Below are 53,890 nucleotides of genomic sequence, written 5' to 3'. Positions count from 1 at the left end.
GGTGCTGCTCGCCGTCGAGGCGACCCGGCGCTGGTCCGACGAGGGCATCTACGCCAACGCGCTGAACCCGGGCGCCATCGCGACCGGCCTACAGAAGCACACCGGCGGGCTGCGAACGCCCAAGGAACAGCACAAGACCCCGGAGCAGGGCGCCGCGACCACCGCCCTGCTGGCCGGCTCGCCGTTGGTCGACGGCGTCGGCGGGCGCTACTTCGAGGACGTCACCGAGGCCCCGGTGGTCGACGAGATGCCTGCGAACTACGCGGGCGTCGCCCGGTACGCGCTCGATCCGGCCAACGCGCAGCGGCTGTGGGACGTGGCCGTCGGGCTCCTCAGCTGAGAACACCCCGGCGGTCTGCTGCGCGACTGGCGCAGACCGGGGCGCACCGGTCATTCGCCGGTACGCCCCGCCCCGAGGGACCGGTGTGTCAGCTCGCGGGCACCACGTTCATCACGTACTGGCCTTCCACGTTTCCGGGCAGCGAGAAGTTGGCCACGATGAAGGTCTCCCACCACTTCGTGCCCTGGCCGGCGACCCGCCCTACGCCGAGCTTCGTGGTGTTCTTCCAGACCAGTGCGGTGAAGTGCCCGATGGGCTTCGCGGGGTCGATGGGTTCGCCCGTGGCGAAGTTGTAGTTGCTGTGCTCGGCGTACCAGTTGTCCACCGCGGCAGTTCCCGAGCCCGCCGTGGGGCCGGTTGAGGCGCCCGCCCACGACGCGTTCTCACCGGTGTCCGGTCGAAGCTCCTCGTGGGTGAGCTTGGTCTTCTCGGCCATGAAGGACGCCCTCGACTTCGCATACTCCACGAGTTCCGGGTCGAGGGTGAGCGGCGACGATCCGTGCCGCGCCCGCAGTTCGTTGACCTTGGTCAGCACCTCTTGCAGGAACTCGTCGTTGGTTCGATCGGAGAATCCAGCTCGCATGATGTGACACCCTTCTTCGGAAGACGAACGGCGGAAGATCTGCCCCCTGGCGGGTGGCTCGCCCTGGACGGCTCGCACCGGGGCTGGCCGGCCATCGGCAGCCTTCCATTCGCCAACGCGAAAAGGCCGTCACTGAAGGTGACGGAACAATGACAGAGAGACAAGTCGGGCTCTCGCCGATGAACCGGTGCGGAGACACTGCGGCGAATCTGGCCGCAGCGCCCCAGGTGACCGGGGCAGCCGGGCGTGGACGTGGGCGTCAGCGCCACGTTGTGCCAGACCCGGAACGACATCAGTGGCGGGACAGCGAATTTCCTGTCCTCTGCCACAACGGCAATTTCGCACCCCGCCACGTTGACCTCGAGACTTGCGCCCGCGCCTCGTCGTCGTCACCGTCGAGGCGGCGCTCGGGGACTAACGTTCGGGAAAGTCACGCTAACCTGCGCAAACGTCTCGGCGGCATGATCCCTCGGGTGGATCTGTCCGAGCAGATCCTGGAGGTGATGAGCTGGCACCCGGATTTCCCGGCGGCGTTCACCTCGGTGACCGGCGGCCGGGCCCGGCTGGCGGACCTCCACGTCTCGGTGGCGGCGCTGCTGACGGCGCACTCACTCAACGTCGGACTGTCCCCAGTGATCGACGACGAGATCCCGGCGCTGACCCGGGGCCGGCTGGCCCACGTCGATCAGCACTACCTGCGCCCGGACACCTACGCGGCGGCCAACGCGGTGCTCATCGACGCCCAGGCCGGCATCGGCCTGGCGCAGGCATGGGGTGGTGGGCTGGTCGCCGCGGTCGACGGGGTCCGGTTCGTGGTGCCGGCGCGCAGCATCGACGCCCGGCCGAACCACGCTCAGGTCAGGAGCGGCGAACCCCGTTTCTACTATGGGCCGATGGCATCGATCAAGCAGTTCCAGGTCACCTTCGATTGCGCGGAACCGGAGCGCCTCGCTCGCTTCTGGTGCGAGGTGTTGGGGTACGTCGTACCTCCGCCACCAGACGGGTTTGCAACGTGGGATGACTTCAAGCGCTCGCTGCCACTTGAGCAACAGGACGCATGGTTTGCCTGCATTGACCCCTCAGGGGTGGGACCGCGACTGTACTTCCAGCGCGTCCCTGAAGGAAAAAGCGCCAAGAACCGGCTGCATCTTGACGTGCGGGTCGGCACCGGACTCGTGGGTGAAGAGCGCCTCGCCGCACTTGAGGCCGAGTGTGCACGGCTGGTCCCGCTTGGCGCGGTACACGTGCAAACGCTGTATGACGGCAATGATGCGTGCATCCCGATGCAGGACATCGAGGGCAACGAGTTCTGTCTCGACTGAGTGGCCGCGAACGCGACACCCTCGCAAATCGACCGGTGCAGTCGCCATAAAGAGGGGCCGACGCCCCTGGCCCCGAGGCGGCGGCGTCACTCTCCGGTCGGTCCCCCGGCGAGCTCGGCGACCACGTCGAGGTGACCGAGGTGGCGGGCGTACTCCTGGACCAGGTGGAACAGCACCCGCTCCAGCGACGCCGGGGCCGCGCCGTTCCAGCGCTCCCCCGGCGCGCCGACGTCTGCCAGGTCGTGCGCCGTCACCACCGCCGTGGTGTGCGCGCCCTGCGCCCGCAGCGCCGCCACCAGGTCCTCCCGCGTCTCGTCGGGGGCGACGTACCAGCGATCCGCGCGGCGGTCGCCCCACGGCTGCGCGACGTCCCGGCCCTGGAAACCCCACTCGATCCAGCGCCGCTCGACGTGCCGCAGATGCGTGAGCAACTCCAGCGGGGTCCACCCGGACGGCAGCCGGCTGCGCCGCAGCTCCGACTCGGCCAACGCCGACACCCTGGCCACCATGGACTCGCGGAAGTAGTCCAGGTAGCGCAGGAAGACCTCGGTGCGGCTGCCGGCCGGGTCGGTCGGCTCGGGAAAGGGGATCACGACCCGGTCGGCAGGTCGCGGGCACGCTGGCGCACACCCGCCCCGCCGTACGGGTAGTCACCCACCAGCGGGGCGCTGGCCTCGTCGAGCAACCGCATCTGCTCGGCGTCGAGGACCAGGTCCGCGGCGGTCAGGTTGTCGTCGAGCTGCTCGCTGGTGCGCGCGCCGAGGATCACCGAGGTGACCGCCGGTCGGGCCGCCAGCCACGCCAACGCCACCGCCGACCGGGACACGCCACGTTCCTTGGCGACCCGGCCGACCGCGTCGAGCACCCGCCAGGTGCGCTCCTCGGCGTTGCGACCGGCGTACGCCTCCACGCCGCGCTGCGGGTTCTCACCGAGCCGGGTCGCGCCGGTGGGCGTGCTGTCGCGCTGGTACTTGCCGGTCAGCCAGCCACCACCCAACGGCGACCACGGCAGGATGCCGATGCCCTCGTTCTCGCAGACCGGCACCAGCTCGAACTCGATCTCCCGGGCCAGCAGGTTGTACTGCGGTTGCAGGGTCACGATCGGGGTGAGGTTGAGGTGCTGGGTGAGCAGGGCGGCCTTCTGCAACTGCCAACCGGTGAAGTTACTGACCCCCGCGTAGTGGATCTTGCCGGCGCGTACCGCGTCGTCGAAGAACCGCAGCGTCTCCGGCAGTGGGGTGAGCGGGTCCCAGGCGTGCGCCTGGTAGAGGTCGACGGCCTCGACGCCGAGCCGACGCAGGCTGGCGTCCAGGGCGCGGGTGAGGTGCACCCGGGACAGACCGGCGTCGTTCGCCCCCGGGCCCATCGGGAACCGCCCCTTGGTGGCGATCACCAGTCGGTCGCGTAGGTCGGGCCGGGCCCGCAGCCAGCGCCCGACGATGCTCTCGGAGACACCTGTGGAGTAGACGTCGGCGGTGTCCAGGAAGGTGCCCCCGGCCTCGACGAACCGGTCCAGTTGGGCGAAGCTGCCGGCCTCGTCGGTCTCCGCACCGAAAGTCATCGTGCCCAGACACAGGGTCGACACCACCGTGCCGGTGCCGCCCAGAGTGCGATAGCGCATATCGTCCTTTCGGTCCGAGTCCAGAAGCCGATCTTCGCACCCGGCTCGCCCACCTGCACGGGCAGGCCGCCGGAGCCTGCCACGGGCACCCGCGCGGCCGGCCCGCCCGTCATCATGTGCGCATGAGCGAGCCCGCGATCGACACCGACCGGCCGCAGCGTCCAGCCCAGACGGCACCGCCGACGCTGCCACCGGAGCCCGGTGCGCCCACGCGCGGGCCGTGGCTGGTGGCCCTGGCGACGAGTGTGGTCCTGCTGCTGCTCGCCGGCCGCTACGGCTATCACCGCGACGAGTTGTACTTCCTGCTCGCCGGCCGACACCTCGACTGGGGTTACGTCGACCAGGGCCCGCTGGTCCCGGTGCTCGCCCGCCTCCTGGACACGATCGCGCCGGGCAACCTGGTGATCCTGCGCACCCCGTCGGCGTTGCTGGCCGGCGGGGCGGTCCTGCTGGTCGCCGCCATCGCCCGCGAGTGGGGCGCCGGTCGGGGCGCCCAGACCTGCGCGGCGGTGCTGGCCGCGCTGTCCGGCATCGTGCTCGCCAGCGGGCACCTGCTCAGCACCACCACCATCGACCTGCTGGTCTGGCTGGCCGCGGCGTGGTGCGCGGTGCGGTTGTTGCGCTCCGGCGACAGCCGCTGGGCGCTGGGCATCGGGCTGGCGCTCGGCGTGGGCATGCTCAGCAAGGTGCTGCCCGCGCTGCTGGCCGTGGGCCTGATCGCCGGGGTGCTCATCGCCGGGCCCCGTCGGCTGCTGCGCGACAGGTGGGTGCTCGCCGCCGCCGGGGTCGCCGTGCTGCTGGCCGCACCCAACCTGATCTGGCAGGCGGCGCACGGCTTCCCGCAGCTCGGCGTGGCAGCCTCCATCTCCGACGGTGACAGCTCCTACAGTGGCCGCCTCGACGCGTTCACCCTCCAGTTCGTCATCATCAGCCCGTACGCCGTACCGATCTGGATCGCCGGCCTCGTCGCGCTGCTGCGCCGCCCGGCGTGGCGGGCCTACCGGGCGGTGGGCTGGGCCTGGTTGGTCGTGTTCGGCATCGTGTTGATCGCCGGTGGCAAGGGTTACTACGACGCGCCGCTGCTGCTGGTGCTCACCGCCGCCGGTGCGGTGGTGACGGTCGCGTGGGCGTCGCGCGGGTCGGTCCGGCTGCGTCGGGGGCTGCTCGCGCTCGGCGTGGTGCCGTTGCTGCTGCCCAACATCGTGCTGTTGCTGCCGGTGCTGCCGGCCGAGCGGTTGCCCGGGTTCGTGGTCGACGTCAACTACGACGCCGGTGAGACGATCGGCTGGCCGGCGTTCGCCGACTCGGTGGCCGCCGTCCATCGTGGGCTGACGCCCGAGGAGCGCTCCCGGGCGGTCATCCTGACCGACAACTACGGCGAGGCCGGCGCGCTGGCCCGCTACGGTCCGACCCGTGAGCTGCCCCGGGCCTACTCGGGGCACAACAGCATGGCCGACTTCGGTCAGCCGCCAGCCAGCGCGGACGTGGTCATCGCGGTCGGCTGGGAGCGTGCCGACCCGCTGACCGCCTGGTTCGACGAGTGCGCGCTCGCCGGGCGGGTGGACCAGCGGGTCGAGGTGGAGAACGACGAGAACGACGGCCCGATCCACGTGTGCCGAGGGCTGCGGCGTCCGTGGGCGCAGATCTGGGACAGCGAGGTACGCCACACGGGCTGAGCGTGGTCAGCCCGTGCCGCCTGTCAACCAGGCCTGGATGCCGGCCAGTGCCTCGGGGCCGGAGGTCGCGTCGACGTCGCCGGCGAGGTCGGCGATCGTGACGGCGGCGAGTGCCTGGCGCCACGCGTCCTCGGCCGCCCACATGGCGCGGGCGACCGGGCACGGCGTGGTGCAGGCGTCGGCCGGCGTCGCGAACGGGCCGCGCTGGCGGATCTCGGTGCAGACGAAGGTCGGGCCGGGGCCGTCGATGGCCTGGACCACGTCGAGCAGGGTGATGCTCTGCGGTGCGCGGGTCAGCACGTAGCCGCCCGACTTGCCCTGCACGGAGTGGATCAGGCCGGCGCGGGCCAGGGCCTGGAGCTGCTTGGCGAGGTAGCTGCCGGAGACGTCGTGCAGTTCCGCCAGTTTGGCCGCCGAAACGGGTGTGCGGCTGGCCGTCAGCACCACGCAGCAGTGCAGGGCCCACTCGACCCCGCCGGACATCTTCATGTCGTCACCCTAGTCACACCGCTACTCGGACTCACTGTGTCCGAGTATAGTTCTCGGACAAGAGAGGTCCGAGTATCGGCTGAACCTCAGCGGTCGGACCTCACAGTCACGGGAAGGTGCATGGTTATGAAGATCGCCGTACTGGGCGGGACCGGCCTCATCGGGTCACAGGTCGTCAAGATCTTGCAGGCGGCAGGGCACGACGCGGTGCCACTCTCGCTCTCCACCGGGGTGGACCTGCTCACCGGGCAGGGCCTGACCGACGCCCTCACCGGCGCCGAGGTCGTCGTCAACCTGACGAACTCGCCGACCTTCGACGACGCCTCCCCCGCCTTTTTCCAGACGACCATGGACAACCTCCTGGACGCAGCCGCCCGCGCGGGCGTCGGGCACGCGGTGGTGCTCTCCATCGTCGGCGTCGACCAGGTGCCCGACCTGGCCTACTACCGCGCCAAGGTCCTCCAGGAGGACATCCTCAAGGCCGGTCCCGTCCCGTACTCGATCGTCCGCGCCACCCAGTTCTTCGAGTTCGTCGAGGCGATCCTGTCCTGGACGGCCGACGACACCACCGTCCGGCTGCCCCGTACCCCCGTGCAGCCGATGGCCGCCGCCGACGTGGCGCAGGCCGTCGCCGAGGTCAGCATGGGCGCACCCCTGCGCGGCGTCCGCAACGTCGCCGGGCCCGACGTCTTCACCCTCGACGAGCTGGGGCGGATCACGCTGGCCGCACGCGGTGACAAGCGCACCGTCACCACCGACGACAGCGCCGGCATGTTCGCCGCCGCACCCGGTGCCGCCCTCATCGCCGCCGACGACGCCGTCATCGCACCCACCGCCTACCGGGAGTGGCTCGCACGCTGACCCCGGCTCCGGACCGAACGGCGGGTGACAGCGCCCCGAGACGATCGTCGACTCGGGGCGCCCACCTCACCACCGGTACCGCCGCCACCGCCACCGCCCTGCCCTCCTTTACCGTCGGCTATTCGATTGCGTTCTTGACGGATGTTGGTTTCTGTTCCGGAATGGAGCTGTCTACAGTGCCGATGTCATGAGCCGGCGGTGGCCGCTCACCGGACGGGCCGAGGAACTGCGGTACATCGCTGCCGCCAGCCGGCGCTCCTCCGGGCCGCGTGGCGTGGTGCTCGCCGGGGCAGCCGGGGTTGGCAAGACACGGCTCGCGCGGGAGGCGCTCGACATCCTCGCCACCCGCGGTGTGAGCCCACGCTGGGTCACCGGCAACGCCTCGGCCCAGAGCCTGCCGCTCGGTGCGTTCGCCAGCGTGCTCGGCGACATCGAGCCAGGCCCGACCCGCCTGGTCAGCGCGACAATCACCGCGCTGCTCACCGGCGCACAGGCGGGCGTGGTGGTCGTGGTCGACGACGCACACCTGCTTGACGAGTTGTCCGCGCTTGTCGTGCACGAGCTGGTGATGAGTGCGGCTGCGCCGGTCGTGTTGACCCTGCGCAGCGGCGAGCCGGCGCCGGACGCCGTCACGAGACTCTGGAAGGACGGGCACCTGGAGCGGCTGGAGGTGCAGCCGCTCTCCGAGGCCGAGACCACCGGGCTGCTGGAGTCCGTGGTCGGCGGGCCGGTGGACAGCCACGCCGTCCGGCGGCTGTGGGCGCTGGCCCGGGGCAACACGTTGTTCCTGCGCCAACTCGTCGACGACGAACTGGCGGCCGGGCACCTGGCGGCGACGAACGGCGTGTGGCGCTGGTCGGGGCGGCCGGCGATGTCGGCGGGCCTGACCGACCTGATCCGGGCTCGGATGGGTGCCCTGCCGGAGGGACTCGTCGACGTCGTCGACGTGCTGGCGCTGAGCGAGCCGCTCGGGGTGCCGGTGCTGGCCGCGCTGACTGGCTCGGGCCAGGTCGAGGAGGCTGAGATCCGTGGGCTCGTCGAGCTGCGCCCGGACGGGCGGCGCTGGCAGGCCCGACTCGCACACCCGCTGTACGGGGAGGTCCGCCGCGCCGGGATCGGCCAACTGCGAGCCCGGCGGATGCGGGGCGAGATCGCCACGGCACTGGCTGGCACCGGCGGGCGCCGGGCCGATGACACGCTGCGCCGGGCCATGTTGACGGTGGAGTCGGACCTGCCGCCGGACCCCCGTCTGCTCACCCTGGCCGCCCGCGACGCGATCCGGCTGCTGGACATCGCCGCCGCCGAGCGGCTTGCCCGGGCCGCGACCGACTCGGGCGGTGGGACCGAGGCGCGGCAGACCCTGGCGCTGGCCCTGTCGTGGCTCAACCGCGGCGCCGACGCCGAGATCGAGTTCGCGGCGCTGGCCGAGCGGGCCGGCAGCGTCGAGGAACAGCTCACGATCGCAGTGCCTCGGGTGGCGAACCTGTTCTGGCCCGGGCGTAGCCCAGGGCGGGCCGAGGCGGTGCTGGCCGGGGTCGCGACCGCGACGAACCGGACCAGTCTGCACGTGGTCGCCGTCGCCCAGGCTGTGATCGACGTCTTCCTCGGCCGACCGGCCGAGCCCGGCGTGACGGCCTCGGTGGCGGCGCTTGCCGTACCCGACCTGCCCGACGTGGGCATCCTGCTCGCCTCGTACGGCGTCACCGTCGGCCTCGGGGTGCTCGGCCGGGCCAACGAGATCGGCCCGATCGCGGCTCGGGCATACGCTGCCGCCCCGCAGTCCGTCGGCACCGCGGTCGGCGCATTCGGGCTGTGCGACATCCACCTGTCCGCGCTGCACCTCGCCGGTTACCTGGGTGAGATGGACGGCCTCGCCCAGCTGCACTACCGGCGGGCGGCCGACATGCCGGGCCACTCCCGACTGCGCGGGGTCGCGCTGCTCGGACACGCCGCGCGCTACCAGGGCCGCCTACGGACGGCAATCCGCAACCTGCGTGAGGCGTGGGCCGGGTTCGCGAACGTCGACACCGAAGGGTACAGCTTCCGCACCCTGCTCAGCCTGACTCACGCCCTCGCCATGGCGGGGGACGCGCCGGCGGCCCGGCAGGCGCTCGGGTGGCTGGAGGAGCAGCGGCATCCCAGCTTCGCGTTCTGCGACCCCGAGGTTCTGCTGGCCCACGCGTGGGTGTCGGCCGCGGAGGGCTCGCTCACCGAAGCGGTCCGGCTGGCCCGGGACAGCGCGGTGCTTGCCGCGACCCGGGGGCATCCCGGCTACGAGGTGCTGGCGCTGCATGCGGCGGTGCGGTTCGGCGACCGGACGGTGGCCGCCCGGCTGGCCGAGCTCGCGACGGTGGTCAACGGCCCACGGGCGCCGGCCGCGGCCGAGCACGCCGCCGCGCTGGCCGCCGACGACGGCGACGCACTGCGCACGGCATCCGTCCGGCTGGAGGAGATGGGTGACCGGCCAGCCGCCGCCGACGCGACGAGCCACGCCGCCGCCGCGTACCGGCGCCGGCACCAGGACGTCACCGCCGATACCGCCGCCGCCCGAGCCCACCGGCTGGCCGAAGAGTCCGAGGGTGCCCGCACGCCGGGCCTGGCCCTCGCCCGCCCGCTGCCGCTCACCGACCGGGAGCGCGAGATCGTCACGCTCGCGGCCGAGGGCCTGTCCAACCGGGCGATCGCCGATCGGCTCGTCGTCTCGGTGCGCACGATCGAGGGACACCTGTACCGGGCAAGCGCCAAGCTCGGCACCAGCAACCGCGCCGAGTTCGGAGACCGGCTGCGGGGCGCCTGAGCGTTACTGCCCGGTGGGCGTCCGGCCGAAAATGCCCTCAAGTTTCGCCTCGGCTACCGCCAGCAGCGGGCCGACCGCCTCTGGCTCCACGCCGAGCCGCCGCGCGATAACGTCGTCGGGCTCGCCTGCGTCGTGCAGCCGCAGCCCGAGCTCATACGCCGCAGGCAGCTGCCGCAGGGCCTCCGCCCGTCGATCCGCAAAGTCCATACCGCCCATGTTCGTCCCGCAGGCCGTCATCCGCACGAGTAGCACTCCACCCGGACGCGCGGCGATTCGAGTACGCCGCTACTCGTGACCCCCGGCGGTGCCCGGCTCGATGCTGACAGCCATGGTGGACGACTGGCATCGCTACTTCGCCGATGTGGTAGTCAGCGGGGACAGCAACGAGATCGACGTCGCGGCCCGCGCCGCGATCGCCGCCCGGGCGAGCGGCGCGACCGAGGCGCAGGCGAAGACGGCCGGCCGGGCCGCGGCGAAGAGTTACCGCGAGGGCGGCACCCCGCCGCGGGCCACGCGCACGGAGGCGCGAGCACAGGCGTGGACCGGCGCACCGGCCCAGCCGAACACGAGGACGCGGACGGCGGCCCGCGACGACTGGCCCGCGCTGTTCGCGCCACGGCTGTTCCAGCCGCCGCAGCGATGGGGCTGGCAGGCCGCGGACCTGGTCGAGGCCGTACCGTCGGCGTCGCTGGCGACCCTCGGACCCAAGCCGGTGTGGGTCGACCCGCCGCACCCCGACGCGAGTGCGCTCTACGGGCGGCGGGCCGGGGCGATGCGCAAGGTCGTGGTGCGCTCGACCCTCGCGGTGCTGATGTTCCTCGCGTTCGGCGTCTACCAGGTGACGATCGAGAGCACCGTGTCGGGCTACGGCGGCGGCGACGCGATGAAGGTGTACGGCTACGCGCTGCCCGCGGCCGGTCTCCTGCTCGCGCTGTGGGTGCTGGGCGCACTCGCCCAGGTCCGGCGCACGAACGCGGACCTCGACCGGTTCAAGCAGCCCTACGTGGCTCTGCGTAAGGCCGAGAGACAACGGCACGACCAGGCGCTGCGGGAGTGGACGGACGCCAAGCGGCGCCACGACGACGCGGCCAAGGCGTCCCGACAGGCGCAGGCACGGCAGCAGAGCGGACCGCAGTGGTACCCGGTGCGCCCGGTGTCGGAACCGGCGAGGGTCGATGTGATCGGCGGCGACCCGGCCCGCTACGGCTGGGCCTGCCTGCTCGTCCTGCTCGGTACGTCGCTGCTGTCCGCCGGGCATCGGTTGGCGGTGCTCGACCTGACCGGGCAGGAGGTGGGCGGCGAGTTGGTCCGGCTGGCGGCCGCGCGCGGGTTGGACACCCGCTGGGCCGTCCTGGACGGTGCGACCGACTTCGACCTGTTCACCGGCCTCACCAACGACGAGATCGCCGACAGTCTGGCCTACGTCCTCACCGACCGCCCGGACGCGGCCGGCCGCTCCGGCGGCGGCGAGCAGTTGCACGAGCGGGTGCTGGCCGTCGAGGTGCTGCGCACGGTGCTCGCAAGCCTGGACCGGCCGGTGACGCTCGCCCGGCTGGCCGCCGGGCTGCGCGTGCTGCGCCGTGGCGCGGAAACCGAGCTGCTGACACCGACGGAGCTCGAGCGACTGGTGGCCAGCATCGGCGACATCGACCAGAACGACTGGACTGGACGGCAGCTACGGCTGTGGGCCGCGCACCTCGACCTGCTGCACGACGTCGCGCCGGGCGGCGCGCGTCCACTGTGGGCTCGGCTTGACGTGTCGGTGCTTGCCACGCCCGGCGGCAAGGACGACCGCAAGGAGCTCATCGACCGGCTGCTGCTCCAGCTGGTACGCCACGCGATCGCGGACAACACCCTGCGCGGCCGTCAGCTCGTGGTGATCGGCGCCGACCGGCTCGGCGGCTCAGCCCTGCGGGCGCTGTCCGAGCAGGCCCGGGTGGCGGGCGTACGGCTCGTGCTCTTCCTCGATCAGCCCCAGGACGACCTGGAGAAGATCGTGGGTACCGGTGGCGCGGTGTGCATCATGAAGATGTACAACCACAAGGACGCGAACATCGCCGCCGAGTTCATCGGCAAGGGCTACAGGTTTGTCGTCAACCAGCTCAGCCACTCCGAGGGCCGGACGTTCAGCGACGGCGGCGGCGACAGTTTCTCCGCGACCACCAACGCCGGCACCAACTCGTCCAAGTCATTCCTGAAGTCCTCAAGCGGGCTCTCCGATTCCCGCGGGCACACCTGGGCCGGCAACCGCTCCTGGTCGACTGCGGAGAACCTCGGCTCCTCGACCACCACCGCCCGGGTGTACGAGTTCATCACCGAGCCACAGGCGATCCTCGGCATGGACACCACCGAGTTCATCCTCGTCGACAGTTCCACCGGCGGCCGGCAGGTCGTCATGGCCAACTGCTACCCGCCGATCTGCTTGTCGGACCGCGTCTCGGGCACGATGGCGCCGCCCCGGGTCACGCCTTGACCGGCCCGACGCCCTGGTCGGGCATCGAGTTCCGTCAGGTCACGGAGGTCCCGGCCGCCGACCGCCGCGAGCAACCGCCACAGGACGGTCAGCGGCCCGTACCACCGGACGACGCGGACGGCGCGGTGCTGGCCGCACTCGGCGGCGCCCACTCGACACTGCTCGCGGCCGGCGGCCCGGCCCCGGCACTGCTGGCGGCGTGGGCCCGTGACGAGACCGGCCAGGTGCGCTTCCTGCTCGGCGGCCGGCCTCGCCTGCCGCTGGTCGTGGAGCCCGCCGAGCCGGGCGGACGGCCCCCGGAACTGCTGTTCCCGCCCGGCGCGCGGGCGTTTCCGCTGCCCGCCGGAGCCGAGTCCGTGTTGCTGAACTTCCCGCACTGGGAGCTGGCCGCCGGGCGGCCGGACGCGCTGTGGGCGCCGGCGTCGTCGAAGTCGGTGCCCGGGCAACGCCGCCGGGGGTCGTTCCAGCAGCACGTGGCGCACCTGCGCGAGCCGTTCGCCTGGGTGGTGGTCGCCGAGCCGTTGCGCCCACCGGAGGTGCAGCCCCACCTGGACCGGTTGGTGAGCGAGATCCTGCCGCTGTCACGGGGCGAGGTCGGCGAGGCGAAGCGGGTCGAGCTGGAACGCAAGCAGGCCCGGCACCGCGAGCTGTCCCGCTCCCAGAACGGCCACGTCTGGCGGATCCGGGTGCTGGTCGGGGCGGGGACCCGGGCCGCGGCGCAGCGTACGGCGGGTGTGCTGTGTGCGGCCGCGGACCTGGCCGACCAGCCGTACACGATGTTCCCGGCCGGCCCGGCCGAGCACCCGGGGGACGGGCGCGCCGCGTTCGTGGCGAGCACGGACCTGTTGGTCGCGTTGACCCGGCCGCCACGCCGCGAGGTGAGCGGGATCCGGGTGACCGAGCCGCACCGGTTCGACGTGACGCCTGAGCGGCCGCCGACGGGCCCGGCCGCGGGTGCACTGCTGCTCGGTCACGTGCTCGACACGGCTTACGCGCGGGTCGGTGGGCTTGAGGTCAGCACGGAGTCGCTGAACCGGCACACATTCGTCTGCGGCGCGACCGGCAGCGGCAAATCCTGGACCGTCCGACACCTGCTCACCGAGGTGACCCGGCTGGGACTGCCGTGGCTGGTGATCGAGCCGGCCAAGGCCGAGTACCGGCGAATGGCGAGCCGGCTGCGCTCCCTGGGCGGCGACCACGATGTCGTGGTGATCCGCCCGGGTGACCCGTCGGTGCCGCCGGCCGGGTTCAACCCACTCGTGCCGGCGGCCGTCCACACCGCCGTGGGTACGCTGCGCCGCTTCCCGTTGCAGACCCACCTGGACCTCATGCGCGCCCTGTTTCTCACAGCGTTCGAACCGCACGAGCCTTTTCCCCAGATCCTCGCCGCTGCGCTGACTCGCTCGTATGAGGATCTCGGCTGGGACCTCGTGGTCGGCACGCCCACCCGCGACGGCGCGCGGCCACGTTATCCCACACTCGCCGACCTGCAGCGGGTCGCGACAGAGGTGGTTGCGGGCCTTGGCTACGGCAGGGAGATGGCGGCCGATGTGCACGGCTTCATCACCACCCGGCTGTCGAGCCTGCGCCTGGGCACCACCGGCCGCTTCTTCCAGGGCGGTCATCCGCTGGACTTCGAGCGGCTGTTGCGCAGCCGGGTCGTGTTCGAGATTGAGGACGTCGGCGACGACGCGGACAAGGCATTCCTCATGGGCGCGCTGCTCATCCAGCTCACCGAGCACCTTCGGCTGCTGCGCGGCGACAACACGGGCAACGAGTTGCACCACCTCACAGTCATCGAGGAGGCGCACCGCCTACTGCGCCGGCCCGAGGGCGACAAGGCGGGCGTGGCGGCCAAGGGCGTGGAGATGTTCGCGGCACTGCTCGCCGAGGTCCGCGCGTACGGCGAGGCGCTTGTCGTGGTCGAGCAGATCCCGAGCAAACTCATTCCGGACGTCATCAAGAACACCGCGGTGAAGGTCGTGCACCGCCTGCCGGCCGAGGACGACCGCCGCAGCGTCGGCGCGACGATGAATCTCGACCGGGACCAGACGCGGTCGGTGGTGTCGCTCAACAGCGGTGAGAGCGCGGTGTTCACCGACGGCATGGACCGCCCCGTGCTGGTGGCGATCCCCGACGGCCGTGCCGCCGAATCGGCGCGCGGCGCGGTCGCGCCGGTGGACGGTCTGATCGGCCGCCGCGGTGTCACCTGCGGGCGGCACTGTGTGAATCGGGCGTGCACGCTCGGCGAGATGGCCGCCGCGCGCCGTCTGCTCGCGCAGTGGCCGGTGCTCACACTGCTCACCGAGTTGACCGTGTTCGCGCATCTGGCGAACCAGCTCAACCCGACGCTGACCCCGGGTGAGCGCCGCCTCCTCGCCGACCTCGACCCTCGACTGCTCGACTGCGCGCTCGCCCACGCCGTCGACGACGCGGTCGCCGTACGGTCCGGGCAACTCCAGCCGGACACCGCTGCCGATGACCTGGCCCACCACTGCGTCTCGGTGCTGCGCGACTCGGTGGCCCACGACGGCGCCAACCACTGCCCCGACGACGACTGGGGCTTCATCGGGATGCCCTACCGCTGGGCGCCGGTCAAGCAGGAGCTGGACTGGTCGAAGGCCGGGGAGGACCGCCACCCGGACTCGGCGGTCTGGGAGCACCGCTTCGGGCGCTCGATTCCCGGCGACCACTGCTACCACCAGTTGCAGGCCGTGGCGGCCTGGGTCGCGCAGGACGACCGGGAGCAGAGGACCCGTGACGCGGTGACGTTCGGGACGCTGCGCCCGTCGGCGATCGAGGCGGTCATCGGGGGCATCGTCGCCGACGGTGAGAGCTGGGACGACCGCGCCGCCGCCGCGCTGGGCTGGTTCACCGACGCCAATTGGACGCTCCTGCATCTCGTGCCCCGAGACCGCCAGCCAGAGGAGAAATGATCGATGCCAATCGATACTCCGCGACCGCCGGACGTTCCGCAGCCGCCGCCCGCGCAGCAGCGACCCGACCCGACCGCACAGGCCCGCTGGCGCGACAGCAACGAGGCCACCATGACCCGGCGCCCGGAGAAGGCGCCCGACACCCACCAGGGCCGCCCCGACGCCGGCCGCCCCGACGCGGGCCGAGTCGACGCGGGCCGAGTCGGCCCAACCAGGCTGGAGGCGGCCAGTCCGCGGCAACCCGGGCTGGTCGGCGCCGACCGGCAGGGGGTCCCACCGAACGCCGACCACAGGGCCTGGCGCGATGCCACGCACGTCGTGCACGAGACCAGGGATGTCAACCAGTTCCGTGTCGACGGACGCGTCGACATGCAGCGTTTACAGAACGGGTTCACGCAGGAGGTGAAGCAACTCGCGGCCGAGCGCAAGGCGGCCGGCCACCATGGCGTGGTGCTCCTGGACGTGCGGTTGAAGAACGTCGCGACCGGCAAGGGCAGCGAGGCGCAGAGCATCGAGAAGACCCTCAAGTCAGTCGGCGCGAAGGAGGGAATCCTCGTCCGCGTCTCCGTGGTAACCAACCGTCAACTGACGACGACCGACGGCAAGCTGATCGCGCCGGTGCATCCCAGAGGGCCCGAACCGCCGCGACCGCCCGACACGACTCAGACCGGACCTGTCCCGAAGCCGGAGGTTCGCAAGGGCGACCAGCCGCGGCAGCAGCCAACTCGAACGGCCCCGGTGCACGTCCCACCGCCCCCGGTGCACATCCCACCGCCACCTCACCAGCCACCGTATGACCCCCGCCGCCGTTAGGAAGGTCCATGTCGCCGACCGATCGCCCGCAACCGCAGGAGGTACCGCCCAGGATTGATCCGCCGCCCGCGCGCGTGTCGCAGGACTCCTGGCAGCTCAAGCACGAGGCGACGATGACTCCGCGCCCGGGCCGCCCCGCCCACACCGCCCCGACCGCGCCGATCCCGACGGCGCCGATCCCGACGGCGCCGATCCCGGCGGCGCCGATCCCGACCGACCTGACCAGGGCGGCCCGGGAGATCCGTGGCTGGGTGGCCGCCGAGCGTAAGCCCGCCACCGAGGCCGAGCGGCTCATCCCCGCGAACCCCGCTGACCGCGAGCACAACGCCCGCGTGTCCTACACGGTCAACTGGGCGCTGCAGAAGGCGGGCGCGGCGCCCGGCCGGGACTACCCGCCGGCCCGGTGGGAGGCCCTGGCCGAGAAAGCGCTGTGGACGGTCACCGCCCTGCGGCAGTCGGACGCGAAGATCGGATCCTCCGAGAGCCTCATTCTCAGAGACGCGCAGCGCTACCTGTACGGCACTCTCGGCGACGCCTGGCTGGAACGGCACGTGATCCGGAAGTACCACGTGCCGCCCAAGGTCGGGCCCGTGATACCGGGAAAGGCCATCGACCGCGGCTACGAGTACGTCGTCAAGCCGGCCGACATCGCGTACAACTCGTTGACCGAGGAACTCACCGGCAGCAACCCCGGAGCCGGCCGCGGCAAGCCCGGGTTTCCGCACAGCCGACCCGGCGGCGAGGCATGGTACGACCGCGGCCAGGCCCGCCGGGCCCAGTCGGACCTAGCCAGCGGCCCGGCGCCCGCGCCGTTCGTCCGCACGGTCCCCGAACCGGCCCCCGCACCCGCCGACACGGCGGCGGAGCTGGCCGCGCCGCCCGGACATGTCGACCTCGGTCACGGTGAGTCGGTGAACCTCGAGACCGGTCGCTACACGCCCGGCTTCGGGCCCAAGTACTGACACCGGGATTGCGAAATCGGTACACCGGTTAGTGCCGAAAACGATCTCGCGTCGAGGTTTCACGGAAACTGTCGTTTTCCGATAGGCCTAGTTTGACCCGGGGTCCAATCAGGGTGGCCCCAAAGCCAGGGGCACCTGGATACTCAACCTCATCGACCCTAGGGGGCCAACTGATCAGTGCCGCAGCAGGCCGGTCGTGTGGATCGGCTCCAGGTGACCGGTGGGCGGCGCGCTGCGGTGCAGCTCCAGACCGACGTCGACGACGACGGAACGCTCCATCGTCACGACCTGCGCCAACGGAACCCACTGCGCCAGGTCGGTCGACCCACCCGTCTCGGGCCGAAGCTCACCGCCGACGATCCCGGCCCGGTAGAAGACCGCCACCATGTGTAGGTCGACAACGCCCGAGTCGTCGTAGGACTGCACCTGCCTGGTCCGCGAGTTCACGCCGAGCAACTGCTCGACCCGCGCCTCGTACCCCGTCTCCTCGGCGACCTCGCGCACGACGGCGTCGAACGGATCCTCGGCGTGCTCGACCCCTCCGCCCGGCAGCGTCCAGTGCCGCCGAGCCCCGTCGGGCGACACCCAACGGGCGAGCAGCAGACGATCGTCGCGCAGACACACCGCGTACGCGGCGACCCGAAGCCGTTGGGTGGTCACAGTGACCAGGGTAGGTGTCTACCTGCCGACCGGCCTGCTCGTCGCCGCCCGGGCAGGACTACCCTCGCCGGTATGCCGGATTCTCGCCTGCTGCGCATCGGTACCCGCAACTCCCCGATGGCGCTGGCCCAGGTCGAACGGGTCCGCGCGCTGCTCGCCGACCGGCACCCCGACATCTCCGTCGAGGTGCTGTCGATGTCCACAAGCGGGGACCGCTGGCACGGCGACCTGGCAGCGCTGGGCGGCAAGGGCGCGTTCACCAAGGAGGTGGACGCCGCGCTGCTCGCCGGGCACGTCGACCTGGTCGTGCACTGCGTCAAGGACGTCCCCGGGGACCGGCCGGCACCAGCCGGGACGGTGATGGCCGCCTACCTGGCCCGCGACGACGTCCGGGACTGCCTCGTGCACCCGTCCGGCCTGCCGATCGAGCACCTGCCCGCCGGCACCCGGATCGGCACCTCCGCGGTACGGCGGGTCGCGCAGTTGGCCCTGCACTGGCCGCACCTGACGCCGGTGCCCATCCGCGGCAACGCGAACAGCCGACTGGCCAAACTCGACGCCGGCGACACCTACGACGCGCTGCTGCTCGCGGTCTCCGGGCTGCGACGGATCGGCCAGGCCGCTCGGATCACCCACCCGATCGACGTCGACACGATGGTCCCCGCCGTCGGCTCCGGCACCCTGGTCCTGCAGTGCCGCGACGACGACACCCGCACCCGGGACCTGGCCGCCAGCCTCGGCGACCCACGGGCACAGCGGGAGACCGTGGCCGAACGGACCATGCTGCACATCCTGCAGGGCAACTGCCACTCCCCCATCGCCGCGCTCGCCCGCACCGAACCGGACGGCCGCCTCGGCCTGCGGGCACGGGTGATCAGCCTGGACGGCAAGACGGTGCTCGACGTGCACGAGTGGGCGGCGGACCCGATCACCCTCGGCACCTCGGTCGCCGCGGCCCTGCTCCGGCAGGGCGCCCGTGACCTCCTCGAACTACCCGCCTGACCTAACCTGGCGAGATGCTGTCGCAGCTGACGGGTCTGTCCCGACATTTCACGGAGGAGACGCTGCGCGCGTACCTCATCGATCGTTCGGTGCGACGAGACGACGGCTGCCTGATCGTGCGCGGCTACGGCAGCCAGCGGGGCGTGCACCAGAAGGTCGCCGGGAGGGCGTGGGCGCACATCACGGCCTACGTCGTCTTCGTGGGTGGTTACGACCCCGAGCTGGACGTGCGCCACCTCTGTGGCACGCCGGACTGCATCGAACCCACCCACCTGCGCCAGGTGACCCACGCCGAGACCTGCCGCGACCGCGCCCAGCAGCCGCTCTGCCGCAACGGGCACGAGCGGGAGATCGATCCCACGAGCGGTCGATACCGCAAGGTGTGCCGAGTGTGTAACAGCGAGGCCCAGAAGAGGTGGCGCGCGCGCCAGTCCGCGGAGGTCGCCGCCGCACGGGCCGCCCACGGGCGGTAGGTGGGCGGACCGCGCACCGCGCCATGTCCGAGCTGGTCCATCCCGCCGCGCGATGCCGGCGGGGCGTCGGCGATGCTGTGGGCGTGGAGTACGTGTCCAGAGTGCCGCGACCGCCGCTGGACGGGCTGATCGACGACCTCTACTACCTGGAGGGTGTGCCGCCGTACGCCCGACTGACGCTGCCGCCGCCGTCGGCGTTGCTCATCGTCAACCTCGGGGCGCCGTTCCGCATTCGTGGCGGCACCGACGTCGAGACGGGCGACTACGCCGACGGTTGCGTGGTCACCATGCCCACCCGCGCGTGGGAGTTCGGCTACCCACTCTGGACCCGGTCCGTCGGCGTGCACTTCAAGCCGTGGGGGCTGGCACCGTTCCTGCCGATGCCCGCGGCCGAGCTGTCTGACCGACCGGTGACGGTGGAGCAGGTCTGGGGCCGACCCGCCATCGCCGAGTTGCGGGACCGGCTGGCCACGGCGGCCGGGCCGGACGAGATGCTGACGCTGATCGAGGACGAGTTGATGCGACGGCTGTGCGAGACCCCCGGTCTGGGGCTGGTCCGCCACACGAGCAGCGTCATCGCGGCGACCAGCGGGGCGGTGGCGATCGGCGACGTGCGGGCGGCAGCCGGTGTCAGCAGCACTCACCTGGCGCAGCGGTTCAAGGAGCTCATCGGCGTCACACCGAAACGGTTGGCCCGCACCTACCGCTTCGCCACCACCGTGCTCTCGATCGACCCCACCGGCCCGATCGACTGGGGCGACCTCGCCGGTGGCGCGGGCTACTTCGACCAGGCCCACTTCGGCCACGAGTTTCGGGCGTTCACCGGGCTCACGCCGACCCGCTACGTCGAAGTCCGGCGGCGGTTCCTGCGCGAACATCCCGGTCACGTGCTGGACAACTGGCCGCTGCCGGCCGATTGATTTCTTACAAGAACGCCAGCTCACGACACGCTAACTTGAAGGCTCCCAGAGCAGAGGAGAGCCCCGTGGGCAAGGTGGTCATGTACGGCTCGGTGTCGGTGGACGGCTTCATCGCCGACGAGAATGACCAGCCCGGGCCGCTGTTCGACTGGTTGTCCAGCGGTGACGTCCCGTTGGACGAGAGCGGCGCGTTGACGGTGTCGCAGACGTCCTACGACTACACCCGGCCGTACTGGGACCAGATCGGAGTCACGATCGCCGGCCGCCACGTCTTCGACATGACGGACGGCTGGGACGGGAAGCCGCCGAGCGGGATCGACCACGTGGTCGTCGTGACGCACCGGCCGCAGCCCGAGGGCTGGGATCCCGAGGCGCCGTTTCACTTCGTCGACGGCGTCGAGGCAGCCGTGGCCAAGGCGCGGGAGCTCGCGGGTGACCGCATCGTCGAGGTCGCCGCTGGCGATGTCGGTGGCCAGGTGCTGGCCGCGGGCCTGGTCGACGAGGTGCGCATGGACGTCGTACCCGTCGTGTTCGGGTCTGGCAAGCGCTACTTCGGGTCGGTCGACGCGCAGCACCTGTTGGAGGATCCGGACGTGGTGATCCAGGGCAATCGGGTGCTTCACCTGCGCTATCCGGTGCGGACGGCCGCCAGCGGATGATCCAGCGATTGTCGCTCGGGTTGACGGCCTGGGATGCTGGTTCGCACGGGCAGCATGATCGCGGTCAGGTGGTGGCCTTCAGGAGAGCGGATTCGATGAAGTTTCTTCTCACGTCGTCGGGCATCTGCAACCCGAGCATCTCCAACGCGCTCGTCGACCTGCTGGGCAAGCCGATCGCCGAGGCCACGGCCCTGTTCGTCCCCACCGGTGTCTACCCCTTCCCCGGTGGAGCCGAGCGGGCGTGGAGGGCGATCCACGGCCGGGCTTCGATCCCGCTGTCCCAGCTCGGTTGGAAATCCCTGGGGATTCTGGAGCTCACCGCGCTGCCAACCATTCGACAAGAGAACTGGGTCCCGGCGGTCCGGGAGGCCGATGCCCTCCTGGTCTGGGGCGGCGACGTGCTGTACCTGACCTACTGGCTGCGCCAGTCGGGCCTGGCCGACCTCCTGCCGTCGCTGAGTGACACGGTCTACGTGGGGGTCAGCGCCGGAAGCATCGCGGTCACCCCGTACAACTGCGACGCCGACTTCGACCTCGGATTCGTCCCTGACGGCAGTGACATGGCGCAGGGTGCCGAACGGGCGTTGGGGCTTGTGGATTTCACGCTGTACCCCCACCTCAATCACCCGGACATGGAGGATACGGACCTGCCCACCATCCAGAAGTGGGCGTCCGGAATCCCGGTCCCGACCTACGCCATCGACGACAACACCGCCGTCAAGGTGGTCGATGGCACAGTTGAGGTCGTCTCCGAAGGCGACTGGAAACTGATCAATCCCTGACCGAGACGTCCCTTCAGCCGAGCCAGCCCCTACCGGGTGGGCCCATTCTCGCTCATCTCGATCCTCGTCGGCCGAGGTCAACCTTGGTGAGGACCGGTCGGGTCACGTCCTGGTTGTCGATGACGACGTGCGCGCGTTCGTGCGGCGTACAGGCGGCGAAGTACAGCCGCTGGCCGCCGACGTAGCGGCCGACGCTGGGATGGTCGGGATCCGGGTGCGAGCCGTCGCGTCCGGCCATCCGGGCCACGGTGACCGCGAACGGCGCGTCGAGAAAGACGGAGAAGTCCCAGAACTCCACCAGCTCGTCGCGGTGCAGGAACAGCCCGTCGACGATGAGTACGGTGCCGGGCGCCGCGGTCCGCCATGCAGGATCCAGAACCTCGTCGGTCCGAAGATCGTGGACAGCAGGGCGGTAACGGCGTGAGCCCCCGGGGCCGAACGGCTCCAGCACGTTGTGGATGAGGGCTTCCTGGTCGTAGCTGTCGAGCCAGAAGCCTTCCGGCGAATCCCGGCCCCGGCGATGCCGCACAGCCCGACGGTGATGAAAGTCGTCCGCCGACACGTGCACGACGTCACGGCCCCGGCCGCTCAGCGACGCGGCCCACTCGCCAGCGAACGTCGACTTACCCACCCCGTCGACCCCGTCGACGGCCACCCGTACGCACTGCGGCGCGGGGAACGTCGGAACCATGCCGGCAACATCGTCAAGCAACTGCGCCCGCACGACGCCCACGCCATTCCTCCATCCCTGACCGGAAGCTCAACACGCCCCACGGATCGAGGAAGTCATTCTGGCAGACCACGTCTGTCGGGGCAGGGCAAGCGGCGACCGACCACAATCACACCAGGCTGATCCATTACGCACAAGAACTGTCATTATGATGTAGTGATGTTTCGTCCTATTTGTACCGGGGCATTATCGAATTACTGTTACCGGCAATTTGGTAATCGGCACGAACGGCGGCTGTGAGTCGGGTGTTGGTAGGACGCGTGTCACCGGGGCCGGCGCCCAACTGGTCACCAAGCTCGACCGGCTCGGCAGGTCTTCTCTGCCGTGGTCAGCGGATGCCACCATGTGGCCATGCCCACGTCGGTCGAGGGAACCATGAGTGGCTACCTCGATGTCGTTGCCACCTGGCTGGCCGGGAAGCCGACGAGCGGCCTCTCCCTCTGGGGACACACCATGTTCTGGTGGGGACGGCTGGGCAAGGTCCTGCAGTTCGCGGCGGCGCTGGTCGCCATTGTCGATCTGTTGAGCCCCAACTGGTTACGGGCTCGCCGTGACTCCGCAGGGAGACGGGCACGCCTTGCTATAACCCGTGGCGGTCGGCGCCGACAACTCCGTCGGATCATGATCCGACGCGCCGAGATCCGCGCGGACTTCTTCATCGTTACGATCCACGCGCAGGGACGGACGCGGGCATCGGTCACATTCAGCGTGGTGCGGGTGCCGCCGGCTCGGGTACCGAGAGGCCTCAACCTGACGCTGGACGCGTACCGAGACCACCATCGCCGGATCATCGACCAGGCCGCGGACGAACACCCGTGTTCCGATCAACACGAATCGCCGTGCTCGACGCAACAGATGTATCTGAGGCGCGCTACAGATCAACTGCTGACCGAGCAGCTTCCGCCATCCCAACGCCATCTGATCGCTGACGCTGACGTGACCGAGGCCGGCGGCAGCTTCGGCTGGATTGTCATCGGGTTTGCTCTTGTGCTGATCGGCGGCGTGGCACAGGCTCCGCTGTTGGCTGTGGTCGGGATCGGCATCATCCCGCTCATGTGGCTCCCCTTCCAGGTACGGCTGTGGGGGATAACGCAGTGGCACCGCCTGCGTGGCCGGCTGGAGCAGGGCCTCAGACAGGAGATGACCGGGTCTGCCGACTCTCAGCCGTTCCGAAGGCTCAGGCTGCTGGCGTTACTACTGTTCATCGTCGGCGTTCACTTTGACCTGCTCGCATCGTGACAGCTGTGCGGGCGACGCGACTGCACCCCGCCCAGCCTGCTGCAAGCGCCCGACGACCCGTCATGGTTTGCGTACCGGTTGAGCTGGGTCAGGTGGTGGCAGGCCGCAGCCAGCGATCGAACCAGGCGCGGGTCCGGCGCAGAACGTCGAGTTGGTGCTGGCGTTCCCGGATCGAGTGGCCCTCTCTCGGGTAGACCACGAACTCGTGCTCGACGTCGAAGTGGCGCAGCGCCCGGTGCAGGTACACGGCCTGGCCGAGGGGAACGTTGGTGTCCTCGGCACCGTGCAGGATGAGCACCGGAGTACGGATGCGGCTGGCGAAGGAGATCGGGCTGACCGCGTCGTGCGGGTGGGGGCCGACGCCGGACCAGCCGGTGCTGCCACCGAGCGCGGCCTCGAACTGGCCGTTCTCCCCGGTCGCGGCGAGCATCCCCCAGTCGACGACGCCGGCGCCGACCAGCGCGGCGCGGAAGCGGTCGCTCTGCGCGATGCCCCACGCGGACAGGAAACCGCCGTGGCTCCAACCGGCGATGCCCAGCCGGTCGGGGTCGGCGATGCCCTCGGCGACGAGCAGGTCGACGCCGGTCAGGATGTCGGTCCACTCCTGCTGTCCAACCCGGCCGGCGACACCTGCGGCGAACTCGTGACCATGGCCTTGGCCGCCGCGCGGGTTGGGCAGGAACACCGCGTAGCCGGCGGCGGCCAGCCACTGCGCGCTGGGAAACCAGAACAACTGGCAACGATCGGCGTACCGCTCGTACGGGCCGCCGTGCGCGATCGTGACCAGCGGGAACGGGCCGTCCGACGCGGTTCTTCCGACCGGCAGGACGAGCAGGCCGTCCAGGTCGAGGCCGTCGGCGGCGCGGTAGGTCAGCGGTTGTTGCGTGCCGAGTACGACACCGTCCAGTTCCGGGCGGGTGTTGGTGATCCTGCGCAGCGGCCCGGTTGGCGCTCCGAGGTGGACGTTCGGGGGTTGGTAGCGGGTGCCGGTGAGTACCGCGATTTCTTCGCCGGTGGGCGTGGTGCTGAGGTTGTCGAGGCGTCCGGTGTGCCGCGACAGGGTCGTGAAGTCGGTGGGATCGAGCCGGGCCAGGGTCGTGTCCAGGCCGTCGGCGAACACCACCAGCGGGGCGGCTCCGGTCTGGCAGAGTTCGGTGGGGCACATCGCAAGACCAGCCGTACGGTTGCGCAGGACGCGGCTGTCCACGGCCAGGTCGAACGCGGCGGTGCCGGCCTGTAGCGCCGGTGGGGTGAGCGCGAGGTAACCGAGGTGCCAACCGTCCTCACTCGGCCACCAGACCAGTGAGCGCGCGTCTGCCGCGACCGGCCCGAGGGCCTGCGCAGTGCCGGTCGTGGGGTCGAACAGGTGCAGTTGGCCGGTACGCGGGCCGTAGTCGTTGTCGGCGCTGGCTGCGGTCAACACGGCGAGTGGGCCGCCGTCGGGACGTTGTCGCAGCTCCACGACGTGCCGGTCGGCGAACACGTTCGGGGTGGTGATCCGGCCGGTGCGCAGGTCGAGTAGCCGCAACCGGGCACACGGTTCGCGCTCGCCGACCACGACGGCGTCGTCACGGTCGCGGGCGCGGCGCGCGTCCTGCTCGGTGGGTTCGTCCTCGGCGAGCAGCGCGACCAGGTTGGGGTCGGTCAGCGGCAGGTAATCGATGATGCCGGCGCGCCAACTGGTCAACGTGGTCGTCCTGGCGTCGGCGAGGGTGAGCCCGTGCAGCTGCGGGGTGCCACGGTCGGCGCGGTCGGACAGGAAGAACAGCGTCGCCGAGTCGGCCGACCAGCGTGGCCGGGACTCGGTTGCGGTGTCGGCGGTCGCCCGGCGCGACGCGACGGTGCCATCGGTGTCGACGAGCCACAGTTCGGTGTCGAGGTGGTCATCGGTCCGACTGAGGGGTGCGAGAACGTAGCAGAGCAGGCGCCCGTTCGGGGCGAGCGTCGGGGCCTGCGGGGCACGACCGTCGACCACGAGCTCGGCGGTCAGACCCGTCATGCGTTCAGTCTGTCAGCATCGACAGAACATGCGAGCGCTGCGGTGCCGGTTCGAGGGCACGTGCCTCAGCGCTCCGTACGTCGACCTCGGCGGTGTTGGACGATCCGGTGGTCAGGATCCTGGGTGGGCACCCGGCCCGGGCAGCAGATCGATGTCCGTGGCCCGCATCGGCTGTTCGCACTCCGAGCACCGTAGTTCCACGTGGCTGATCTTGCCGCAGGCGTGGTGGCGGTAGAGCACCGGCGGGCCGGCGTCGCCCGCCGTCCACCGGTCACCCCACCGCACCATGACGAGCAGCAGGTCACACAGCTCCGTGCCCTTGTCGGTGAGCAGGTATTCGTGCCGGACCGGCCGGGCAGAATACTCACGTCGGGTCAGGACGCCCTGTTCGACAAGCCAGTTCAGCCGCTCGGCGAGCACCTTGCGGGACATGCCGAGGCCTCGCTGGAGTTGCTCGAAGCGGTGCGTGCCGGCGTAGACGTCCCGCAGGATCAGCGGAGACCACGGCTCACCGATGACGTCGAGGGTGCGGGCGATGGAGCATGCCATGGCGCCGAACTGCGTTCGCTGCATGGGACCACGATACGCAAGGTAGTTCCTTCAAGGAACTGACTCTGTTAGCGTCACCTCAGTCCATCCCCTCAAGGAACGGACTGCCCCTGTCCCCCACGACGAAGGAGGCCCGCATGAACCACCCGCCGATCGTGGCGACCGAGGACTGGCAAGACGCGGTGAACACCTTGCGCGTCCAGGAAAAGGCACTCACCCGCCAGCTCGACGCAGTGGCCGCGGCGCGTCGCCGACTGCCGATGACGCCGGTGGAGCAGGACTACGTGTTCGAGGGCCCGAGCGGGTCAGCCACTTTGAGTGACCTGTTCCAAGGGCGCCGCCAGCTCATCGTGTACACCTTCATGTGGCACGGCGGCGACGCCGTCTGCTCCGGCTGCTCGTTGTTCACCGACAATGTCGGACACCCGGCCCACCTCAACGCCCGCGACGTCACCCTGGCGTTGACGTCCCATGGCCCACTGGACGACCTGCTGGCGCTGCGGCGGCGGATGGGTTGGGACCTGCCCTGGTACTCGTCGCTGAACAACAGCTTCAACGCCGACATGGGAACCGGTGACGGTTTCGCGCTGAACGTCTTCCTCCGCGTCGACGACCGGATCTTCCGCACCTACACCACCACCTCCCGGGGCGTAGAGCGGCTCGGCAGTAACTGGACCTTCCTCGACCTGACACCGTACGGCCGCCAGGAGACCTGGGAGGACTCGCCGGAAGGCTGGCCGCAGACCCAGCCCTACCAGTGGTGGCGGCTGCACGACGAGTACGACACGACAAACGCTCCGTCATGACAGTCGGCACGCCAGTCGCTGAGCCCGCTGGCGGTTCAACCGCGCCTGACGTGCCGGCGGTGCCATCAGCGGACGGGCTCGGAGTGGAGCGAGAGCGTCGCCCCGAGCCCGTCCGCTGGCCTGGGATCAGTGGGCGGGCTCGCCGAACCAGCGGGAGAGGTGCTCGTCCAGATCCCGTTGATCCTCACCGACCCAGGCGACGTGACCATCGGGGCGGAGCAGGACACCCGGGACGTCCAGCTCCGCGGTGGGATCCGCCAGGTGATCGACCCGGTCCGACCAGCCGTCGAGGGTCAGGCGTTCCGTGCGGTCCAGCAGCAGGCCCCGGCCGCCGTGCAGCAGACCGTAGAGGTTGCCCTGTTTGACAGCGATGTCGCGCAGGCGGCGGCCGAGCAGGTCGGAGCCCGTCCCGAAGTCGTACCGGATGCCGATCCCGGTGATCTTCTCGATCAGATGGCGGTTCACCTCGTCGAGGTCCATCAGTTCGGTGAGCAGCCTGCGTACGGCCTGTGGGCCCGGTTCGGGGGACAGCAGTTCCACCTGCGCGCGGGTGTTGTCCAGCACGTCCTCGGCGACCGGATGACGTTCGGCCTGGTAGGTGTCCAGCAGCGTCTCCGGCGCCCAGCCCCGGACCTGTGCGGCCAGCTTCCAGCCGAGGTTGACCGCGTCCTGTACGCCCAGGTTGAGGCCCTGCCCGCCGATGGGTGGATGGATGTGTGCCGCGTCGCCGGCCAGCAGCACCCGCCCGACCCGATACCGTTCGGCCAGCCGGGTGGCATCCCCGAAGCGGGACAGCCAGCGCGGAGAGTGCACGCCGAAATCGGTCCCGGCGATGGCGCGCAACTGTTGTTGGAAGTCCTCGATGGTGGGTGGCTCCGCCCGATCGCTGATCCCTGCGGCGGGGACCACCACGCTGTAGACGCCGTTGCCGAAGGGCCGGAGCCAGAAGGGGCGACGCGTTTCGCTGACCTCGGCCACCTTCGCGGCGACCTCCTCCGGTGGCGCGCCTACTTCCATCTCGCCCATCAGCGTCTCGGTCCGAGCGGGCTCGCCGGGGAAGCCGACACCGAGCAGTTTGCGTACCGTGCTGCGCGCGCCGTCGCAGCCGACGAGGTAGCGCGACCGCAGCCGCTCCCCGTCGGCCAGTGTGGTGGTCACGCCCTCGTCGTCCTGCTCGACACCGGCGACCGCGCAACCGCGCCGGACCTGCGCACCCAGTGCGATCGCGTGTTCTTCGAGCAGGTTCACGATGACCGGCTGCGGAATACCCAGCAGATAGGCGTACGCGGAATCCAGGCCCTTGGGCTCGGGTTTGGCGATGGCGGCGAAGAAGCCGGCGGCCGGACGCCGTCGTCCGTGCGGGAGGATGCGATCCAACAGACCGCGCATCGCCATCAGCTCAAGGCTGCGAATGTGCAGACCGACGATGCGGACGAACGACGCGGGCTCGGTGTCCTTCTCCAGAACGAGGACCCGTACGTCGTGCAGCCGTAGTTCGGCGGCGAGCATGGCACCGGTGGGCCCGCATCCGACGATGATCACGTCGAAGTCCAGGGATGCGCGGTCGGCGGGGACGTGCAGAGCAGGCATGGTGTCGCCTTTCGAGAGTGCCTTGGTGGCGAGGCGCTCCCGGCGACACCTACGTCAGTCGCTCGGCCATGACGGGAGGGGGAGCACCCACATCGATACAGCGTTCATGGGTCTCACCTCCTCGGGCGGTGTCACGGTCAGCTGCAAGCTACAAGCCGAGCGGCCTGCCCGTCGAGTCATATTCCCAGCGAGCGGTGCAGCCACTCCGTCATGAGCGCGCGTTCGGCGTCGCTGAGCCCCGGGAGCTCGGGCACCACAGTGGCGAAGGTGACCGCCACCGCCCGCACTGTCGTGTCGGGTGTCGCCGGGGTGTTCACCAGGATGCTGCCGAGCACGGCCTCGAACATGGCGTCACTCAGACCACTGTCGCGCTGCTGCGGGGGCGTCGCCAGGAGCGCGAGAATGGTGCCGTTGCCGGCGGCGTGGATCATCATGAGGGCCCGCTGCTCGTCGACCCGCAGCAGGCCGGTCGCGGCCAGTCGTCGTACGCGGATGCGCAGCACCTCGATGCCCGCGGCCGTCGCCGACGACGGACCGCCGCGCCCTCGCGTGCCGATGAGGGCGTACAGCTCAGGATTGGCCAGGCCGAACTCGACGTGCACCCGCCACCCGTGGCGCAGGTCCGCCACCGGGTCAGCCTCGGCGGCTTGGACGGCAGCCGCCTTGGCAGCGACGTAGGTGGCCATGACGTGTTCCGCGACGGCATCGATCAGGCCGTCCTTGTCACCGAAGAGGCGGTAGATGGTGGGTGCCTGCACACCCGCGGCCTCGGCCACGGCGCGCGTCGTCACCGCGTTCGCGCCCTTGTCACGCAGCAGTTGGCTGGCTGCCGTGACGATGCCGAGCCGTACGTCGTCCCGGGTTGCCGTGTCCTGCGCCGGAGTCATGAATCAATGCTAACAGCAACTTGTTATCCTCGGACTATCGCTGCTAACGTTGCGACGCTAACGCCGATAACAAGGAGTGCTCATCATGATCGTCATCACCGGCGCCACCGGTCAGCTCGGCTCCCAGATCGTCGATCGGCTCCTCGATCGGGTTCCCGCCGAGACCGTGGGCGTCAGCGTGCGCGACGTGACCAGGGCCGCGGGTCTCGCCGCGCGCGGCGTACGGGTCCGCGCCGGAGACTTCACCGAACCGGCCACGTTGCAACACGCCTTCGAGGGCGCCGAGAAGGTCCTCGTCGTGTCCGCTGCCATCCGCGGCAGCGGTGCGGTCACCGCGAACCTGGCCGCCATCGACGCCGCCCACGCCGCCGGAGCCAAGCGCATCCTCTACACCAGCCACCAGGCGGCATCCCGGGACTCGCTCTTCCCCGCCCAGCTCACGCACGCCGCGACCGAGGAGCACCTGGCCGGGCTGGGCGTCCCCTTCACCGCGCTGCGCAACGGCTTCTACGCGAGCACTCTCAGCTTCGCCATCGGTACGGCGCTGGAGACCGGTCAGCTCGTGGCGCCGGCGGACGGTCCGGTCTCCTGGACCGCACACGCCGACCTGGCCGAGGCGGCGGCCGTCGCCCTCACCGAGGACGGCGCGCTCGACGGGGTCACCGCCCCGCTGACCGCGCCGGAGATGCTCGACCTCGAAGCGGTGGCCGGCGTCCTGAGTGCCATCACGGGCCGCACCATCAGGCGCGTCGTCCCGGACGACGACCAGTGGCGGGCCGAGGCCATCGCGCGGGGCCTCCCGGCGGCGGCAGCCGACTTCACCCTCGGCATGTACCGTGCGGCGCGCCGCGGCGAGTTCGCCGTCACCGACCCGACACTGGAGACTCTCATCGGGCGCCGCCCGACGTCCGTCCGCTCGGTGCTCGACGTCATCGCCGCCCAGGCCTGAGGGGCGCGAGCTCGCCGGGGCTGACTCAGCGGATCGGGGTCGACGGCCCGGCCGCGTCCTCCGTGCGGATGGCCGGCCAGCGACCGCCCGGACGTGTCGTCACCCACGTGGGCCGGGGCCAGGCCAGCTCGTCAGCCCGCGCGACGTGTGCCCGGGCACCGGGCTGGCGCGGCTGTCGTATGGGCAGGACCACACCCTGGTGGACGGGCACCGGGGCGCTTGTCAGGTGCGGGCTGGAGAGGAGTCCGACTACCACCGCGTCGCCCTGCGGGTGTGGGCCGTCCCAGGACGACTCCGACCAGGACGAGTGCCAGCCCGCACACCTGCTGGACTGTCAGCACATCTCCGGCTACTGCCGTGCCGAGCAGCACGCCCGTGACAGGGTTGAGCAGTCCGACCAGGCCCACGGTCCCCGCGGGCAGGTGCCGTAGCCCGGTGAACCAGGCGACGAAGGCCAGCGCGGTGGCGACGAGGGTGACGTAGCCGAACGCGAGCAGTGCCGGTGCGGAGAGTGTGGGCGGCGGGCCCTCCACGGCTGCGGCGACAGGCAGCAGGAACAGCCCTCCGGCGGTGAGTTGCCAGGCGGTCGAGGCGAGCACGTCAGTACCGGTGTCGTTCCACCGTTTGGTCAGGATGTGGCCGAATGCCGACACGAGCATGGCCGCGGCCGAGGCGAGGACTCCCGGCGTGCTCACTCCTCCTGTCCCCGTGAGCAGCATGAGGCAGACCCCGCCGAGCCCGATCGCGGCGCCGGCCAGGTGCGCGATGCCTGGCCGCTCGGAGACGAGAGTCCAGGCGATGAGCATCATGGCCAGCGGGGACACCGCCATGACGGTCGAGGCGATGCTCGTCGGGAGGAGCTGTGAGGCGGCGTAGACGAGCACGAAGAACACGCTCACATTGAGCAGCCCGAGCACTGCGGAACGCCACCACCACGCACCGCGCGGTCCCTGTCTGCACATACCCAGCAGAACGAGGCCGGCGGGCAGCGCCCGCAAGGCCGCTCCGTAGAGAGGGCTGTCGGGTGGCAGGAATTCATGGGTGACGTAGTAATTCGTGCCCCAGGCCACCGGTGCGACAGCGGTCAGGGCCACCCACCGCAAATTAGCTTCCACGGAAGACAATATAGCTTCTTAGGAAGCTATATTGGTGTGCATGGACGACCCGCAACCGCCCGACCGCGTGGCCCGCATCCAGGCCGACTGGCGCCGCGAGCGGCCCGACCTCGACATCTCCCCGCAGGGCGTGATCGGCCGGCTGCACCGCCTGGCCGGTTATCTCACCGAAGAACTCTGCCTCGTCTACGGGCGCTACGGACTCAGCGAGGGAGAGTTCGACGTTCTGTGCGCACTGCGGCGCGTCGGCGAGCCCTATGAGCGCGCGCCCGGCGAACTCGCCGCACACACCATGGTCACCACCGGCGCGATGACGAAGCGAATCGACCGACTAGAACGGGCCGGACTAGTCACCCGCCGCCGTTCCGACGACGACCAGCGCGGCCGGATCGTGGCCCTCACCCAGCCCGGTCGCGAACTGATCGACCAGGCATTCACCGACCACATGCACAACGAACGCCGCCTGCTGAGCCTGCTGACGACCGCCGAGACCACGGCACTTGAGGGACTGCTCACCACCTGGATCTCACACGTGGAAAATCTGCGTCCGTCCGACAGCAGGTAACGCGACCGGCGCCGAAAGGCCGAGCGGGTACGCGAGCCGTCACGCCTACAGTCGGTGTGGCGGCTCGCACACGCAGGAGGTGCAGGGACCTGGCGATCGGCCGGTAGCGCACGATCGCGCCCCCGAGCGGGCCGCCAGGCCACCACCCTCCAGCCAAGCCCCGCTGCCTGGTCGTCGTGGCTCAGTTCGCGCCGGCGGGCCGGACCGGTGACGGCGGCAGCTCGGCCGTGGCCAACGTCTGGAAGCACGGACGAAGCAGCTCGATGATCCGGCCGGGTGAGGCGTCCGCGAGTCGGCCGAGTCGCAGCAGGTAACGCTCGATGATCACGCCGTGGACGATTGCGCTGAGCAGGCTGGCGCGTAGTTCGGCGTCCTCGGTGGGAATCGCGGTGATGATCTGGCTGAGCTGGGGCTCGGCGGCGGCTCGGTACCGCTCGGCGGCGTCGGTGTTGGTGAGCATGGAACGCAGGACCGCGAGTGAGGCGACCGGTTCGCCGTCCAGGCGGCTGGCGAGCGAGGCGAGCAGGACGTCGACGATCTCTTCACCACCGCCGCTGGGCAGCTCGTCGGCGGGCAGCTCGGCGGCGCGGGAGAAGAGGTTGTCCTTGGTGCCGTAGTAGTGCATCACCAGGCCGGCGTCGACCCCGGCCGCCCTGGCCACGGCACGGATCGTGGTGCGCTCGAAGCCGAGTTCGGCGAACATCTGCCGGGCCGCCGTCAGGATGCTGTCCTCGGTCTGGCGGCGTTGCTGGGCTCGCGTCAACCGGGGGCTCGGTTCGGTCACCCGGTCATTCTACGGTTGTTGACCGGCCTTCTCGTTCGTTCTACGCTCGTTCAATAAACGCCTGTTCAACCAACGCTGGCCACCTGGGAGGTCGCGATGACATTCTCGTCCCGCACGGTCGTCGAGAAGGTCCTGCAGGCCGGCCGCGAGGTCGACATCGAGACATTCGTGGAATTGATGGCGCCGGACGGATACATCGAATGGCCGTACCGTCCGCCAGGCGTGCCCGGCCGCGTGCGGGGGCGTGCGGAGGTGCGCCGTCACCTCACGCAGACAGCCGGCTCCTTCGTCACGTTCGACGAATACCGCAACGTGATGCTGCACGAAACCACCGACCCCGAGGTCATCATCGTGGAGTACGAGGTGTATGGCAGCGTCGTCGCCACCGGCAGGCCGTTCGAGCAGAAGGTGATCGCGGTCATTCGAGTCCGCAACGGGCAGATCATGTCCTATCGCGACTACATCAACCCCCTGCCCCTGGTCGAGGCGATGGCCAGCGTCACGGCCCCGCCGACCGGCGGGGTCGCCTAAATCAGACCGAACCGCCGCTGGGCACTCACCGTGGCGTACACGTGGCAACCAGCGTCGTCAGGGGCGGCGTAGGCGCAGGGCGACGAAGCTCGGGCGCTCGGTCAACCGCTCGTAGCGCTCCGGGTTGATGGTGCGTAGCGTCTCGACCGCCCTCGGCTCGACCAGCCGCTCGAGCACGAACCCGGCGTCGAGCACCTCGGTCACCAGGGACTCGAGGGTCATCCGCTGGAAGCGCACAACGATCCCGTCGCCCACCGGGAACTCGACCCAGCTCTCGTCGAAGTACGATCCGCCGAAGTACCGCCAGTCCGAGGTCGGATGTGTCGCCGACAGCAGGAACCAGCCGCCCGGCCGCAGCACTCGCCGCACCTCGCCGAGGAACCGGACACGGTCGGTCAGGTGATGCAGTACCAGCGCGCAGACGACCCCGTCGAACGACGCGTCGGCCGCGAACTCCAGCGGGGCGTCCAGGTCGTGCTGCTGCACGTCGGCGCGATCGCCGAGCAGAGCTCGGGCGTGCCGGACCAGCGTCGCGCTGCCGTCCACCGCCACCACCTCGGCTCCCCGGCCGACCAACTCGGCCGCGTAGTGGCCGCCGCCGCATCCGGCGTCCAGGATCCGGAGACCGGCGACGTCGCCGGCGAGTGACAGCATGGCCGGCCGGTCCGTGTAGGCGTTGTGCGGACCGTCGGCGGCGTGTGCCGCGAAGACGTCACCGGCCTGGCCGTGATACGCGTGGGCTGCGGGCATCCGGGAAGCGTGCCCGGGTGCTGGCGCGGGCCGCAACCTGAATCGGCGTCAACGCTGGCCCACGGCGGCGTGTGGCCGGCATCGCCGCCCGGGGCTGACGGGCTCGCTGGGAGATCACCGGCGCCGTCAATCCTGCGGCGGCGGACCGGATGGTCGACGGCCGCTGGCCCGGCAGAGCAAGGCCCACGCCCCGCTCTGCCGGGTCATCCGGACCGTCGACGAGATGAAACGCACCGGCCGCGCACCGATGAGAAATCCGCCGCCACGCCGTCGGTTCTGTTGGCCCTTACGCACCGGTGAAAGGATTAACGACCATGACCGACGCCAGACGGCTGGGCGCCGACGAGGCCACGTTCATCGCTGCGGTCCGCGCGGAGGATTCCGGGCGGTTCGCGCTCCTGACCGAGCGCCACCGGCGTGAGCTGCAGGTGCACTGCTACCGGATGCTCGCGAACTACGAGGACGCCCAGGACATGACGCAGGAGACGTTCCTGCGAGCGTGGCACAAGCGGGAGTCGTTCAAGGGTCACGCGGCCCTGCGGACCTGGCTGTACCGGATCGCGACGAACGCCTGCCTCGACTTCCTGGAGAAGCGCAACGACCGCACACCCGTGCCGTCCGGGCTGCCGGACCCCGACTCCGAGGTGCCGTACCTGCAGCCGTACCCCGACCGGATGCTCCCCGAGGACCCGCAGGAGTCGGTGGTGGCACGGGAGACGATCGAGCTGGCGTTCATCGTCGCCGTCCAGCACCTGCCGCCGCGGCAGCGGGCGGTGTTCATCCTGCGCGACGTCCTCGGCTGGCCGGCATCGACAGCCGCCGACGCCCTCGAGCTGACCGTCGCATCGGTGACCAGCGCAGTGCAGCGGGCTCGTGTGACGATGCGTGAGCAGCTGCCCGACCGCCGCCTCGACTGGCGCAGTCCCGCCACCCACGAGCTGTCGAATGAGGAGCGCGCCGCGGTGACGTCGTACATCAGGGCCCATGAGCGCAACGACCTCGACGGGCTGACAGCCCTCCTGCGCGACGGCCTGCGCTTCGCGATGCTGCCCGACCCGGGCACCGTGACCACCACCGCCAAGGCGGCGGTGGACGGCTGGGTCTCCGGTGGGCTCTTCCAGCGCGGCCACGACGACTGGCGCGGTATCCCCACGACGGTCAACCGCATGCCTGCCGCCGCGCTGTACCTCCGCGCCCCCGACGCCCCGGAGTACCGGCTGTTCGCCATCGCGGTCCTGCACGTCGTCGACGGGAAGATCGCCGAGCTCACCGGATTCGACGCCGCCGACAAACCATGGCTGGACCTGCCACCGACACGGTGATCACACCTGTCGTCGACCAGGGCCTGGCCCGTGCTCATCGCCTCGTCTCGTATCGGGTCAACACCACGCCACCGGGAAACGTCCGGCTCTCCACCAGGTTCAGGTTCACCCAGTTGTCCAGGGCGGTGAAGAACGGCGTGCCGCCGCCCAGCAGGACCGGCGCGGTGAGCAGCACGTACTCATCGATCAGCCCGGCCCGCATGGCCGCTGCGGCAAGTGTGGCGCCGCAGATGTCCATGGGGCCGCCGTCTTCGGCCTTGAGCCGGGTGATCTCGGTGACCGCGTCGCCGATGACCAGGCGGGTGTTCCAGTCGACGGTGCGGGCCGTCGAGGAAAACACCACCTTCGGCATGTCCCGCCAGCGGCGGGCGAACTCGATCTGTGCCGGTGTGACGCCGGGCTGCTGGTCGGCCGTGGGCCAGTGAGAGCTCATCGCCTCCCACAGTTTGCGCCCGTACAGCGCCAGGCTGGTCGCCCCCACCCGGTCGGACCACCACTGGAACAGCTCGTCACTCGGTACGCTCCAGCCGAGGTCGTCGCCCGGCGCGGCGATGTAGCCGTCCAGGCTCAGGTTCATACCGAAGATCAGTTTCCGCATCGTGTTCGCCTCTCGTCAGTCAATCTCACACGTACAGACGGGCCCGGCGCGCAAACCTCATCGGTGCGCGACCTGCGCCCGCAACGGCCGAAGCGCTGGCCGGCGTCACCACCGCTCGGTCCGGCCGACGCCGGCCCGCACGCCGGCCGGAGCCCCGACGACCCGTGGTCACCAGCAGACAGGAAAAATCCAGCCGTGTACGCCGAGGTGGTTCTGGTCCGGCACGCGGTGTCCGTCCAGCCGACCGCGGACGGCCCGCACGAGCGCACCCGGCCGCTCACCCCGACCGGCCTTGGGCAGGCACGTGACCTGGTCGACGCGCTCGTCGAGCCGTGCCCGGCCGCGGTGTGGTCCAGCCCGTACCTGCGGGCCGTCCAGACCGTCCAACCCACCGCTCACGCGCTCGGTCAAGCTGTGCACACCTGGGCGGAGCTGCGGGAGTGGGACGACGGGCTCCCGTTCACCACCGACTGGGAGCCCCACTACGAACGAAGTTGGGCCGAGCCGTCGTTCGCGCGACCCGGGGGCGAGAGCCTGGACCAGGTGACGATCCGTGCCGTCGCGGCGGTGCGGGCGCTGGCCGCGACGTACCCCGGCCGGTGTGTCGTCGCGGCCAGTCACAGCACCCTGATCGCCCGCGCGTTGGGTGGTCTCGGCGTTGCCGTGGACTGGGTTTTCGAGCGGCGCATGCCGATGCCCGCGGTCTATCGCCTCCGCTTCACCGACCGGAGCGCCAGGCCGACGATCCGCGGCCCGTACCTCGATGAGTCGGCGTAGCGCGGCTTCGTCCCCGCTGACAACCGCCGCGGCGGCTTGACCCTCGACCGGGTCGAGGCCCGACCATCGGCGACATGGACGACCAACCGACTCCCGACCCGACAATGACCCGTATCGGCGAGGCGGTGCAGCTCGGCCGATCAGGGCAGCACGGCCCCGCCCGCGACGCCCTCACCGCGTTGTGGGACGAGATCGGTCCCACCGGCGACGCCTTCCACCGCTGCACCCTCGCCCACTACCTCGCCGATCTCCAGGACACCACCGAGGCGGAGCTGAGCTGGGACGAGCGTGCCCTGGCCGCCGTGTCCGACCTGACCGACGAACGCGCCCAGCGCTACCTGTCCTCGCTCCAGGTCCAGGCGTTCCTGCCGTCGCTGCACCTGAACCTGGCCGACTGCCACCGCCGGCTGGGCAACCCCGCCCAGGCCCGGGAACACCTCGCTCGGGCCAGCGAACACCTGGTACACCTGCCGAACGACCCGTACGGCGCGGCCATCCACGCCGCCATCCGCGACTTCGCCGCGGACGACCCGACCGACGCTCGCGGGTAACGGTCGGCGAGGCGGCGCTATGCCGAACCCGACGAGCCCTCGGGGTGGCGAGAACGGGCGGCCGACTGGTGCAGGCCCGGGTGGACGCCGGCCGGGTTCCCGGTGTGCGCGGCGAGCCGTTGCAGGACAGCGACAAGCTGGGCGCGTTCGCCGGCGTCGAGCGCGGTGAGGATCTCGTCCTCATGCTGGTCGGCGACCTCGCGCGCGCGGGGTAGCAGCTGGCGCGCGGCTTCGGTCAGGTGGATGGCGTGGGCGCGACGGTCGCCGGGATGCCGCCGACGTTCGACCAGATCGCGCTGCTCGAGGTCGTCGAGCAGGCCCACCATGACCTTGCGGTGGATGCCCAGCGCGTCAGCGAGCTGTTGCTGGGTGTTGCCTTCACTTCGCTCCAGGTGCATGAGCAGCCCGAAGTGGTTCGGCGCGATGCCCAGCGGCGTCAGCCGCGCGGCGAACGTCTGCGCGATGTGGAACCCGAGCTGTGACAGCAAGAAGTTGGCCCGGCCGACCAGTGGCCGGTCCGTGCCAGGTGCGGACTCGTCGAACACCTCGTTATTGTACGTCCTCGTTATTGTCCGATACGGTAACAGTTACCGGCGATCCACACCTGGAGGATGATGATGAGAATGACCGTCTTCGGTGCGACCGGGGGTATCGGCAGCCATGTCGTGCGTCAGGCACTCGACCGCGGCTGCACCGTGACCGCGGTCGTCCGCGACCCGGTCCGCCTCGACGTGCGACACCCGGCACTGGAGGTCACGACGGTGTCGACGCTCGACGACGCCGACGCACTGGGCCCCGTGGTGCGCGGCAGCGACGTCGTCCTGTCCGGGGTGGGCCCGCGCGGACGCCACGACGGGCCGGTCGCCTCCACCGCCACGCGCGCCATTCTGAGCGCGATGCACGCCGAAGGTGTCCGCCGACTCGTCGTGGTCAGTGCCGCTCCGGTCGGCCCGACACCGGACGAGGACAGTTTCCTCAACCGCCGCGTTGTCCTGCCAGTCATCAGTGCCCTGCTCAAAGACCTGTACGCGGACCTGCGTGCCATGGAGCACGCGATGGCGAACAGCCAGGCGCAATGGACGGTGCTACGGCCGCCGAAGCTGGTGAACAAGACGATGACCGGCCGGTACCGCACCACCATCGGCGGCAATGTCGTTCGCGGCTACACGATCTCGCGGGCCGACGTGGCCCACGCCATGCTCGCCGCCGTGGACGACCCCGCGACAATCCACCGGGCGATCGGCATCGCGTACTGACCGAGCACCGTCATCCTGATCCGTCGTGCGCCCACGCGTTCCGGCATGCCGACCCGTCGCTCAGCGCAGCATCGCCCGGGTCATTCGGCGGGTGGCGACGGCCATCGCGATCGAGCCGAAGGCGAGCAGGTAGGCCACCGGAATGAGCAGGCCCCAGCCGAGTCGGCCCAGCATCGGTTCGCGCACCAGCTCGATGCCGTGGTAGAGCGGCAGCGCCTGGATCAGGGGCCGCACCGCCTCCGGATAGACCGACAGGGGATAGAACGTCGTCGCGAACAGGAACATCGGCAGCATGAAGAGCTGGATGTACTGGAAGTCGGAGTAGTCGCGCAGGTACGTCGTGACGGCCAGCCCGCCGGCGGCGAACGCGTAGGAGATCAGCACCGACACCGGCAGGGCCAGCAGTGCCCAGGCCGAGGTGACCAGCCCGCTGACCGCCATGAGGGTGAGGAAACCGATCGACGTCACCAGCGCGTTGATCATCGCGCTGGTGACCTCGCCGACGGCGATGTCGGTGACCGACAGTGGTGTCGGCAGGATCGCCTCGTAGGTCTTCTCGACCCGCATCCTGGCGAAGACGCCGAAGCTGGTCTGGTTGAACGCGGTGTTCATCGCGGTCGTGGCCAGGATCGCCGGCGCCACGTAGGCGGCGTACGGGACATCGACCCCGGGGACCGTGCCGACGAGCAGCCCGACGCCGACACCTATCGACAACAGGTACAGGACCGGTTCGACGAGCGCGTTGAGCAGCGGGGTGAGCGACCGGCGGTAGATCATGGCGTTGCGTTCGACGAGCGCGAGGGCTCGGCGGGCCGTCCAGGCCGGCACGACGACGGTGCTCATGCTGTCTCCCCGAGGCTCGGTGGGTGGGCCGTCACGGGTGCAGCCGTCGGCGGTAGGTGACCCGGGCGACCAGGAAGCCGCCGACCGCGAGTGTCAGCAGGTAGGCGATGTGGACGCAACTGCCGGTGATCGTGGCCGTGCCGAGGCTGAGGGTGCGGCACAGCTCCACCCCGTGCCACAGCGGCAGCACATAGGACAGCGGCCGGATCCACTCCGGTAGCTGCGAGACGGCGAAGAACGTACCGGAGAACATGTAGAGCGGCATGATGACGAAGCGGAACACGGTGTCGATGTGGCGCAGCTTGCGGACGCCGACTGCCCACGCCGCGGCCGGCGTCGCGAACGCGGCTCCGGTCAGCGTCGCGCCGAGCAGGGCGCCGAGTGCCCACCAGCCGCCGATCAACCCGAACGCGGCCATCACCGCGACGAAGGCGCCGCTGGCGATGAGCACCCGGACGGTGATGAAGAGCAGGTGTCCGGCGGCGAGTTGCTCCGGTCGCAGGGGCGTCGGGGTGGCGCTGCGGTAGGCCCCGAAACCCGCGGCCCGGGCGACTCCCGCCGCCCCTTCCAGGAACGCGTTCTGCATCGCGGCGGCGGCCAGCATGCCCGGGGCGAAGAACGCCGCGTAGGAGACGCCGGCGATCTGGGGTGGCGCGTTGTCGTCGACGAGGGCGCCCAGGCCGGCGCCGATGCCGATGAGGAACAGCAACGGATTCAGTACGTTGAGCACGATCGAGCCACGCCAGGTGCGCCGGTAGCGCGTGACCCAGTATCCGAAGGCGTGCAGCACCGGTGGTCCTCCCTGCTACTCGATCAGCGATCGGCCGGTGAGGGTGAGGAACACGTCCTCCAACGTCGCGCGGCGGACCAGGGCGGTGAGCGGCGTGAGCGACATGGCGTGCACCGCGCCGAGGGCGGCCTCACCGTCTGCGGTGTAGACGAGCACCCGGTCGGGGAGCAACTCGACGCGCCCGTCGGTGTCGTTGCCGCCGGTGGCCAGGGCCGACGTGCGCAGTTTCTCCGCGACGTTGTCGCGTTCGTCGAGGCGGAAGCGCAGTTCCAGAACCTCGCGCGTGGCGTACCTGCCGATCAGGTCCCGGGGCGAGCCCTGCGCGACGATCCGGCCGTGGTCGACGACGATGAGCCGGTCACAGAGTTGCTCGGCCTCGTCCATGTAGTGGGTGGTGAGGATGAGCGTGACGCCCTCCTGCTTGAGCTGGAAGAGCCGGTCCCACAGCACGTGGCGGGCCTGCGGGTCGAGGCCGGTGGTGGGCTCGTCGAGGAGCAGGATGTCGGGTTCGTTGATCAGGGAACGGGCGATGGTCAGCCGTCGGCGCATACCCCCGGAGAGCGTCTCGACCTGGTCGCCGGCCTTCTCCTGAAGCTGGGCGAAGTCCAGCAGTCGGGTCGCGCGGTCCCGGATGACGGCCCGCGGCAGACTGAAGTACCGCCCGTAGATGTGCAGGTTCTCCCGGACGGTCAGCTCGTTGTCCAGGTAGTCGTCCTGCGTCACGACGCCCAGCCGGGCACGGATCTGCGGCCCCTGGCGCATCGGGTCCATGCCGAGCACGCGCAGGCTGCCGCCACTGATCGGCGACGTCGCGGCGATCATCCGCATGGTGGTGGACTTGCCGGCGCCGTTGGGGCCGAGCAGCCCGAACGATTCGCCCCGCTGGACCTCGAAGTCGATGCCGGCGACGGCGTGGAACTCCGCTGTGGACCCGCGCGGCGGATAGACCTTCGTCAGCTGGGTCGCCTGGACCAGCGGGTGTTCGCTCACCACGGCAGCGTACGGAAAATCAACAGGCTTCTGCAAGATCTGGGCAGGGCACTGAAAAATCCCGGTGCCGCGGCAGATCCCGGTTGCGGCATCCGACCGGCAGTGCGAGGCTCGACGAATGTCCGCGCTGACCGGTGCCGACCTGCTCCAGGCGGCCGACGAGATGACGCGGGTGCTGCACCCGCACCGCGAGCGCGACTGGTCCGTGCCCGCCGGCACCCTGACCTGGAGCTGCTGGACCACCGCCGCGCACGTCGCACACGACCTGCTCGCGTACGCCGGCCAGGTCACCGCCAGCCCCACAGACAGCTACCTGCCGTACGACCTGCGGGTCTCCCCCGACGCGAGCCCGGCGCAGACCCTCACTGTGGTGCGGGCCAGCGCCGGGTTGCTCGCCACCGCCGTCGACGCCGCCCCGGCGCACGCGCGGGCCTGGCACTTCGGGCCCTGCGACCCGGCTGGCTTCGCCGCCATGGGGGCGGCCGAGACCCTGCTGCACACCCACGACATCACCCTCGGTCTCGGCGTGCCCTGGCAGCCACCACGGCGGTTGAGCGCGGCGGTGCTGCGGCGGCTCTTCCCGGACGCCCCGGACGGCGCCGCGCCCGAGGTTCTGCTGTGGATGACCGGCCGCGGCGAGCTGCCCGGCCGGGCACGACGCACCTCGTGGGTGTGGCGAGCGGCGGTGGACTGACCCTAGCCGGCGGTCAGCGAGTGCCGGTGACCGTCCAACGGGAACGGAGGCCGGGCCGGCAGCACCTCCTGGAACAGGTAGCCGCTCTTCTGCGCCACCCGGCAGGACGCCACGTTGTCCACCTGGTGCAGCAGGTCGAGGCGCTTCATCGCGGGAAACTCGTCGAACGCCCACCGGCTCAGCGCGGTGACCGCCCGCGGGGCGACGCCACGACCGCGCGCCCACGCCGCCGTCCAGTAGCCCACCTCGGGCTCCGGCCAGTGCGCGCTGACCGTCTTGAGCACCACGTTCGCCACCAGCCGTGGGCCGTCCGCGTCGTCCTCGACGACCGCGAAGCTGTACCGCCGACCGGCGTCCCAGTCCTGTCGCACCCGCTCCAACCACTGCCGACCCTCGGTCAGGTTGGTCACCGGCATCCGGGTCCACCGGCGCAACACCGGGTCCCGGTACACGTCCAGCAGGGCGTCCAGGTCGTCGTCGAGCCAGGGTCGCAGGGCGAGGCCCGGCATCGAGGAGGTACCGGACGCCCGCAACTCGATCACCATCCGCCCAGTCTGGCGGTGCCGTGCGAGGCCGACCACCCGGGTCAGCGCGAACGGCGACGCCAGGGCAACCACCAGGTACGGCGGGACCGGCGCGGCGCGGCGACGGCGCTCGCCCGCTCGGTCGGGGGCGTCGGAACGCGAAGCGGGGCATGCTCGGCGCGCCAACGGCGCACCACCTCGTCGACGTTCACCGGACGCACCGCGACGCGCGGACCGTCGGGGTTGCGCAGCCAGGCCACGATCTGCGTGTTCAGCTGGCCGACGAAGTCGCGTACGGACTGTTCGGTGGGCAGGTCGCGGACCTCGTCGGGGACCTGCTCGATGCGCCGACGCAGTTGCAGCGGGGTGGGCAGGAGCAGGTCGCTGGGCAGTGCCTCCCGCTCCAGGAAACTCTTGATCCACCACGACTCGTCGTACGGTGCTCCTCGACCGGGGATCGGCTTGCCCATGCCGGGCAGGTCGTCGAACTCGCCGCGTTGCACGGCTCCCCGGATCTGCGCCTCCACTGCCGCTTCCCACGCCTCGGTCACCCTGCGGCACCTCCCCCGGCCACCGTAACGCGCCGCCTCCGGACGGCGACACGCACCTGACGCGGATCAGCGCGTGCGCGGCCGTGACCATTCCCGGCGGCACCGGCCGGGGGTGGTTTCGGCCCAGGTGTCCGAATCGAGGGCCACGATCTGCCAGGTGGCCCTCGGTCCACACTGTCACCCGGCCTACCGTCGGTGCGAAGACGCCGAACGGGGGAAACGTCATGGTCGGTACGGGTGCACTGCTGGGTACCACACTTGTCGCGTTAGGGGTGGTCCTCACGCCCGGCCCGAACATGGTCTACCTGGTGTCCCGCTCGGTGGCACAGGGCCGCCGGGCCGGGCTGGTGTCACTGCTCGGGGTGGCCGCCGGTTTCGGCGTCTACCTGATGGCGGCGGTCGCCGGCCTGGCCGCCGTGTTCGTCCTGGTGCCGACGCTGTACGCGGTGGTGAAGTTCGCCGGGGCCGGTTACCTGCTCTGGCTGGCGTGGCAGACGCTGCGTCCGGGTGGGCACTCACCGTTCACCCCCACGCCGCTGCCACCGGACCGGCCCCGACGGCTGTTCACCATGGGCCTGGTCACCAACCTGCTGAACCCGAAGATCGCGATCCTCTACGTGTCGGTGCTGCCCCAGTTCATCGACCCGGCGCGCGGGCACGTGGCGACGCAGAGTCTGCTGCTCGGCCTGACCCAGATCACCGTCGCGCTGATCGTGAACACGTTGATCGTGCTCAGCGCCGGCTCGTTGGCCGGGTTCTTCGCCCGCCGACCCGGGTGGCTGCGGGTGCAGCGCTGGGTGACCGGGACGGCCCTGGCCGCACTGGCCGTCCGGATCGCCGCCGACCGCTCCCGCGCGGCGGTCGCCACACCCTGACCGGAGCCTCGCCCCCCGGTGGCGGCGGACCATCACGCGCCACGCCCGGTCCTGAGCCTTACTGCCCCCGGTCGCGGCGGAGCATTGCGCGCCACGCCGGGCCGGGGCCTTACTGCCCCCGGTGGCGGCGCAGCATCGCGGCGGCCAGGGGCGCGGCGTCCAGGTCACCGGCGGCGAGCCGAGCCGCGAGGGTACGGCGTACCAGTCGGTCGGCCAGCGCGGGCGCGTGCCGCCCGACGGCCAGCTCCAGCCGTCCACGCCGGGTGGTCGCCACGTCCCGAGGTGCCCGGCGGGCGGTTGCGGCGCGCAGGATCGCCGCCACCACCCCCTCGACCGGCTCGGGACGGGACACTCCCCGCAGCGACAGCCCGGCCTCGGCGGTGCTGTGGTGGATGGGTGAGGCGACCATGCTCGGGTAGACCACGCTGACCCCGACGTGCGTACCGACCTCGTGGCGCAGCGCGTCGGCGTACGCGACCAGGGCCCGCTTGCTGACCCCGTACGCGGCGGCGAGCGGCAGTGGCAGGACCGCCATCCGGCTCGCCACGAAGATCACCCGGCCGCGTGCGGTGAGCAGCGGCGGCAGCGCCGCGGCGGTGGTCCGCCAGGCGGCCAGCAGGTTGACCTCCAGCTGTCGCCGGACCACCTCATCGGGTGCCAGCTCGGCCGGGGCGGGGCCACCCACACCGGCGTTGTTGATCAGCAGGTCGAGCCCGCCGAGCCGGTCGGTAGCGGCCCGCACCGCCGCCGGCACGGCGTCCGGGTCGGTCAGGTCGCAACCGAGCACCGGCAGGCGGGCGTCGGGGCGGGCGTGCAGGTCGAGCCCCACCACCTGAGCCCCGGCGGCGGTGAACGCCGCGCCGAGGTGCCGGCCGAAGGTTCCGCTCGCGCCGGTCACCAACACCCGACGGCCAGCCAGCCCACCGGCCACCCGACCCTTCACTGCTCCACCCCGACCGACGAGGCAGCACCAGCCGCGTCGCCCGCACTGCCTGCGTCGCGCGCACTGGCCGCGCCACCCGCACTGCCTGCGCCGGCCGCGGCGGTTGAGTCGGGCGCACCGGCGGTGCCGGAACGGGCGCGGCGGGTTCCGGCGGTCAACTCGCGGGTCAACTCGGCCAGGTAGACGTCGAAGTCCACGCGCATCGCCGGACGGCGTTGCCCCCAGCGGGCGGTCGCGGCCCGCAACTCGGCCCGGCAGACGGCCCGCTGGCGGTCCGGGTCGGGCAGCGCGTACCGGCCGGCGAGGTGCGCGGCGATCAGCTTCGCCTGCGCCTCCACCAGGGGGAAGGCCGAGCCGGTGGACTGCATCAGCCCCACGAACGTCAGGCCCGGGACGTCGGGGTGGAACACGTGCCGGTACAGCGGCAGGCTGTCACCGTTCCCGCCGAGCAGCGCCGGATCGAGGAACGGGATCTCCACCCGGTAGCCGGTGCACCAGATGATCAGATCCACGGAGTCGCTGCGACCGTCGGTGAACTCGACCCGGTCCCCGTCCAGGGCGGCGACGCCGGGTCGGGCCTCGACGTCGCCGTGGGTCAACCGGGACAGCAGACCGTCGGAGAGCGTCGGATGATCCTGCAGGAAGCCGTGCGTCGGGGCGGGCAGCCCGTACCGGGCGGGGCTGCCGACGGTGGCGCTCAGCGTGGCCTGGCTGATGCGTTGGCGCAGTCGCCACGGCAGTCGGCGGGCCAGCGCCCCGTTCAGGGTGTCCGAGGGGCGGCCCAGCAGGTACTTCGGCACCACCCAGACGCCTCGGCGCAGCGACAGCAGGGTGCGGGTGGCGGCGTACGAGGCGTCCACCGCGATGTCCATCGCGGAGTTGCCGCCGCCGACGACCAGGACCCGCTTGCCGGTCAACTGCTCCGGGCCCCGGTAGTCGTGGCTGTGCAGCTGCTCGGCCGTGCTCGTGCCGGGGTACGACGGGTCGGGCAGTCGGGGCACCCGGTTGTGCCCGTTGGCGACGACCACGGCGTCCACGGTGACCGAGACCGGCCCGTGCGGCCCGTTCGCGGCCACCGTCCACGTGCCGGCGGGATCGCGGGTGACCCGCTCGACGGTGTGCCGCAGTCGGATGGTGTCGCCCAACCCGAAGTGCTCGGCGTAGTCGGCGAGGTAGCCGGCGACCCGGCGGTGATCGGGGTAGTCGGGCCAGTCGGTCGGCATCGGGTGGTCGGCGAACTGGGTGCGCCCACGGCTGGTGTTCAGGTGCAGCGTGCGGTACGCGGGCGAGTCGGGTGCCCCGTACACCCAGAGGCCGCCGACCTGGTCGGCGGCCTCGAAGCCGATCGTCGGCACCGCGGCGTCGCGCAGTGCCTTGACGGCGGCGAGCCCGGCCGCGCCGGCGCCGATCACCGCCACCCGAGGTGGTACGCCCATCGCCGCCCCCCACTTAATCCAACGTCCGATGGATAATCGTCGTGCGGCGGCGACGCGTCAAGGGGCCGACGACCCGTACAACCCGTCGAGCAGGCGATGCACGAACGCCCGGAACTCGCGCCGTTCCCGGGCCCCGGGCGCGCCGGCGGCCAACGCCACCACGTGCCCGTGCGTCGCCCAGACCAGGCTGCGAACGGTGATGTGCGGGGTCGGCTCGGCCAGCGCGCCGGTCGCCGCGGCGGCGGTGAGCAACTCCGCGACCAGCCGGTACAACGGTTCGGCGTAGCGCTTGTCGAGCTCGGCGTGTCGCTGCGGTTCCAGCCAGCGGCGCAGCCACAGCGCGGTGGTCTCCGGGCGGTCTTCGAGGAAGTCGACGAAGACGTCGACCAGCTCGTGCAGGGCGCGTCGCGCCGCGTCCGGCCCCGCGTCGAGAGCGGCGCGGGCCTGCTCGGCGGCCTCGGTGAGCACCTCCCGCTCGGCGGCGAAGACCCGGGCGAAGCAGGCGTCGTAGAGCGCCGCCTTCGTACCCGTGTGGTGGGCGACGGTGGCGACGTCGACCCCGGCGGCGGCGGCGACCTCCCGCAGCCCGACGGCGTCGAAGCCGCGCTCGGCGAACAGCGCGGTCGCCGCGGTGAGCACCACCTCGCGGGTCGGTCGGGTCTCCTCGCGCCGCGGTCGACCGGGACGGCGTCGGGGCATGGTCATGGCCGCCATTCTGCCCCTAGAATCCAGCAACCGTTGGATTACCGAGGGGATGCGGCGATGACCGGGCTGGACCGGCGGCCCGTGGCCGCCACCGACGCGACGCTATCCCGTGGCCCCCTGGCCGGCTTCGCCGTCGGGTCGCTCGGCATGGGGATCTGGGTGACAGTGCCCGGCCTGCTGCTGCTGTACTTCCTCACCGACGTGCTGGCGGTCGGGCCGTGGTTGGCCGGTCTCGCGCTGCTGCTGCCGAAGATCGCCGACGTGCTGCTGCACCCGTGGGTGGGGCACCGCGCCGACGTCGAGCAGACCCGACGCGGCGACCGCCGTCGCCTGCTGCTGCTCGGCTGCGCCCTGCCTGTCGCGTTCGCCGCGCTCTTCGCGGTGCCCGGCGGGCTGACCGGCGCGCCGGCGGCCGCCTGGGTGGCCGTGTTCTTCGTCGCCGGCAACCTCCTCTTCGCCGCCTACCAGGTCCCCTACCTGGCCACCCCGGCCGACCTGCGGATCGGTTACCACGAACGCACCCGGCTGATGGCGTTCCGGATGGTCGTGCTGACCCTGGGCATCCTGGTCTCCGGGCTGCTGGCCCCGCTGCTCACCGGCGGCGACGCCGCCACCCGGGGCGGCTACCAGCGCATGGGCGTGGTCCTCGCCGGGGGGATGCTGGTGGCCATGCTGGTCGGTGTCGCCGGCATCGCCCGGCTGCGCGGGTCCGCGGCGGGCGGCGTCGGGTCCGGGCACGGCGGGTGGCGGGCGTTGCGCACCGCCCTGCGCGACCGGCAGTTCCGGTGGCTGGTCGCCGCGTACCTGGCCATGTCCACGACCACCCACCTGGTGCTCGCCGGGGTGCCCTACTACGCCGAGTACGAGCTGCGCGCGCCCGGTCTGACCACGGTGCTGGTGGCCGCGTTCGTGGCGCCGGCGCTGCTGGTCACGCCGGCCTGGCTGGTGGTGGCCCGGCGCGTCGGCAAGCAGCGGGCGTTGCTCGGTGCGCAGGGCGCGTTCGCCCTCGGTTCGCTGGTGCTGGCGGTGGGTCGCCCGGCCGGCCTGCCGGTGCTCATCGGCGCGGTGGCGGTGCTCGGTGTGGCGTTCGCCGGCATGCAACTGCTGCCGTTCTCGATGCTGCCCGACGTGATCCGCGCCGCCACCGACACCAGCGGTGCCGGCACCACCACCGCGAGCGGTGCCGGCACCTACACCGGGGTGTGGACGGCCACCGAGGCCACCGGTGCGGCGCTGGGCCCGTACGCGTACGCGCTGTGCCTGGCCGTTGGTGGTTTCGTGGCCTCGACGGCCGGTGAGTCCCCGACGCAGCCCGACACGGCGCTGGCGGCGGTCCGCTACGGCTTCGGGTTGCTGCCGGCGGTGGCGATGCTCGCGGCGCTGCTGCTGCAACGCCGCTACACCCTCGACGCGAGCGCCCGCGCGGCGAGCTGACCCTGGCGCGGTGTGGGCGGCCAGCGCCGCGGCACTAGACTGCCACCTCGATGGATGCCCAGCCCACCACCGAGACCCGCCCCTGCGCCCACTGTGGAGCACCGGTGCCGCAGCGTGTCGGCGCGGGCCGACCGTTTCGCTACTGCCGGGACAACGACGGCGCCTGCCAGCGGGCCTCGCGTAACAGCCGGATGCGGCACCGCAACGCTCCCGGCCTGCCGGGGCAGGTGGCCCGCACCTGGGAGGCGGTGGACCGCCTCGACCAGATCGTCGAGACGTTGACCGAGTCGCTGCACGCCGAGTTGTCGCCGGTGGGGGTGCAGCGGCAGATCGCGCAGGCTCGTGCGGAGGCCGCCACCGAGGTCGCGGCGGCGCAGACCGAACGTGACGAGGCCCGCGACGACGCCGAGACCGCCGCCGCCGACGCGGCGCGCGCCCGCGAGCAGGCCCGCGTGGCTCTCGCCGAGGCCGACGACGCCCGCCAGCGCGCCGAGCGGGCACACCAGCAGGCCACCGCCGCCGACGAGCGCACCCAGCGCGCCGAGGCCGCCCGCGACCAGGCCCGGCACGACGTCAGCGCCGCGCAGGCGCTGCGCGACCAGGCCGAACGGGACCGCGACCAGGCCCGCGTCGAGGTGCGGGACCTGCGCGCGCAACGTGACACCGAGCGGCAGCGGGTGGCCGACCTGACCGCCGAACGCGACGCGGTGCGCGCCGACGCCGAGCGGGCCACCCGGGTCGCCGCCGACGCGACCGAGCGGGCCGGGCGGTGGCAGGCCGAGGTGCAGGACGTGCGGCGTCAGATCGAGCAGGCCCGCGCCGACGCGGCGCGCGCCCGCGCGGAGGCCGCCGACGCCACCCGCGCGCGGGAGCAGGCCGACCGGGCCCGCGACCGGGCCCAGGTCGCCGCCCGGGAGCTCGACGACGCCCGGCAGGAGGCCGCGGAGTTGGCGGCGCGGCTGCGCGCGGAGCTGGCCGCCACCGCGGCGCAGCGCGACGCGCTCACCGGCGAGGTGACCGCGGCCCGGCAGGCGGCGGCCACCGCCGAGAGCCAGGTCACCGCCCTGACGGTACGACTCGACGCCGCCGAGACCGACCGGGACCTGGCCCAGCGGCGGGTGGCGCAGCTCGGTGACCAGGTCAGCGACCTGGCGGTGGCGCTGGCCCGGCTCGGGTCGGTGCCGCAACCGGCCGAGTCGGGCACGGCGCAACCTTCGCGACCTCCGGGCGGTTAACCTCCCCGGTGGCAGCGGATACACCCCGTTGCGGCCCGGCTGGGGATCACCTGGTCGGGTGCGCGTCCCGGCCGGCTACCCTTGGGTCGCGGCCCACCCCCGTGGACGCCTCACGCCCTCGGGCGGGAATGGCTCGACGGGAACGCACCGTTACACCCAGAAGACCAGCACCACGAACGAGGGGAAGTCGATCATGGGCGAGCGTATGCTGCGCGGAAGCCGCCTTGGCGCGGTGAGCTACGAATCCGACCGCAACACGGAGCTCGCGCCGCGTCAGACCCGCGAGTACCTCTGCGCCAAGGGCCATCAGTTCGAGGTGCCGTTCGCCGTCGACGCCGAGGTCCCGACGACCTGGGAATGCAAGTTCGACGGCAGCGTCGCCCGACTCGTCGACGGCAGCGAGCCGGAGCAGAAGAAGGCCAAGCCGCCGCGTACCCACTGGGACATGCTGCTGGAGCGGCGCTCGATCGCCGAGCTTGAGGACATCCTCGAGGAGCGCCTGCAGGAGGTTCGGACCCGCCGCGGCCGCGCCTGAGCCGCACGACGACCGACGCCCCCGGGTTCTCCCCGGGGGCGTCGTCGTGTCCGTGCAGGTGTCAGTGGCGACCGGGCTCGACGATCTCGCCCTCGATGGCCCGACCACCGTCGACGACCACCGGCTGTTCCGGTTGCGGGGTCGGTTGGGGCGCACCCTGGCGCACCCGCACCGTGCGGGGGCCGAACAGGTCACCGGCGACCATCGACGACACCCGCCGCTCGGTGGCCCGCCGCACACCGGCGCGGGCCAGACGACGCACCGGTGGCACCAGCAGCAGCAACCCGACCAGGCCGCTGACCAGCCCGGGCACCGCCAGCAGCAGGGCGCCGGCCAACCCGACGAGCCCGTCGGTGACCTGCCCGCCGGGTGGCTGCCCGGCCGCCGCGGCGGCGCGGAAACCCCGCCAGGCGCGCATCCCCTCCCGGCGCAGCAGCACCAGCCCCAGCAGGGACGCGGCGAACACCAGCAGCACCGCCGCGCCGAACCCCAGCGCCCGCCCGACACCGACGAACACCGCCAACTCCAGCACCACCGCCAGCAACAGGGCCAACGGTACGAACCTCAGTCCTCGGCGCACTTCACCTCATCGCCATTCTGTGCGGGCACCGTGGGCGTGCCCCGCCCATCCAGCATGACACGGCCGCGCTCACGGCCACCGCACCTGACCGGAGGGGGTGCCGTGCAGGCCACGACGCACCGCCTGGCGGCGGTCCTGCACACCCCAGGTGGTGATCCGCCACAGCGCCTCGGCCACGATCCGCGGGCTCATCTTGCTGTCTCCGCGTTCCCGTTCGGCGAAGGTGATCGGCACCTCCACGATCCGCACCCCGGCCCGGTGCGCCAGCCGGGACAACTCCACCTGGAACGAGTAACCCTGTGACGTCACCGACCCCAGGTCGAGGGCGTCCAACGCGCTGATCCGGTAGACCCGGTAACCGCCGGTAGCGTCCGAGACGGGCATACCCAGGGCCAGGCGCGCGTACAGGTTGCCGCCGCGCGACAGCAGCAGCCGCCGCAACGGCCAGTTGACCACCCGCGCGCCGCTGGTCCACCGTGACCCGATCACCACGTCGGCGTCGCGGGCGGCGTCCAGCAACGCCGGCAGGTCCTCCGGCGCGTGCGACCCGTCGGCGTCCATCTCCACGACCGCCTGGTAGCCGCGCTCCCGCGCCCACCCGAACCCGGCCAGGTACGCCGCCCCCAGGCCCTGCTTGCCCTGGCGGTGCAGCACCTGCACGTGCGCGTCGCCGTCGGCGAGGGCGTCGGCGATCGCGCCGGTGCCGTCGGGGCTGTTGTCGTCGGCGATGAGGATCCGCACCGCCGGGACGGCACGCCGCAGGCGGCCCACGATCACGGCGATGTTGTCGGCCTCGTTGTAGGTGGGGATCACCACCAGCACCCGGCCCACACCCGGCACCTCGTCCGGGCGTCGGATCGTATCGGTCGCCTGGATCACGGTTCCTCCGCTCCCGCCGGCGAACCGGCTGTTGCTATCCGGGCCTGACCCGCTGCCGCCGGCGCAGCACCGCCGCGCCGATGAGGGCCGCCACGGCCAGCGCGGCGAGCGTCACCTCCGGCCACCAGCCCAGGCGGGTGGCGAGGGTACGTCCGTCGTCGAGCCGCAACTGCCGCACCACGACCTCCCGGGTGTTGAACCCGGTGGCATCGCTTACCCGCCCGTCGGGTGCGACGAACCCGGACACGCCGACCGTGGAGGCCATCAACGCCGGCCGGCCGTGCTCCACCGCCCGCAACCGGACCATGGCCATCTGCTGGCGGGCCTCGGCCACGTTGAAGGTGGCGTTGTTGGTCTGCACCACCAGCAGTTGCGCGCCGCCGGTGACGGTGTCGCGGACGACCTCGTCGTAGGCGACCTCGAAGCAGATGACGTCACCGAGGACGGCCGGGCCGACGCGTACCACGCCCGGGGTGCTTCCGGGCACGAAGTCGGCGCGGATCAGGTCGACCTGCTTGCTGACCATCCGGGCCACGTCGCGCAGCGGCACGTACTCGGCGAACGGCACCGGGTGGCGTTTGGTGTACAGCTGGCTCAGGTCGGCGCCGGTGCCGGGCCGCCACAGGATGCCCGCGTTGCGGACCTGCCCGGGGCCGGGGCCCAGCAGCACCGCGCCGACCAGGATCGGCGCGCGGACCGTGTCGGCGGCCTGGGAGATCCGGGCCCCGGCTGCGGGGTTGCGCAGCGGGTCGATGTCGCTGGAGTTCTCCGGCCACACCACCAGGTCGGGTTGCCGCTCCTGCCCGGCGGCGACCCGCGCGGCCAGGTCGATGGTGGCGTCGGCGTGGTTGTTGAGCACCGCCTGCCGTTGGGCGTTGAAGTCCAGGCCCAGGCGCGGCACGTTGCCCTGCACGATCGCGACGGTGACCGTGGCGCCGGAACCGGCGGTGGCCACCGGCACGAGCAGACCCCCGACGACCACCGCGACCGCCACAACGGCCGGTACGCCCACCGGCGCCCACCGCCGCCCCCGGGTGACCCGTTCGTCCTGCGGGCCGTCAGCGGCCGGTGTGGCGTCCCGCGGGGTGTGTCGGGCGGTGACCCAGCCCCGCCAGGCGGCGGTGACCAGCAACCCGCCGACGAGCGCCGTCGCGAAGGTCACCAGCGGGGCACCGCCCCACGCGGCCAGGCGCAGCAGCGGCGAGGTGTCCTGGCTGAACGCCAACCGCCCCCACGGAAACCCGCCGAACGGGGTGCGGTCGCGCAGCGCCTCCTGCCCCACCCACAGCAGCCCGGTCAGCACCGGCCACGCCCACCGGACACGGTCGGCCAGCGGCGACACCCAGGCGGTGGCCACGCCCAGCAGGGCCAGGTAACCGGCCTGCAGCAGCGACAGCAGCACCCACGGCAGGTAACCGGTGTGCAGGTTCGTCCAGGCCAACATCGGGGCGAACAGCGCCACCCCGGTGAGGAAGCCCAGGCCGGCGCCAGCCCGCAACCGCCGCCGGTGTGCGGCGGCGGCCAGCAACGCCACCCCGACCGGCGCGAGCGGCCACACCCCGTACGGGGGGAACGCCACCAGCAGGGCCAGCCCGGCGGCCAGGGCCAGGAGCACGGCGACCGTGAGCGGCAGCGGCCCACCGGTGATCACCGGCGGGGGCAGCACCACTGCCGGGGTGGGGGTCTCATCCCGGTCCAGAATCGTCACCGCTTCACCTCGATCACAGGGCGAAGGCTACCTGGCTGGCCTGCGTACCGGCCGCGTCGGGCCGCCGGACACAGACCGCCCAGCGGACATGAAATCGGGGCGCGGCTGACGCCGCGCCCCGATGCTCCCAGGCCCTTCCCGGCCGGTGTGGCGAGGATGGGGCACGACGACCTTCGGACCGACCAGGCGTGGACTGGCTGCCCCCGCCGGGCCGTTGTCTACTGGCCGTGCACCTCACCCTGCCCGTACACCGGTAACCGCGGCCGGTTCGCGCCGCCCCGCCGACCCCCGCCCGCTGGACCTGGCCGCCGCGACGATGACGCTCAAAAATGTCGCTCGGCCAGCGGACGAGAGGACGAAGCGAACAACAGCCGCTTCCCGTGGTAGGACTCAAAGACGGTACGTGCCGACCCCCGCCGGTTGTCAACCCACCCGGGCCTGTCGTGTGTTGCGCCACGGCGTGTCGGGTCGGCGAGTCTCAATGCGTGCGCAGATGGTGACGCAGCAGCGCCTGCGCGGCCGCCCGGTGTTCCTCGGCGAGCAACCCCCCGGCGGCCAGCACGTAGTCGGCGTCGACGACCGCGGCGGCGGCACGGGGCAACGCCCACCCGCCGGCGTGGTCGGCGAGGACCGCCGCCAACACCTGCCCGGACGTGCCGGTCGGCGCGTGCCGCAGCACCCCACCGGAACCCACCACCAGCCGCACGTCGCGCAGGTCCCGCCCGGCCCGCTCGCCGGTGGCGGCACCCCGGGCGTGCCGGCGCAACGCCACAGTCGCCGCGAGGGTGGCGATGCGGGCGT

The 53,890-nt window shown here is 71.4% G+C and carries 56 protein-coding genes and 1 pseudogene (2 of these 57 running past the window's edge); 29 read left to right on the top strand and 28 right to left on the bottom strand.

Annotated elements, in window-relative coordinates; translation table 11 throughout:
- Positions 1 to 340, top strand: partial view of an SDR family NAD(P)-dependent oxidoreductase gene (locus AB0B57_RS10270; protein ID WP_357067453.1) — the end only. Its footprint begins 578 nt before the window's first position; 340 of the gene's 918 nt are visible here — the last part of the coding sequence; its start codon lies beyond the left edge, outside the window; it ends in the stop codon at positions 338 to 340.
- A gap of 88 nt (positions 341 to 428) precedes the next feature.
- Here AB0B57_RS10270 and AB0B57_RS10265 read toward each other — a convergent pair whose 3' ends face one another.
- Positions 429 to 923: a CAP family protein gene (locus AB0B57_RS10265; RefSeq protein WP_357067451.1), complete on the bottom strand. Its 495-nt coding sequence runs from the start codon at positions 921 to 923 to the stop codon at positions 429 to 431.
- A gap of 149 nt (positions 924 to 1,072) precedes the next feature.
- Here AB0B57_RS10265 and AB0B57_RS10260 point away from each other — a divergent pair.
- Together AB0B57_RS10260 and AB0B57_RS10255 are read left to right on the top strand one after the other, a co-directional pair.
- Positions 1,073 to 1,762 (top strand): annotated as a pseudogene (locus tag AB0B57_RS10260) (Tn3 family transposase); the annotation flags it as partial.
- 54 nt (positions 1,763 to 1,816) lie between these two features.
- On the top strand, positions 1,817 to 2,245 hold the full coding sequence (locus AB0B57_RS10255; protein ID WP_357067877.1) for a VOC family protein: 429 nt from the start codon (positions 1,817 to 1,819) through the stop codon (positions 2,243 to 2,245).
- A gap of 86 nt (positions 2,246 to 2,331) precedes the next feature.
- On the opposite strand, the gene AB0B57_RS10250 is transcribed toward AB0B57_RS10255, so the two are convergent.
- Positions 2,332 to 2,838: a DUF664 domain-containing protein gene (locus AB0B57_RS10250; protein ID WP_357067449.1), complete on the bottom strand. Its 507-nt coding sequence runs from the start codon at positions 2,836 to 2,838 to the stop codon at positions 2,332 to 2,334.
- Positions 2,835 to 3,866, bottom strand: a complete 1,032-nt coding sequence (locus AB0B57_RS10245) for an aldo/keto reductase (RefSeq protein WP_357067447.1) — start codon at positions 3,864 to 3,866, stop codon at positions 2,835 to 2,837. The genes AB0B57_RS10250 and AB0B57_RS10245 overlap by 4 nt, the downstream gene beginning before the upstream one ends.
- 122 nt (positions 3,867 to 3,988) lie before the next feature.
- Between AB0B57_RS10245 and AB0B57_RS10240 the strand changes: the two genes are divergently transcribed.
- Positions 3,989 to 5,542 (top strand): glycosyltransferase family 39 protein, encoded by a 1,554-nt coding sequence (locus tag AB0B57_RS10240; RefSeq protein WP_357067445.1) that lies wholly within the window; start codon positions 3,989 to 3,991, stop codon positions 5,540 to 5,542.
- 6 nt (positions 5,543 to 5,548) lie between these two features.
- Here AB0B57_RS10240 and AB0B57_RS10235 read toward each other — a convergent pair whose 3' ends face one another.
- Positions 5,549 to 6,031 carry an Rrf2 family transcriptional regulator gene (locus tag AB0B57_RS10235; protein WP_357067443.1) on the bottom strand — a complete coding sequence of 161 codons (483 nt, stop codon included), beginning with the start codon at positions 6,029 to 6,031 and terminating at the stop codon, positions 5,549 to 5,551.
- A gap of 126 nt (positions 6,032 to 6,157) precedes the next feature.
- Between AB0B57_RS10235 and AB0B57_RS10230 the strand changes: the two genes are divergently transcribed.
- Positions 6,158 to 6,892 carry an NAD(P)H-binding protein gene (locus AB0B57_RS10230; RefSeq protein ID WP_357067440.1) on the top strand — a complete coding sequence of 245 codons (735 nt, stop codon included), beginning with the start codon at positions 6,158 to 6,160 and terminating at the stop codon, positions 6,890 to 6,892.
- A gap of 187 nt (positions 6,893 to 7,079) precedes the next feature.
- Positions 7,080 to 9,689 (top strand): LuxR family transcriptional regulator, encoded by a 2,610-nt coding sequence (locus AB0B57_RS10225; protein ID WP_357067438.1) that lies wholly within the window; start codon positions 7,080 to 7,082, stop codon positions 9,687 to 9,689.
- A gap of 3 nt (positions 9,690 to 9,692) precedes the next feature.
- Here the strand turns inward: AB0B57_RS10225 and AB0B57_RS10220 are convergent, their stop codons facing one another.
- Positions 9,693 to 9,896, bottom strand: a complete 204-nt coding sequence (locus AB0B57_RS10220; protein ID WP_357067436.1) for a hypothetical protein — start codon at positions 9,894 to 9,896, stop codon at positions 9,693 to 9,695.
- Between the two features lie 109 nt (positions 9,897 to 10,005).
- Here AB0B57_RS10220 and AB0B57_RS10215 point away from each other — a divergent pair, with 109 nt between their 5' ends.
- The 4 genes from AB0B57_RS10215 (at position 10,006) to AB0B57_RS10200 (ending at position 16,873) form a co-directional block, all read left to right on the top strand.
- Complete coding sequence (locus AB0B57_RS10215; RefSeq protein WP_357067434.1) at positions 10,006 to 12,162, top strand: hypothetical protein; 2,157 nt, start codon at positions 10,006 to 10,008, stop codon at positions 12,160 to 12,162.
- Positions 12,159 to 15,098, top strand: a complete 2,940-nt coding sequence (locus tag AB0B57_RS10210; protein ID WP_357067432.1) for a DUF87 domain-containing protein — start codon at positions 12,159 to 12,161, stop codon at positions 15,096 to 15,098. The genes AB0B57_RS10215 and AB0B57_RS10210 overlap by 4 nt, the downstream gene beginning before the upstream one ends.
- Positions 15,099 to 15,101: 3 nt before the next feature.
- Positions 15,102 to 15,911 carry a hypothetical protein gene (locus AB0B57_RS10205; RefSeq protein WP_357067430.1) on the top strand — a complete coding sequence of 270 codons (810 nt, stop codon included), beginning with the start codon at positions 15,102 to 15,104 and terminating at the stop codon, positions 15,909 to 15,911.
- A 74-nt stretch (positions 15,912 to 15,985) separates the two neighbouring features.
- Positions 15,986 to 16,873 carry a hypothetical protein gene (locus AB0B57_RS10200; RefSeq protein ID WP_357067428.1) on the top strand — a complete coding sequence of 296 codons (888 nt, stop codon included), beginning with the start codon at positions 15,986 to 15,988 and terminating at the stop codon, positions 16,871 to 16,873.
- A gap of 174 nt (positions 16,874 to 17,047) precedes the next feature.
- Here AB0B57_RS10200 and AB0B57_RS10195 read toward each other — a convergent pair whose 3' ends face one another.
- A complete protein-coding gene (locus AB0B57_RS10195; protein WP_357067426.1) occupies positions 17,048 to 17,533 on the bottom strand; it encodes an NUDIX hydrolase in 486 nt (161 codons plus the stop codon).
- A 72-nt stretch (positions 17,534 to 17,605) separates the two neighbouring features.
- Between AB0B57_RS10195 and hemC the strand changes: the two genes are divergently transcribed.
- The 5 genes from hemC to AB0B57_RS10170 all read left to right on the top strand — a co-directional run bounded on the left by hemC (position 17,606) and on the right by AB0B57_RS10170 (position 21,369).
- Positions 17,606 to 18,535 carry a hydroxymethylbilane synthase gene (gene hemC, locus AB0B57_RS10190; protein WP_357067424.1) on the top strand — a complete coding sequence of 310 codons (930 nt, stop codon included), beginning with the start codon at positions 17,606 to 17,608 and terminating at the stop codon, positions 18,533 to 18,535.
- Between the two features lie 14 nt (positions 18,536 to 18,549).
- Positions 18,550 to 19,008: an HNH endonuclease gene (locus AB0B57_RS10185; RefSeq protein WP_357067422.1), complete on the top strand. Its 459-nt coding sequence runs from the start codon at positions 18,550 to 18,552 to the stop codon at positions 19,006 to 19,008.
- Between the two features lie 83 nt (positions 19,009 to 19,091).
- Entirely contained in the window at positions 19,092 to 19,928 is an 837-nt protein-coding gene (locus AB0B57_RS10180) for a helix-turn-helix domain-containing protein (protein WP_357067420.1), read from the top strand.
- A gap of 65 nt (positions 19,929 to 19,993) precedes the next feature.
- A complete protein-coding gene (locus AB0B57_RS10175; protein WP_357067418.1) occupies positions 19,994 to 20,587 on the top strand; it encodes a dihydrofolate reductase family protein in 594 nt (197 codons plus the stop codon).
- A gap of 95 nt (positions 20,588 to 20,682) precedes the next feature.
- Entirely contained in the window at positions 20,683 to 21,369 is a 687-nt protein-coding gene (locus AB0B57_RS10170; RefSeq protein ID WP_357067875.1) for a Type 1 glutamine amidotransferase-like domain-containing protein, read from the top strand.
- Positions 21,370 to 21,421: 52 nt separating this feature from the next.
- Here the strand turns inward: AB0B57_RS10170 and AB0B57_RS10165 are convergent, their stop codons facing one another.
- Positions 21,422 to 22,102 carry a uridine kinase gene (locus AB0B57_RS10165; RefSeq protein WP_357067416.1) on the bottom strand — a complete coding sequence of 227 codons (681 nt, stop codon included), beginning with the start codon at positions 22,100 to 22,102 and terminating at the stop codon, positions 21,422 to 21,424.
- A 348-nt stretch (positions 22,103 to 22,450) separates the two neighbouring features.
- Between AB0B57_RS10165 and AB0B57_RS10160 the strand changes: the two genes are divergently transcribed.
- Positions 22,451 to 23,338 (top strand): hypothetical protein, encoded by an 888-nt coding sequence (locus tag AB0B57_RS10160; protein ID WP_357067414.1) that lies wholly within the window; start codon positions 22,451 to 22,453, stop codon positions 23,336 to 23,338.
- 88 nt (positions 23,339 to 23,426) lie between these two features.
- Here the strand turns inward: AB0B57_RS10160 and AB0B57_RS10155 are convergent, their stop codons facing one another.
- Together AB0B57_RS10155 and AB0B57_RS10150 are read right to left on the bottom strand one after the other, a co-directional pair.
- Positions 23,427 to 25,337, bottom strand: a complete 1,911-nt coding sequence (locus tag AB0B57_RS10155) for a prolyl oligopeptidase family serine peptidase (protein ID WP_357067411.1) — start codon at positions 25,335 to 25,337, stop codon at positions 23,427 to 23,429.
- A gap of 111 nt (positions 25,338 to 25,448) precedes the next feature.
- Complete coding sequence (locus AB0B57_RS10150; RefSeq protein WP_357067409.1) at positions 25,449 to 25,910, bottom strand: helix-turn-helix domain-containing protein; 462 nt, start codon at positions 25,908 to 25,910, stop codon at positions 25,449 to 25,451.
- 113 nt (positions 25,911 to 26,023) lie between these two features.
- On the opposite strand from AB0B57_RS10150, the gene AB0B57_RS10145 reads away from it, so the two are divergent.
- A complete protein-coding gene (locus tag AB0B57_RS10145) occupies positions 26,024 to 26,692 on the top strand; it encodes a DUF899 domain-containing protein (RefSeq protein WP_357067407.1) in 669 nt (222 codons plus the stop codon).
- A gap of 126 nt (positions 26,693 to 26,818) precedes the next feature.
- On the opposite strand, the gene rox is transcribed toward AB0B57_RS10145, so the two are convergent.
- The gene (gene rox / locus AB0B57_RS10140; RefSeq protein ID WP_357067405.1) at positions 26,819 to 28,282 is read right to left on the bottom strand and encodes a rifampin monooxygenase; all 1,464 of its coding nucleotides are present in this window, start codon (positions 28,280 to 28,282) and stop codon (positions 26,819 to 26,821) included.
- Positions 28,283 to 28,458: 176 nt separating this feature from the next.
- Positions 28,459 to 29,169 (bottom strand): TetR/AcrR family transcriptional regulator, encoded by a 711-nt coding sequence (locus AB0B57_RS10135; protein ID WP_357067403.1) that lies wholly within the window; start codon positions 29,167 to 29,169, stop codon positions 28,459 to 28,461.
- Positions 29,170 to 29,254: 85 nt separating this feature from the next.
- On the opposite strand from AB0B57_RS10135, the gene AB0B57_RS10130 reads away from it, so the two are divergent.
- Positions 29,255 to 30,118, top strand: coding sequence for an NmrA family NAD(P)-binding protein (locus AB0B57_RS10130; RefSeq protein WP_357067401.1), 864 nt, complete (start codon positions 29,255 to 29,257; stop codon positions 30,116 to 30,118).
- A gap of 131 nt (positions 30,119 to 30,249) precedes the next feature.
- Here AB0B57_RS10130 and AB0B57_RS10125 read toward each other — a convergent pair whose 3' ends face one another.
- Complete coding sequence (locus AB0B57_RS10125) at positions 30,250 to 31,233, bottom strand: EamA family transporter (protein ID WP_357067399.1); 984 nt, start codon at positions 31,231 to 31,233, stop codon at positions 30,250 to 30,252.
- A 40-nt stretch (positions 31,234 to 31,273) separates the two neighbouring features.
- Between AB0B57_RS10125 and AB0B57_RS10120 the strand changes: the two genes are divergently transcribed.
- Positions 31,274 to 31,798: a MarR family transcriptional regulator gene (locus AB0B57_RS10120; protein ID WP_357067397.1), complete on the top strand. Its 525-nt coding sequence runs from the start codon at positions 31,274 to 31,276 to the stop codon at positions 31,796 to 31,798.
- Between the two features lie 181 nt (positions 31,799 to 31,979).
- On the opposite strand, the gene AB0B57_RS10115 is transcribed toward AB0B57_RS10120, so the two are convergent.
- Positions 31,980 to 32,582 (bottom strand): TetR family transcriptional regulator, encoded by a 603-nt coding sequence (locus tag AB0B57_RS10115; protein WP_357067395.1) that lies wholly within the window; start codon positions 32,580 to 32,582, stop codon positions 31,980 to 31,982.
- 96 nt (positions 32,583 to 32,678) lie between these two features.
- Here AB0B57_RS10115 and AB0B57_RS10110 point away from each other — a divergent pair, with 96 nt between their 5' ends.
- Positions 32,679 to 33,113: a nuclear transport factor 2 family protein gene (locus tag AB0B57_RS10110; RefSeq protein WP_357067393.1), complete on the top strand. Its 435-nt coding sequence runs from the start codon at positions 32,679 to 32,681 to the stop codon at positions 33,111 to 33,113.
- Between the two features lie 57 nt (positions 33,114 to 33,170).
- Here AB0B57_RS10110 and AB0B57_RS10105 read toward each other — a convergent pair whose 3' ends face one another.
- Positions 33,171 to 33,863 (bottom strand): class I SAM-dependent methyltransferase, encoded by a 693-nt coding sequence (locus tag AB0B57_RS10105; protein WP_357067391.1) that lies wholly within the window; start codon positions 33,861 to 33,863, stop codon positions 33,171 to 33,173.
- A 314-nt stretch (positions 33,864 to 34,177) separates the two neighbouring features.
- Here AB0B57_RS10105 and AB0B57_RS10100 point away from each other — a divergent pair, with 314 nt between their 5' ends.
- Positions 34,178 to 35,185: an RNA polymerase subunit sigma-70 gene (locus tag AB0B57_RS10100; protein WP_357067389.1), complete on the top strand. Its 1,008-nt coding sequence runs from the start codon at positions 34,178 to 34,180 to the stop codon at positions 35,183 to 35,185.
- A gap of 34 nt (positions 35,186 to 35,219) precedes the next feature.
- On the opposite strand, the gene AB0B57_RS10095 is transcribed toward AB0B57_RS10100, so the two are convergent.
- Positions 35,220 to 35,783: a dihydrofolate reductase family protein gene (locus AB0B57_RS10095; RefSeq protein ID WP_357067387.1), complete on the bottom strand. Its 564-nt coding sequence runs from the start codon at positions 35,781 to 35,783 to the stop codon at positions 35,220 to 35,222.
- A 195-nt stretch (positions 35,784 to 35,978) separates the two neighbouring features.
- On the opposite strand from AB0B57_RS10095, the gene AB0B57_RS10090 reads away from it, so the two are divergent.
- Both AB0B57_RS10090 and AB0B57_RS10085 read left to right on the top strand, forming a co-directional pair.
- Positions 35,979 to 36,560, top strand: coding sequence for a histidine phosphatase family protein (locus AB0B57_RS10090; protein ID WP_357067385.1), 582 nt, complete (start codon positions 35,979 to 35,981; stop codon positions 36,558 to 36,560).
- 74 nt (positions 36,561 to 36,634) lie between these two features.
- On the top strand, positions 36,635 to 37,111 hold the full coding sequence (locus AB0B57_RS10085; protein WP_357067383.1) for a tetratricopeptide repeat protein: 477 nt from the start codon (positions 36,635 to 36,637) through the stop codon (positions 37,109 to 37,111).
- 17 nt (positions 37,112 to 37,128) lie between these two features.
- On the opposite strand, the gene AB0B57_RS10080 is transcribed toward AB0B57_RS10085, so the two are convergent.
- Positions 37,129 to 37,656, bottom strand: a complete 528-nt coding sequence (locus AB0B57_RS10080; RefSeq protein WP_357067381.1) for a MarR family winged helix-turn-helix transcriptional regulator — start codon at positions 37,654 to 37,656, stop codon at positions 37,129 to 37,131.
- Positions 37,657 to 37,734: 78 nt separating this feature from the next.
- Between AB0B57_RS10080 and AB0B57_RS10075 the strand changes: the two genes are divergently transcribed.
- Positions 37,735 to 38,367, top strand: coding sequence for an NAD(P)H-binding protein (locus AB0B57_RS10075; protein ID WP_357067379.1), 633 nt, complete (start codon positions 37,735 to 37,737; stop codon positions 38,365 to 38,367).
- 60 nt (positions 38,368 to 38,427) lie between these two features.
- On the opposite strand, the gene AB0B57_RS10070 is transcribed toward AB0B57_RS10075, so the two are convergent.
- From AB0B57_RS10070 to AB0B57_RS10060, 3 genes are read right to left on the bottom strand one after another with little or no spacing between them, the layout of a single operon-like run.
- Positions 38,428 to 39,210, bottom strand: coding sequence for an ABC transporter permease (locus tag AB0B57_RS10070; RefSeq protein WP_357067377.1), 783 nt, complete (start codon positions 39,208 to 39,210; stop codon positions 38,428 to 38,430).
- Positions 39,211 to 39,241: 31 nt separating this feature from the next.
- Positions 39,242 to 40,000, bottom strand: a complete 759-nt coding sequence (locus tag AB0B57_RS10065; RefSeq protein ID WP_357067375.1) for an ABC transporter permease — start codon at positions 39,998 to 40,000, stop codon at positions 39,242 to 39,244.
- A gap of 15 nt (positions 40,001 to 40,015) precedes the next feature.
- Positions 40,016 to 40,957: an ABC transporter ATP-binding protein gene (locus tag AB0B57_RS10060; protein WP_357067872.1), complete on the bottom strand. Its 942-nt coding sequence runs from the start codon at positions 40,955 to 40,957 to the stop codon at positions 40,016 to 40,018.
- A gap of 151 nt (positions 40,958 to 41,108) precedes the next feature.
- On the opposite strand from AB0B57_RS10060, the gene AB0B57_RS10055 reads away from it, so the two are divergent.
- Positions 41,109 to 41,684, top strand: coding sequence for a maleylpyruvate isomerase N-terminal domain-containing protein (locus AB0B57_RS10055; RefSeq protein ID WP_357067373.1), 576 nt, complete (start codon positions 41,109 to 41,111; stop codon positions 41,682 to 41,684).
- 2 nt (positions 41,685 to 41,686) lie between these two features.
- Here the strand turns inward: AB0B57_RS10055 and AB0B57_RS10050 are convergent, their stop codons facing one another.
- Both AB0B57_RS10050 and AB0B57_RS10045 read right to left on the bottom strand, forming a co-directional pair.
- Positions 41,687 to 42,229 carry a GNAT family N-acetyltransferase gene (locus AB0B57_RS10050; protein WP_357067371.1) on the bottom strand — a complete coding sequence of 181 codons (543 nt, stop codon included), beginning with the start codon at positions 42,227 to 42,229 and terminating at the stop codon, positions 41,687 to 41,689.
- A 41-nt stretch (positions 42,230 to 42,270) separates the two neighbouring features.
- A complete protein-coding gene (locus AB0B57_RS10045; protein WP_357067369.1) occupies positions 42,271 to 42,759 on the bottom strand; it encodes a DUF1992 domain-containing protein in 489 nt (162 codons plus the stop codon).
- A 224-nt stretch (positions 42,760 to 42,983) separates the two neighbouring features.
- Here AB0B57_RS10045 and AB0B57_RS10040 point away from each other — a divergent pair, with 224 nt between their 5' ends.
- On the top strand, positions 42,984 to 43,634 hold the full coding sequence (locus AB0B57_RS10040; protein ID WP_357067367.1) for a LysE family translocator: 651 nt from the start codon (positions 42,984 to 42,986) through the stop codon (positions 43,632 to 43,634).
- Positions 43,635 to 43,743: 109 nt separating this feature from the next.
- On the opposite strand, the gene AB0B57_RS10035 is transcribed toward AB0B57_RS10040, so the two are convergent.
- The 3 genes from AB0B57_RS10035 to AB0B57_RS10025 are packed head-to-tail and all read right to left on the bottom strand — an operon-like array spanning position 43,744 to position 46,718.
- Positions 43,744 to 44,577, bottom strand: a complete 834-nt coding sequence (locus AB0B57_RS10035; protein WP_357067365.1) for an SDR family NAD(P)-dependent oxidoreductase — start codon at positions 44,575 to 44,577, stop codon at positions 43,744 to 43,746.
- On the bottom strand, positions 44,574 to 46,013 hold the full coding sequence (locus AB0B57_RS10030; protein ID WP_357067362.1) for an NAD(P)-binding domain-containing protein: 1,440 nt from the start codon (positions 46,011 to 46,013) through the stop codon (positions 44,574 to 44,576). The genes AB0B57_RS10035 and AB0B57_RS10030 overlap by 4 nt, the downstream gene beginning before the upstream one ends.
- A gap of 57 nt (positions 46,014 to 46,070) precedes the next feature.
- Entirely contained in the window at positions 46,071 to 46,718 is a 648-nt protein-coding gene (locus AB0B57_RS10025; RefSeq protein WP_357067360.1) for a TetR/AcrR family transcriptional regulator, read from the bottom strand.
- A gap of 57 nt (positions 46,719 to 46,775) precedes the next feature.
- Here AB0B57_RS10025 and AB0B57_RS10020 point away from each other — a divergent pair, with 57 nt between their 5' ends.
- From AB0B57_RS10020 to AB0B57_RS10010, 3 genes are all read left to right on the top strand, one after another.
- Entirely contained in the window at positions 46,776 to 48,152 is a 1,377-nt protein-coding gene (locus tag AB0B57_RS10020; protein ID WP_357067358.1) for an MFS transporter, read from the top strand.
- 50 nt (positions 48,153 to 48,202) lie between these two features.
- Positions 48,203 to 49,387, top strand: coding sequence for a hypothetical protein (locus tag AB0B57_RS10015; protein WP_357067356.1), 1,185 nt, complete (start codon positions 48,203 to 48,205; stop codon positions 49,385 to 49,387).
- Positions 49,388 to 49,580: 193 nt separating this feature from the next.
- Entirely contained in the window at positions 49,581 to 49,922 is a 342-nt protein-coding gene (locus AB0B57_RS10010) for an RNA polymerase-binding protein RbpA (protein ID WP_030327608.1), read from the top strand.
- 61 nt (positions 49,923 to 49,983) lie between these two features.
- On the opposite strand, the gene AB0B57_RS10005 is transcribed toward AB0B57_RS10010, so the two are convergent.
- From AB0B57_RS10005 to AB0B57_RS09990, 4 genes are all read right to left on the bottom strand, one after another.
- Complete coding sequence (locus tag AB0B57_RS10005; protein ID WP_357067353.1) at positions 49,984 to 50,502, bottom strand: FxsA family protein; 519 nt, start codon at positions 50,500 to 50,502, stop codon at positions 49,984 to 49,986.
- 69 nt (positions 50,503 to 50,571) lie between these two features.
- Complete coding sequence (locus tag AB0B57_RS10000; RefSeq protein WP_357067351.1) at positions 50,572 to 51,381, bottom strand: polyprenol monophosphomannose synthase; 810 nt, start codon at positions 51,379 to 51,381, stop codon at positions 50,572 to 50,574.
- 34 nt (positions 51,382 to 51,415) lie between these two features.
- Positions 51,416 to 53,050: an apolipoprotein N-acyltransferase gene (gene lnt, locus AB0B57_RS09995; RefSeq protein WP_357067870.1), complete on the bottom strand. Its 1,635-nt coding sequence runs from the start codon at positions 53,048 to 53,050 to the stop codon at positions 51,416 to 51,418.
- Positions 53,051 to 53,567: 517 nt separating this feature from the next.
- Positions 53,568 to 53,890, bottom strand: the 3' end of a protein-coding gene (locus tag AB0B57_RS09990) for a glutamate mutase L (protein WP_357067349.1). The gene runs 1,015 nt beyond the window's last position; only the last 323 of its 1,338 coding nucleotides appear in the window; the start codon falls outside the window, past its right edge; its stop codon occupies positions 53,568 to 53,570.

It is taken from the genome of Micromonospora sp. NPDC049101 (assembly GCF_040648675.1).
GTDB lineage: Bacteria > Actinomycetota > Actinomycetes > Mycobacteriales > Micromonosporaceae > Micromonospora.
The sequence above is the reverse complement of the archived record's forward strand: the minus strand, read 5'-3'. Positions and strand labels throughout refer to the sequence as shown.

What these genes read in the sequence shown, in the direction of transcription:
- AB0B57_RS10265 (WP_357067451.1), bottom strand. Translation starts at nt 923, where the DNA reads ATGCGAGCTGGATTCTCCGATCGAACCAACGACGAGTTCCTGCAAGAG.
- AB0B57_RS10110 (WP_357067393.1), top strand. Translation starts at nt 32,679, where the DNA reads ATGACATTCTCGTCCCGCACGGTCGTCGAGAAGGTCCTGCAGGCCGGC.
- AB0B57_RS10040 (WP_357067367.1), top strand. Translation starts at nt 42,984, where the DNA reads ATGGTCGGTACGGGTGCACTGCTGGGTACCACACTTGTCGCGTTAGGG.
- AB0B57_RS10205 (WP_357067430.1), top strand. Translation starts at nt 15,102, where the DNA reads ATGCCAATCGATACTCCGCGACCGCCGGACGTTCCGCAGCCGCCGCCC.
- AB0B57_RS10160 (WP_357067414.1), top strand. Translation starts at nt 22,451, where the DNA reads ATGCCCACGTCGGTCGAGGGAACCATGAGTGGCTACCTCGATGTCGTT.
- AB0B57_RS10105 (WP_357067391.1), bottom strand. Translation starts at nt 33,863, where the DNA reads ATGCCCGCAGCCCACGCGTATCACGGCCAGGCCGGTGACGTCTTCGCG.
- AB0B57_RS10055 (WP_357067373.1), top strand. Translation starts at nt 41,109, where the DNA reads ATGTCCGCGCTGACCGGTGCCGACCTGCTCCAGGCGGCCGACGAGATG.
- AB0B57_RS10025 (WP_357067360.1), bottom strand. Translation starts at nt 46,718, where the DNA reads ATGACCATGCCCCGACGCCGTCCCGGTCGACCGCGGCGCGAGGAGACC.
- AB0B57_RS10015 (WP_357067356.1), top strand. Translation starts at nt 48,203, where the DNA reads ATGGATGCCCAGCCCACCACCGAGACCCGCCCCTGCGCCCACTGTGGA.
- AB0B57_RS10075 (WP_357067379.1), top strand. Translation starts at nt 37,735, where the DNA reads ATGACCGTCTTCGGTGCGACCGGGGGTATCGGCAGCCATGTCGTGCGT.
- AB0B57_RS10070 (WP_357067377.1), bottom strand. Translation starts at nt 39,210, where the DNA reads ATGAGCACCGTCGTCGTGCCGGCCTGGACGGCCCGCCGAGCCCTCGCG.
- AB0B57_RS10100 (WP_357067389.1), top strand. Translation starts at nt 34,178, where the DNA reads ATGACCGACGCCAGACGGCTGGGCGCCGACGAGGCCACGTTCATCGCT.
- AB0B57_RS10010 (WP_030327608.1), top strand. Translation starts at nt 49,581, where the DNA reads ATGGGCGAGCGTATGCTGCGCGGAAGCCGCCTTGGCGCGGTGAGCTAC.
- AB0B57_RS10230 (WP_357067440.1), top strand. Translation starts at nt 6,158, where the DNA reads ATGAAGATCGCCGTACTGGGCGGGACCGGCCTCATCGGGTCACAGGTC.
- AB0B57_RS10235 (WP_357067443.1), bottom strand. Translation starts at nt 6,031, where the DNA reads ATGAAGATGTCCGGCGGGGTCGAGTGGGCCCTGCACTGCTGCGTGGTG.
- AB0B57_RS10245 (WP_357067447.1), bottom strand. Translation starts at nt 3,866, where the DNA reads ATGCGCTATCGCACTCTGGGCGGCACCGGCACGGTGGTGTCGACCCTG.
- AB0B57_RS10135 (WP_357067403.1), bottom strand. Translation starts at nt 29,169, where the DNA reads ATGACTCCGGCGCAGGACACGGCAACCCGGGACGACGTACGGCTCGGC.
- AB0B57_RS10120 (WP_357067397.1), top strand. Translation starts at nt 31,274, where the DNA reads ATGGACGACCCGCAACCGCCCGACCGCGTGGCCCGCATCCAGGCCGAC.
- AB0B57_RS10050 (WP_357067371.1), bottom strand. Translation starts at nt 42,229, where the DNA reads ATGGTGATCGAGTTGCGGGCGTCCGGTACCTCCTCGATGCCGGGCCTC.
- AB0B57_RS10095 (WP_357067387.1), bottom strand. Translation starts at nt 35,783, where the DNA reads ATGCGGAAACTGATCTTCGGTATGAACCTGAGCCTGGACGGCTACATC.
- AB0B57_RS10240 (WP_357067445.1), top strand. Translation starts at nt 3,989, where the DNA reads ATGAGCGAGCCCGCGATCGACACCGACCGGCCGCAGCGTCCAGCCCAG.
- AB0B57_RS10215 (WP_357067434.1), top strand. Translation starts at nt 10,006, where the DNA reads ATGCTGACAGCCATGGTGGACGACTGGCATCGCTACTTCGCCGATGTG.
- AB0B57_RS10145 (WP_357067407.1), top strand. Translation starts at nt 26,024, where the DNA reads ATGAACCACCCGCCGATCGTGGCGACCGAGGACTGGCAAGACGCGGTG.
- AB0B57_RS10130 (WP_357067401.1), top strand. Translation starts at nt 29,255, where the DNA reads ATGATCGTCATCACCGGCGCCACCGGTCAGCTCGGCTCCCAGATCGTC.
- AB0B57_RS10185 (WP_357067422.1), top strand. Translation starts at nt 18,550, where the DNA reads ATGCTGTCGCAGCTGACGGGTCTGTCCCGACATTTCACGGAGGAGACG.
- AB0B57_RS10020 (WP_357067358.1), top strand. Translation starts at nt 46,776, where the DNA reads ATGACCGGGCTGGACCGGCGGCCCGTGGCCGCCACCGACGCGACGCTA.
- AB0B57_RS10030 (WP_357067362.1), bottom strand. Translation starts at nt 46,013, where the DNA reads ATGGGCGTACCACCTCGGGTGGCGGTGATCGGCGCCGGCGCGGCCGGG.
- AB0B57_RS10220 (WP_357067436.1), bottom strand. Translation starts at nt 9,896, where the DNA reads ATGGACTTTGCGGATCGACGGGCGGAGGCCCTGCGGCAGCTGCCTGCG.
- AB0B57_RS10170 (WP_357067875.1), top strand. Translation starts at nt 20,683, where the DNA reads ATGAAGTTTCTTCTCACGTCGTCGGGCATCTGCAACCCGAGCATCTCC.
- AB0B57_RS10150 (WP_357067409.1), bottom strand. Translation starts at nt 25,910, where the DNA reads ATGCAGCGAACGCAGTTCGGCGCCATGGCATGCTCCATCGCCCGCACC.
- AB0B57_RS10085 (WP_357067383.1), top strand. Translation starts at nt 36,635, where the DNA reads ATGGACGACCAACCGACTCCCGACCCGACAATGACCCGTATCGGCGAG.
- AB0B57_RS10225 (WP_357067438.1), top strand. Translation starts at nt 7,080, where the DNA reads ATGAGCCGGCGGTGGCCGCTCACCGGACGGGCCGAGGAACTGCGGTAC.
- hemC (WP_357067424.1), top strand. Translation starts at nt 17,606, where the DNA reads ATGCCGGATTCTCGCCTGCTGCGCATCGGTACCCGCAACTCCCCGATG.
- AB0B57_RS10155 (WP_357067411.1), bottom strand. Translation starts at nt 25,337, where the DNA reads ATGACGGGTCTGACCGCCGAGCTCGTGGTCGACGGTCGTGCCCCGCAG.
- AB0B57_RS10255 (WP_357067877.1), top strand. Translation starts at nt 1,817, where the DNA reads ATGGCATCGATCAAGCAGTTCCAGGTCACCTTCGATTGCGCGGAACCG.
- rox (WP_357067405.1), bottom strand. Translation starts at nt 28,282, where the DNA reads ATGCCTGCTCTGCACGTCCCCGCCGACCGCGCATCCCTGGACTTCGAC.